The organism is Pseudoalteromonas sp. SR43-5 (assembly GCF_014163835.1).
Lineage (GTDB): Bacteria > Pseudomonadota > Gammaproteobacteria > Enterobacterales > Alteromonadaceae > Pseudoalteromonas > Pseudoalteromonas distincta.
Genome location: NZ_JACJEA010000014.1, coordinates 57,672 through 115,342, shown reverse-complemented (window position 1 = coordinate 115,342; position 57,671 = coordinate 57,672). Strand labels below are relative to the sequence as shown.

The window sequence follows — 57,671 nt, the reverse complement described above, 5'->3', positions numbered from 1 at the left end:
GATTAGATGCCGCATTGTCGAGTATTTATGAGCATAACGTGTCGTTAAGTATTAATTTTGCTAAGGGAGTTATTGACTCTCCTTATCTTATTCAGCAAAAAATTGATGCAGGTCGTCATCAACAAGCAATCGATGTGATCACATCTGATGAAAACATAGTACAATTTCAGCAAGTATTTAGCGCCGAAATTGACGAAAACAGTATTCAGGCATTGTAATTACTTACAATCGCCCTTATGTTCATGTTAATTAATGTATTAAAAGAAAGAGAGAAAGTTATGTTTAAAGGTGGAATGGGCAACATGATGAAGCAAGCGCAGCAAATGCAAGATCGCATGCAAAAAGCCCAAGACGAAATCGCAACATTAGAAGTTGTTGGCGAAGCCGGTGCCGGTTTAGTTAAAGTAACCATGCTTGGTAACCACAATGTACGTCGTGTTCAGCTTGATGAAAGCTTGATGGAAGACGACAAAGACATGATTGAAGACTTACTTGCAGCAGCATGTAACGATGCTGTACGCCGTGTTGCTGAAGAAACACAAGAGCGTATGGGTAAAGTAACTGGGGGTATGCAATTACCACCAGGTATGAAAATGCCGTTTTAAGTCAATAATGCAACTTTCAGATAGTTTAAATCAGCTTATAGAAGCACTGCGCTGTCAACCTGGCATTGGTCCAAAGTCAGCGCAACGTATTGCTTTTCACCTGCTTGAGCGCGACCGAAAGGGAGGCACTCAGCTGGGCAATGCACTCACTAAAGCAATGACCGCCATAGGGCACTGTCAGTCTTGTCGTACTTTTTGCGAACAAGCTAAGTGCGATATTTGTTTAAGTACAAAACGCCAAGACAGCGGTATATTATGTGTTGTTGAATCGCCTACTGACGTACTTGCCATCGAGCAAACAGGTCAGTATTTAGGTCTATACTTTGTATTAATGGGTCACTTATCGCCAATAGACGGTATTGGTCCTAAAGAGATTGGCTTAGATGTTTTAGAGCAAAAGCTTGCTCAAGGCGATATTAATGAGGTTATTTTAGCGACTAACCCTACGGTTGAAGGCGATACTACCGCACATTATATTGCTCAGCTTTGTCATAAATACAAAGTAGGCGCTTCACGTATTGCCCATGGTATTCCTGTGGGAGGTGAGCTTGATTTAGTAGATGGTAGAACACTTATGCATGCCTTTAGCGGCAGGCGCCTAGTTACTCAAGACTAGCTCTAAGTCACTATTTGAAAACAAATTACCAAAGCCTACATGATTAAATCATGTAGGCTTTTTCGTTTTTAAGGTAAGCTTAAAAACAATCTAATTTATTTTTGGGCTATGTCTCTAATTAGTAAGGAATACAATGAAAGATAACCAACCCTATCAAGGTGCATTACTCGGTAGTAAGCGTTTTTTACCGCTTTTTATTACGCAGTTTTTCTCAGCGATAAACGATAACGTGTATAAGCAATCAGTGCTTATTCTATTAATATTTCAGGCTGCAACGCTTGCAGATGGCGCACTTTATTCAAATATTGCTGCTGGGTTATTTATTCTTCCGTTCTTTTTATTTTCAGGGATGGCAGGGCAGCTTGCAGAAAAAACAGAAAAATCAAAATTGATTAGAATCGTAAAACTATGTGAAATCCCTATTATGGTTGTTGGGGCAGTTTCTATTTTAACTCAGTATGTGTGGCTAATGTTAGCCACCGTATTTTTAATGGGCGTGCAAAGTACGTTTTTTGGTCCATTAAAATATTCTATTTTACCGCAGCACGTAGCACCGAATGAATTAACAAAAGCGAATGGTTTGGTTGAATCAGGCACGTTTGTGGCGATACTAATGGGTACAATTTTTGGCACTTATTATATTACTCAATCAGTAGGGCCTACGCTTATAAGTATTGCAGTATTAGTATTGGCCGTGATGGGTTATGTGAGCAGTCGCTTTATACCCACTAGTGAAGCAAACGAGCCTAACTTAAAATTTACCTATAATATATTTTCATCGACAAAAAACGTATTTTCAGCACTTAATTCGCAAACAGAATCGGTTGGTAAATCAGTACTTGGGATCAGTTGGTTTTGGTTAATTGGCGCCATCGTTTTAACGTCCCTACCAAATTATGTAAAACACACAATGGGCGGCGATGAACTGGTTGTAACTAGCGCGCTTGTTGTGTTTTCACTAAGTATTGCTATTGGTTCGTTACTGTGTGAAAAGCTTTCCCGCTCTCGAATAGAATTAGGAATTGTGCCTTTTGGCGCGATCTTAATTACCTTGTTTTTATACTTACTGAGCCAAGAGCCAGCCATTAGCTCTTATTTACCTCAAAACCTTGAGTTATTGACGCTTCAGGAGCTATTAAAAACAGGCGATATGGTGTGGCACTTTGTATGGATGGCAGGCATTGGTATTGGCTCTGGTTTTTACACTGTACCGCTGTATGCGCTTATTCAACAGCGTACTGAAGAGTCGAGTCGCTCACGAGTTATAGCGGCTAACAATGTATTAAATGCACTGTTTATGGTGGGCAGTGCTGTTTTAAGTATTGTAACGCTGTCTGTTTTTCAGTGGAGTATTTCAGAGTTGCTACTGTTACTTGCCGGGCTAAACTTACTTATCTCTGTTTATATTTATACCAAAGTACCAGAGTTCTTTTTACGATTTATTATATATATTTTAGCTATTTGTATGTACAGAGTGCGTACAAAAGGTGAAAGTAATATACCTGATGCAGGCGCTGCGGTTGTCGTGTGTAATCATGTCAGCTTTGTTGATTGGATGTTTATTTTAGCCGCATCACCAAGGCCTATCCGGTTTATGGTATTTGCCCCTATTTATTATTCGCCGGCTCTACATTGGTTATTTAAAATGGCTAAGGCTATTCCCATTAACAGTGAAAAAACCAATCCAGAAGCGTTTAAAAAAGCCTTTGACGAAGTAGCTGCTGCGCTTAATAAAGGCGAACTTGTTGGTATTTTCCCTGAAGGAAAACTAACCAGTGACGGCTCAGTGGATATTTTTCGCCGTGGAATCGAGCGCATTATTGAGCGCTCACCTGTGCCCGTTATTCCTGTGCACTTAGGTGGTTTATGGGGCAGCATGTTTAGTCGTAAAGCTAAGTGGCAATTGCCTCGATTAAAATGGTCTTTGGTGTCGGTTGCAGTCGGTGCCCCGATTGCTGCTGATAAAGTAGTAGCAGATGATTTACGTGAAAAAGTATTGGCTTTAAAAGCGCTTCATTCAAAAGATAGTGACTAATTTAATGATTAACTTAATGGCTAACCCAACATCGCAAACACCTTCAGAACAACCCATTATAGTTGATGATTTTGTAGCCCCTAAGTGCGACGGGTTTATTGAAATATTATATCAAGATGACGATATTTTACTGATCAATAAACCCAGTGGACTATTAAGCTTATCAGGTAAAAATCCGCTTAATTGGGACTCAGTGCATTACCGCTTAGTAAATGGTCAAAAGGGCTTAACAGCTGCATTTGCAGAGGCTAAGTTACCGCATCGGCTAGATTTGGGCACATCGGGCATTATGATTGTTGGGTTAAACGCGATTGCGTCAAAGCACCTTAATAAGCAATTTCAAGCGCGTACTATTCAAAAGCGTTATGTAGCCATGTTAGAGGGATGCTTGGCTGTTGATGAAGGGCAAATTACTGCGCCAATTGCAAAAGATAAACTGCTTTTTCCGCGTGTTAAAATTTGCCAATCGACAGGTAAAACAGCGCTGAGTGAATATAAAGTACTTGAGCGGCTCACGCAGCCGTGCAGAACCTTAGTGCAATTTACACCTATTACTGGGCGTACCCATCAATTACGAATACACAGCCAGTTTATAGGGCACCCAATTTTAGGCTGTGATATATATAAAAGTGCGCAAAGTGAACATATGGCACGGCGGTTACAATTACATGCCAGCGATTTATATTTTGAACATCCAACAACTGGTGAAAAGATTCATATTAATTGTCCGCATTCGTTTTAAACAAATTAATGGTTCTTTGTTTTCGTTTCACCTTTTTTAAATTTTTCCCTTGAAGTTCTAACACCTCACCCCATATTAAGTGCATAACGCAGACACTTTGCAAATTGGAGATATATAAATGACTGCAGCACAAAAAGAAACATTAGGCTTTCAAACAGAAGTAAAACAATTATTAAACTTAATGATTCATTCTCTTTATTCTAATAAAGAAATATTTTTACGTGAGCTTGTGTCAAATGCATCAGACGCAGCAGACAAGTTACGCTTTTTAGCATTATCTCAAGGTGACCTTTACCAAGGTGATGCCGATTTACGTGTTCGTATTAGTGCAGATAAAGAAGCAAATACAATTACCATTTCAGATAATGGTATTGGTATGACGCGCGATGAAATCATTAGCTCATTAGGTACTATTGCAAAGTCGGGTACTGCTGAGTTTTTCAAAAACTTAACGGGTGATCAAAGTAAAGATTCACAGTTAATTGGTCAATTCGGTGTTGGTTTTTACTCAGCATTTATTGTTGCTGATTTAGTCACTGTTCGTACACGCAAAGCCGGTGAAACAACCGCTTATGAGTGGGAATCTCAAGGTGAAGGCGAATACACACTTCAAGAAATTGAAAAAGAAGGCCGTGGTACCGACATTATTTTACATCTTCGCGATGAAGAAAAAGAATTTGCTGATGACTGGCGCCTACGTAGTATCGTTACTAAATACTCTGATCACATCTCAACGCCAGTACAAATGTTTAAAGCAGAAGTGCCTGAATCTGAAGGCGAAGACGGCGAAAAAATTCCAGCAGTACCAGGTGAGTGGGAAAGCATTAACCGCGCGACTGCATTGTGGACACGCGATAAATCAGAGCTTTCTGATGATGAATACAAAGAGTTTTACAAGCATGTAAGCCATGATTGGGAAGAGCCACTTAGCTGGGCACATAATAAGGTTGAAGGTAAAACTGAATACACTAGCCTTTTATATATTCCTAAAAAAGCACCTTTCGACTTATGGAACCGTGAACGTCAAAGTGGTTTAAAACTTTACGTACAACGTGTGTTTGTAATGGATGATGCTGAGCAATTCATGCCAAGCTACCTTCGCTTTGTAAAAGGCTTACTAGATTCAAACGATTTACCACTGAACGTATCTCGTGAAATTCTACAAGACAACAAAGTAACGCAAGCTATTCGTAAAGGGTGTACATCGCGTATTATTAAAATGCTTGAGCGTATGGCTAAAAACAAAGCTGACGATTACCAAGTATTTTGGAATGAGTTTGGTCAAGTAATGAAAGAAGGCCCAGCTGAAGATGCTGCCAATAAAGAAGCTATTTGTAAGCTACTTCGTTTTTCTTCGACACACACTGATTCACAAACACAAGATGTGTCGCTTGAGCAATATGTTGAACGCATGAACGAAGGCCAAGACAAAATTTACTACGTAGTAGCTGATACATTCACCGCTGCGAAAAACTCACCGCATTTAGAGATTTTCCGCAAAAAAGGCATTGAAGTATTACTACTAAGTGACCGTGTTGACGAGTGGATGATGAGTCACCTAACTGAATTTGCTGATAAGCAACTACAGTCGATCACACGTGGTGACTTAGATTTAGGTAAGCTTGACGACGAAGAAACTAAAAAAGCGCAAGAAGAGTCTGAAAAAGAAATGGCTGGGCTTGTTGAACGTATTAAAACAGCACTAGGTGATGACGTTAAAGAAGTGCGCTTTACGCACCGCTTAACAGATTCTCCAGCATGTGTTGTAAGCGACGACAACGACATGAGCTCACAAATGCAAAAGCTAATGGAGTCTGTTGGTCAAGCAGCCCCTGAAGCAAAACCTGTGTTTGAGCTAAACCCAGAGCATCAACTTGTTAAGCACTTAAATGACGAACAAGATGAAGATAAGTTTGCGCAGTGGTCACACGTTTTACTAGATCAAGCGCTACTTGCAGAACGCGGTACACTTAAAGATCCAACAGGATTTGTTACTCGCTTAAATAAATTGATGCTTGAACTAAGTAAATAAGCAAATAGCTATTTACTCAGTTAATAAAGTATAAATTATGTACTTTAAATAAAAGGGAACGTGTGTTCCCTTTTTTAATGCCCTGTAAACACCCCAACGGCTCATCAATTAGTATAAGTTGCTTGAGTATCGGCGGCGCTTGTGGAAGAATTCAGGCTTTAAAATAAATATCCATACTAGGGGACAATAATATGCGCATTATTCTTTTGGGCGCGCCGGGTGCAGGTAAAGGTACTCAAGCTCAGTTTTTAATGGACAAATACGGTATTCCACAAATTTCTACTGGCGATATGTTACGTGCGGCAATTAAAGAAGGCACGCCACTGGGTCTAGAAGCAAAAAAAGTAATGGATGCTGGTCAACTAATTTCTGACGATATTATTATTGGTTTAGTTAAAGAGCGTATTACTAAAGCGGATTGTGAGAAAGGTTTTTTACTTGATGGCTTCCCGCGTACAATCCCGCAAGCGGATGCAATGAAAGAAAATGGCGTAGTGGTTGATCACGTTATTGAATTTGACGTGGCTGATGAAGTCATTGTTGAGCGTATGGGCGGACGTCGCGTTCATCCTGGTTCTGGTCGTGTTTACCACGTTGTTTATAATCCACCAAAAGTGGAAGGTAAAGACAACGAAACTGGCGAAGACTTAATTGTTCGCGCTGATGATACTGAAGAAACAGTACGTAAACGTTTAGGTATTTACCACGAGCAAACTATGCCATTGGTTGATTACTATCAAGCAGAAGCGGCTGCTGGTAATACTCAATACCATAAACTAGATGGTACACAAGCTGTTGAAACTGTTAGCCAACAACTTGGTGAACTTTTAGGTTAATTATAAAAGCACATTAAAAAACCGCCAATTGGCGGTTTTTTGTTTTAAGGCTATTTAGCATTGCTTAATTAGTGCTACTTAATGGACTTTACAATGTTTTAAGTTTCTCAATTACGCTGTTGTATTCTGGTTCAGTTGAAAGGCTACTAACTAACTGTTTATAAATGACGTTATGGCTTTCATCTAAAATAAAGACTGTTCGCGTTAGTAAGCCCATATCTTTAATAATCAATCCGTATTTCTGACCAAAATCACGCCAAACAGAATCTGATAACGTAGTGATTTTATCGATATTTTCAGCTTTGCAAAAACGCTTTTGAGCAAATGGTAAATCAGCACTAATTGTTAGCATAACTACACTTGGGAATTGTGAGGCTACTTTTTCATTAAAGTGCTTAGTTTGCAGGCTACAAATGCCGGTATCTAGGCTGGGTACTACACTTATTAATACAGCTTGGCCTTTATAATCCTCAAGTGTCACTGGAATAAAGTTGTCATCAACAACTTTAAAGTTTGGCGCACTATCTCCAATTGAGATACCTTGACCTAATAAAGTGACTGGTTTGCCTTGTGCGGATACTTTTCCTGCATCAAGTGTGTTTTCTGGATAGTCGGCTGCAATAGCCACAGAACAAAATGAACTCAAAGCAAAGGCAAGTGAACGTAACATAAGGTATTTCCTTTTAAATTAACGCAATGGGCGTCAGTGTATTATACTGGGCTTTAGTTACCAAGTGATTAAACCTGCTTAATAGAGTGGGTATTAGCTCTGAAATATAAAAATTGTAACTATGCTAAACTTTGATTAACATGAAGTTACAAAAGATATCTTCAATAATAAAAATAAAAACCATCATAAAATGATTTTAATGCTCATTACTGGTTTAGAAACAGAGAGATAATATGTCAACATCGGTATTAATATGTGATGACTCGAAATTAGCTAGGCGTCAGCTAGCTCGCTCATTACCTGAAGATTGGGACATTAAAGTTGAATTTGCACTTGACGGCGTTGATTGTATAAAGCAAATAAAGTTAATTGAACCAGAGATACTTTTTCTCGATTTAAACATGCCAGAAATGGACGGTTATGAAGTTTTAATCGCTATGAAAGAACAGGGGCTTAATATTCTCACTGTTGTTGTCTCTGGTGATATACAACCAAGTGCACACCAAAGAGTGCTTGAGCTTGGTGCTATCGATTTTATTCAAAAACCATGTTCTCCCGAAAAACTAGCCAGCATAATTGAACACCATGGGATTAAAGATAAAGCCATGCGTGAGCGTCTCTCTCATTCGCTAGGAGAGCAAGTCGACCCTGATGTTCGGGATATATACCAAGAGCTAACTAACGTTGCTATGGGGCAGGCTGGGGATTTACTTGCACGTCTTCTTAATGTATTTGTAGAGTTACCAATTCCTAATGTGAATATTTTGGAAGTTAATGAACTCGATATGGCGCTGCAGTCTATAGATAATAACGCAGCTACATCGGGTGTGTGCCAGGGCTTTATTGGCGGTGGTATTTCGGGCGAGGCGCTATTACTTTTAAATGATTCAAGCTTTAAAGAAATAGCTTCTTTGATGAACTATGACGGCGAGTTAAACGATAAAGTTGAACTTGAGTTGCTTATGGATATTAGTAATATTTTGATAGGCGCGATTTTAACGGGTCTTTCAAAACAGCTCGATATGTCATTTAGCCAAGGGCACCCGATTGTACTTGGCCAACACAGAGATGTATCTGAGTTGGTTAAATCAAACAAGTCACGTTGGCAACGCACCCTTGCAATAGAGATTAGTTACGGTATTGAAAACCATGATATAAATTGCGACCTCATGCTGTTATTTACTGAAGATTCACTTAAAACTTTGAAATACAAAGTTGCTTACCTATTAGAAGATTAAGTTATGGCCGCTGATTTAGAAATGAATGAGATCCATTGGTTAATGGATATGTTTAATACCGTTGATGTAGGCCTTGTGGTACTCGATAGGGATTATAAGGTGTGTGTATGGAATGGTTTTATGGAAAACCATTCAGGGCTTCTACCAAGCGCAGTAAAAGATAAAGATCTATTTGATTTATTTCCTGCAATAGACGAAAAATGGTTTAGAAGTAAATCTGAGTCGGTTTTTGTTTTAAAAAACCGCTCTTTTACGATTTGGGAGCAGCAGCCATACATTTTTAGGTTTAAAAATTATCGACCTATTACTGGTAAAGCTGATTACATGTATCAAAATGCGACATTCATCCCTCTTACCAATACGATGGGCGAAGTTAGCCACATTTGTATTATTTTGTATGATGTAACAGATGTCGCGGTAAATAAAAAAGAGCTTGAAGAGTTAAATAAAAAATTAGAACAAGTAAGTCAAACAGATAGCTTAACGCAGCTTGCAAACCGTGGACACTGGGAAGGTACGCTACGCCAAGAGTTTTTAAGAGTTAAGCGAAGTGGTGGCTGTAGTACATTATTAATGTTTGATATTGATCACTTTAAAAAAATAAATGATGAATATGGTCATAGCTGTGGTGATGAATCGCTTCGTCACTTATCTAACTTACTACGTACGACGCTGCGCGAGACTGATGTTGCAGGGCGCTATGGCGGTGAAGAGTTTGCAGTGACATTGCTTGATACAGATAAAGAAGGCGCTTTTGTATTTGCTGAGCGTTTAAGGGTATTGATTGAAACTAACCCTGTTAAGTATAAACACTTTGAAATAACAATGACGGTAAGTATAGGGCTGGCTGGTAGCAGTAATGATTTTAAAAATCATGAGCGCTGGATAGAGGCTGCAGATAAAGCACTGTACCAGTCTAAAAATACAGGGCGAAATAAAGTAATAACCTACGAAGATATAAAAAATGACGCTTAAGCGTCATTTTTTATATCCAGAATTTAGGGTTAAATAATACCGTGTTTTTTTACAATCTGCTGAGCAAATCCAATCAGTATGGAAATTGTATTGCCCTTCATTATTGTGTTGTGTGTCGAGAGTCATCTATTGGGCATTGACCAATCATTGAAACCTCACCAGAATTTGACTCTTGCTCTAGTTTTACTTTAAAGCCCCATAATCTGTAAAGATGCTTAAGCACTTCCTCGTGCGAGTTTGCTAAAGGAATATTGTTATGAGGTACATAGCGTAGGGTTAATGAACGGTCACCTCTAATATTAACATCATACACTTGAATGTTAGGCTCATGATTACTTAAATTGTACTGCGCTGAGAGTGCTTCTCTCACTGCCTTATAGCCGTTGTCGTTATGTATTGCGCCAATTTCTAGATGGGGATTATTAGTATGGTCAATAATAGTAAATAATTTAAAATCACGAATTAACTTAGGCGATAAAAACTGGCTAATAAAACTTTCATCTTTAAAGTTTTCCATTGCAAAATGCAGTGTATCTAGCCAGTTACTACCTGCATATTCAGGAAACCAGCGTTTATCTTCTTCAGTTGGGTGTTCACATATTCTGCGAATATCAACCATCATATTAAAGCCTAAAGCATATGGGTTAATGCCTGAATAATACTTACTGTTATAAGGTGGCTGATAAACTACGTTGGTGTGGCTTTGTAAAAACTCTAACATGAAAGAGTCGGTGAGCTTTCCCTCATCATATAAGTGATTAAGGATGGTGTAATGCCAAAAAGTTGCCCAGCCTTCGTTCATTACTTGAGTTTGCTTTTGTGGGTAAAAGTATTGCGAAATTTTACGAACAATACGTATCACTTCACGTTGCCAAGAATCGAGTAATGGGGCATTTTTTTCAATAAAATACAAAATATTTTCTTGAGGTTCAGAAGGGAAATGGCGAACTTTCTTTTTGGTTTCTTGCTGTTGCTCAGGAATAGTTCGCCATAATTCGTTTACTTGCGATTGAAGGTAGTCTTCGCGCTCTTGTTGGCGTTTTTGCTCTTCAAATAGCGATATTTGTTGTGGACGTTTGTAGCGATCGACCCCGTAATTCATTAATGCATGACATGAGTCGAGTAGGGCTTCTACTTGTGTAATACCATGCTTTTCTTCACAGCGGCTTATGTAGTTTTTAGCAAATACCAAGTAATCAATAATTGAACCTGCATCGGTCCAGGTTTTAAATAAGTAATTACCTTTAAAAAATGAGTTATGTCCGTAACACGCATGTGCCATTACAAGCGCTTGCATAGGTAGGGTGTTTTCTTCCATTAAGTACGCAATACAAGGGTCTGAATTTATCACTATTTCGTAAGCGAGACCCATTTGTCCGCGCTTATAATTTTGCTCTGTTTGAATGAACTTTTTACCGTACGACCAATGACTGTAGCCAATAGGCATACCAACGCTTGAATAAGCATCCATCATTTGCTCTGCGGTTATCACTTCAATTTGATTAGGGTAGGTGTCTAACCTGTAGTGAGCTGCAACACGGGCAATTTCACCTTGGTACTCATCTAATAAATCAAAGGTCCAATCTGGGCCATCACTCAATCGTTTATCATTCATAATGTTACCTCGCTTTAGGCTATGCAGAGTTTTGCTGTTGACGACCTTTTTTAAATAGCTCCATAAAAATTGGGTAAATATCTTCAACGCTTTGGATATGCTGTATAGCGAAATTATTATGGCTGTGTGTTATAGATTCATATTCGCGCCATAGGCTTTGATGAGCACGATTGGTTATTTCAATATAAGCAAAATAGCGTACTGCGCTTAAGAGCTTATTACGTAATATTTCACCACACTGCGGCGTGTCGTCCGCCCAGTTATCGCCATCAGAGGCTTGTGCGGCGTATACATTCCACTCGTTTGCGTGATAACGCTCTTTTATTATTTCGTTCATTAATTTAAGAGCGCTCGAAACAATGGTACCGCCAGTTTCTTGGGAGTAAAAAAACTCTTGTTCGTCTACTTCTTTAGCTTGTGTGTGGTGGCGAATATAAACAACTTCTATGTCTTTATAACTGCGCGTTAAAAATTGATAGAGCAAAATATAAAAACGCTTTGCCATGTCTTTTGTTGGCTGATCCATTGAGCCTGACACATCCATGATACAAAACATCACGGCTTTGCTGGTGGGGTGAGGGCGCTTTTCGTAATTACGAAAACGTAAATCGTAGTTATCAATAAACGGAACCGACTTAATTTGCACTTTTAATGCTGCAATTTCTTTTTGTAATAAAGCAATTGCCGCTTTATCGTTATGTGGACCAGCAAGCAGCAGAGCAAGTTGTTCTTCGAGCTCTTTTAAACGGCGTTTTTTACCTGCACTCATGGCAACACGCCGTGCAAGCGAGCCTTGAAGAGAGCGTACAATGTCAATATTACTTGGCATGCCGTCGCTACAAAAACCTGCGCGATGGGTTTTCATTTGCACTAACTTATCAAGCTGGTTTTCTTGTAAGTTAGGAAGTTCTAGATCTTCAAACAGTAAATCAAGGTATTCATCTTTTGATATTGAAAATACAAACTCATCTTGTCCCTCGCCCGAATCGCTGGCGTCACCTTCACCGGCACCACCGCCTTGTCCGCCTTTAGGGCGCTCAATTTTATCACCTGTAGAAAACTGATCGTTACCAGGGTGAATTTGTTCTCTATTCCCGCCTTGCCCTTGATGAAATGTAGGTTCGCTGATATCGCGTTGTGGAATAGAAATACTCTCACCAGAGCTTGAATCGGTAACGCTGCGTTTGTTAATCGCATCTGAAACCGCTTCTTTAATTTGTTTTTTATAGCGCCTAATAAAGCGCTGGCGATTAAGCGTACTTTTATTTTTTCCGTTTAAACGCCTATCTATAAAATGCGCCATATTGACCTCCTAAATACTACGACTATGAAGGTTATTGCGATTTTCTAACCCGTAAATACCACTCAGAAAGCAAGCGAACTTGTTTTTGTGTATAGCCTTTTTCGACCATACGGTTCACAAAGTCTTCGTGCTTTTGCTGATCCTCTGCAGACGTTTTAGTATTAAACGAAATAACAGGGAGTAAATCTTCAGTATTAGAGAACATTTTTTTCTCAATCACCGTGCGTAGTTTTTCGTAGCTTGTCCATAGTGGGTTTTTACCGTTGTTGTGTGCGCGGGCACGCAGTACAAAGTTCACTATTTCATTACGAAAATCTTTAGGATTAGAAATACCCGCTGGCTTTTCTATTTTTTCAAGTTCAGCGTTTAGCGCTGCGCGGTCAAATAGCTGTCCTGTATCGGGGTCGCGATATTCTTGGTCTTGTATCCAAAAATCTGCATAAATAACATAACGGTCAAAAATATTTTGTCCGTATTCTGAGTACGATTCTAGATAAGCGGTTTGCAGTTCTTTACCTATAAACTCGACATATTGTGGAATTAAATAGCCTTTTAAAAAGCTTAAATAACGCTCTTCTATTTCACTTGAAAATTGCTCGCGCTCTATCTGTTGCTCAAGCACATAGAACAAATGCACCGGATTTGCAGCAACCTCAGTGGTATCAAAGTTAAACACTCGGGACAAAATTTTAAACGCAAAGCGGGTAGAGAGCCCCGTCATACCTTCATCTACCCCTGCGTAATCACGATACTCTTGATACGATTTTGCTTTAGGGTCGGTATCTTTTAGAGTTTCGCCATCGTATACCCGCATTTTAGAATAGATACTTGAATTTTCTGGCTCTTTTAAACGTGATAGCGTCGTAAATTGCGCCAATGTTTTAAGTGTACCCGGTGCACATGGCGCGTTGTATAGCTCGCTGTGCTCAAGTAATTTGTCGTAAATTTTAATTTCTTCAGTTACACGTAAGCAATAAGGGACTTTCACAATATAAACACGGTCTAAAAATGCTTCGTTGTTTTTATTGTTTTTAAAGGTTTGCCACTCAGACTCATTCGAGTGAGCGAGGATCATGCCATTAAAGGGCAGGGCACTAATGCCTTCTGTGCCGTTATAGTTACCTTCTTGGGTTGCGGTAAGTAAAGGGTGCAGCACTTTAATAGGCGCTTTAAACATTTCTACAAATTCCATCAGCCCTTGGTTAGCTAAACACAAAGAGCCAGAGTAGGCGTATGCATCAGGATCGTTTTGGGCAAAGTGCTCAAGCTGGCGAATATCGACCTTACCAACCAGTGCTGAAATATCTTGGTTGTTTTCATCTCCTGGTTCGGTTTTGGCAATGCCTATTTGGTTTAAAATAGAAGGGTAGCGTTTAACCACTCTAAACTGGCTTATATCACCATTGAACTCTTTTAAGCGTTTGCCAGCCCAAGGCGACATAATGGTTTTTAAGTAGCGCGGTTTAATACCGTATTCTTTGCTGAGTACGTCTGCATCTTCGATAGGATCAAACAAGGAGAGGGGGTGATCGTTTACAGGAGACCCTTTAATTGAATAAATAGGCACTTGTTGCATTAAATACTTTAGTTTTTCAGCAATGGATGATTTACCCCCACCAACAGGTCCAAGTAAATAAAGCACTTGTTTGCATTCTTCTAGCCCCTGAGCCGCATGTTTTAAATAAGAGACTATTTGCTCAATGGCGTCTTCCATACCATAAAAATCAGCAAAGGCAGGGTAGCGCGCAACTACTCTATTTGAAAATAATCGACTTAGTCGTGCATCCGTTGCGGTATCTACCATGTGTGGTTCGCCAATTGCCATGAGTAGGCGTTCTGGTGCTCTGGCGTAGGCAGACTTATCGGTTTTACAAATCTCAAGAAATTCAGCGATACTGTATTCTTCTTCCTGTGCCGCTTCGTATCGTGCTTGGTAATGCTCAAAAATCGTCATAATAACCTCCGAAACCCGCTGTAAAAAGGTGCTTACCTTTTAAAGTCTAGTCACGAATGTGTATTTTTGTGCAATAAAATTAAAAATTTAAGTGAAAAAAGATCATGTTACTAAAAGTGTTTTATTAGATGATGAGGCGCTTAGGTGTGATAAACAACAAACAAAAAAAGACGCCTAAGCGTCTTTTTTACATTAGCGTTTAAAGGCTAATTAGGCGAAGTTAGCGTTCGCGAATTCCCAGTTAACAAGCGACCAAAAACCTTTAAGGTAATCTGGACGAACGTTACGGTAATCGATGTAGTAAGCGTGTTCCCATAAATCCACTGTAAGGATTGGAGTAACGCCATCATCAGTTAATGGTGTAGCAGCGTTAGATGTATTAACGATGTCTAGTGAACCATCAGCAAGCTTAACTAACCACGTCCAGCTTGAACCAAAGTTATTTACTGCTTTGTCATTTAATGCATCTTTAAACGCATCAAAAGAACCCCATTTAGCGTTGATTGCATCAGCAACTGCGCCAGTAGGCTCGCCGCCGCCGTTTGGAGATAAGCTGTTCCAGTAAAAAGTATGGTTCCAGATTTGTGCTGCGTTGTTAAATACGCCGCCTTCTGATGAACATACGATCTCTTCTAGAGATTTGTTTTCAAACTCAGTACCAGGGATTAAACCATTAAGCTTAACCACGTATGTGTTGTGGTGTTTGCCATGGTGAAACTCTAGCGTTTCTTTTGAAATATGTGGCTCAAGTGCGTCGATTGCATATGGTAGTGACGGTAGTTCAAATGCCATTTTTTTATCTCCATCTTCTTTGGTTGATAGTCCATTTGGTAATACGTAATGCCTGTTGAAACAGAGCAGTTACCTATACCAAGCGGTAATATAGTGTTACTATAATTGTTGAGTATTTTACTCAAGTTTAAGCAAACAGCAATGCTATTGCGAAAGACTATTTCAATTGCGGCTTTATTTGCCCATTTTAAGTTATATATTTGTGGTCACGATGAGTTATTTTCAAGACCTAAATATATTTAGCTATCGTTACTTTGAGGTTGTAGATGGAAACCATTGATAAAATTAAACAGCAAATTTCAGAAAATCCAATAATCCTTTTCATGAAAGGGTCACCAAAATTACCAAATTGTGGTTTTTCTTCACAAGCATCGCAAGCGTTAATGTCATGTGGTGAACCATTTGCATACGTTGATATTTTACTTAATCCAGACATTCGTGCTGAGCTTCCAGCATACGCAAATTGGCCAACATTCCCACAACTTTGGGTAGATGGCGAATTAGTTGGTGGTTGTGACATTATTATCGAAATGTTTCAGCGCGGTGAATTACAGCCGTTAATTACAGAAACTGCTGCTAAATATAAAGAAGCTGACGCAGAGTAATTTATTACTCAACCTGAACTCAGGTTATTAAGCTCTTTAAACACAAAGCCACTTTTTAAGTGGCTTTGTTGTTTTTAATTTGTGTAAATTTACGAATAAGGAAGGCTCACTTGAACGTTTAAGCCGCCCTCTATTTTGTTATGTAAACTTATATGCCCTTGGTGCGCTTCTGCTATTTCTCTGCATAAGGCTAGCCCTAAACCACTCCCCGTACTTTTTGTTGAATAAAAGGGCACTAAAGCATTTCCCATTACTTGCTCGCTCATTCCTTTACCGCAGTCGCTTACATTTATAACACATGCTTGGGGTACAAACTCGACCTGAATATGTATTTCATTGGCATTGGAACCTGACTCGTGTGAATTTTTTAATAGGTTTATCAGCAGCTGCTCGAGTTGTGTTTGATCAGCTTGTAATTCATTGTGTGAATTTTTTATTTCGTAGCTAAATTGCCAGTGGTTTTTTAAATTATTGAGGGTGTTTTGCCAGTTAACCCGCGTTTTTTGTGGCTGAGGTAATTTAGCAAACTTGCCATAGCCTTGTACAAATTCAGTTAAATGACTAATTCGCTCATCAATAGTTGCAAATACACGGGCAAGACGAGGCTCATCAACTTTATTTGCGAGCAATTGTGCGCTGTGTAGCATGGATGACATAGGGCCGAGTGAATTATTTAATTCGTGGCTAATAATGCGTATTACTTTTTTCCACACCGCAACTTCTTGACGACTAAGTTCACGGGTTAACTGTTTAAATATATATAAATGATGCTTTTGATTATTGAGTAAAAACTCCCCAGTGGCTAAATGCCAAGTTTGCGAGTCTTGATTCTCTATTTCTATATTAAAGAGGCCATCAATACCGTGCTCTATAGCTGCTACTAATTGCAGAGGCGAATTTTCGAGTAATTTACTTAGTTGCATACCTTCAAGGCGAGTTGCGCTATTAAATAAACTACGGCTAATTAAATTACTAAATACCACCGTATTATTATCATTGACCAGCAATAACGCTTGCGGCGAGCTTTGCAATACTTTATCAAGCATTAACTCGCGCTGGTAAATCCATTGTTTTTCTTGGCGAAGCTGTTTTGCGGTTTGATTATAAAGTTGGCATAGTTTTCCAAGTTCATCATTACTTTTATACGCTAGTAAGCTGGAGAGCTCACCATCTTTAAAATTAAGTAATCCTGTTTCAAGCGATTGCATGCCAAGCTTTATTGGCTTGGTGAGAGTTCTTGAAAGCAGAGTGCTAAATGTAAGCGTTAGTAATATTAAAAACAGAGTGTAGTAAATATCAAAGTCACTTAGCGCGGCAATAATAACAATAGGCAGCGCGCTACAAAGCCCGCAAATTAATACAACCTTTTGGCTTAGGGTAAAGTTGCTAATAATGTTTGGCATTAATAATCAATACCCATTTTTTGTAATCGACGATAAAGCGCTTGTCGGCTTAAACCAAATTCACGGGCGACTTTGGCTATAACACCTTGATGAGCGCGCATTGCGTGTTCTATTTCCTGTTTGGTCGGCTCTGCTTTTGCTTCTTGTTGAGCTGTGGCCGGTGACGATAGTGCAAAGTCATCGACTGTAAGCGCACCTGTAGGTTTTAGTACCGCTACACGCTTACAAGCGTTTTCTAGCTCTCGAACGTTACCTGGCCATTTGTAGTGTTGAAGTGCTTGCTCTGTGTTTATAGTCAGCTCTCGGTGAGGTAAAAAATGGCTAATAAGTGCTAAAACATCATCTTGTCTTTCGCTTAGGGAAGGCACATTGAGCTCAATTACATTAAGGCGATAATATAAGTCTTCCCTAAATCGACCTTGTTGAATTGCTTGTAGTAAGTTTTCGTTAGTGGCCGATATAACCCGCGCATTTACCTTTCGTGTTTGTGTTGAGCCTAAACGTTCAAACTCGCCGGTTTGTAGTATGCGTAGTAATTTTATTTGTCCTGAAAGTGGTAAATTACCAATTTCATCTAAAAATAACGTACCGCCATCAGCTGCTTCAAATCGACCAATACGTTGTTTTGTTATCCCCGTATATGCACCGGCTTCAGCGCCAAAAAGCTCGGCTTCTATAAGTTCTTGCGGTAGTGCACCGGCGTTTACCTTAATAAAAGGCTGCGATACAAGCGGGGAGTTTTTTTGAATAATATGCGCAATACACTCTTTGCCACTACCATTAGGGCCTGTAATTAATGCAGATATATCAGATTTAGCCACTTGAAGCGCCATAGTAACCAGTCGTTCCATCGCAGTACTTTTAAATATTAGCCCAGCAAGGTCTGCATTTTTAAATGTACCTTCACGTTCTTGTTGATGGCGATTATGCGTCGCCATTATTTTTTTAGCACTGCCTAGCTCTATTAAATTACTGATACAAACTAGTAGTTTTGCATCATCCCAGGGTTTTGGTAAGTAATCAGCAGCACCGGCTTTTACAAGCTCAATGGCGGTGGCCAGTTCGGTCCAAGCTGTAATAAGTATAATAGGTAAGTGTGGGTTTATTTCTCGTAGTTCATAAAACAACGCTTTACCTTCTTCGCCAGAGGTGGTGTCACTGGTAAAGTTCATGTCTTGAATTACAAGCTCAATTCGCTGATAGCGAACTATTTGCAGAGCATCAAACGGATTTGTTGCAGTGACTACCGAAAATTCGTGGATCTCGAGCAACAATGAAAGTGCGTCGAGTACTGCTTGGTTATCATCAACAATGAGTATTTTATGAGTCATAGGTTATTTTTATAATTTTTTAATGGCTACACTGCCTTACTAAGCAGTGTAGCATAGTGATTTACATATTATTAAATAGTGCGAGTTGCGATACTGGGCGAAATATTGGCAGCGCGTTTAGCCGGCGCTAATACTGCAAGTAAACTCATTAAAAATACGGCAATGGCGGTAACGGCTATATAACTTGGCGGTAGTGCGGCTACAGAAAAATACTGCATTAACATTTTCCCAAGTAGTATTGCTGTTACTACACCTAAGGCTAAACCTAGGCTACAAATTAATGCATTTTCTACTAAAAAGTAGCTAACAATAGCTGACTTTCTTGCGCCAAGTGCTCTGCGTGTACCAATTTGCTTAGTACGTTTGCTAATATTAAATAAGGTTAAGCCAAAAATACCGAGAGCGGTTATAAGCACTAAAATAGTGATTAATACTATGAGCATGCGCATCATAAGGCGATCTTGAGCGGTATACTCATTTTTTAATTCATCAAGCCCTTTAATGTTGTTAATAACGCGTTTGCTGTAATTTTCGAGCATGGCATTTTCTATTTCTTTCATTACAGCTGCTAGCTGACCAGGCTTAGTACGAACGGCAACTTGTGCATAACTTGCTGCTTTAATATAAGGAATAAACGCAAGATTATCGGGTTTACTGTCTTTGAGCCACGGGCCTTTCATTTTTCCGATCACGCCAATAACTTTAAGTGGTAGGTCACCAAAATAAACTATTTTCCCTAAACCATCTCCATCAGGGTAGAGCTCATCAAGTAAGGCTTTAGTGACTATAGTGACGTTGGTGCGCTTTTGTGTAATTTCGTTTGTAACGAGCACTTCATCTTCGGTAAAGTTTCGCCCTGCAATTAAGTTAACGCCGTAGGTATTAATAGCATGATCGTCTATAAAAATATAAGCGGCCCTGACACTTAGGCCTTCTTGTGGGGCAGGTTTTAAATTAAAGCTCGAAGCGCTGCCACTCCCTGATAGTGGAATACTACTGCTTAATGCGGCATCGACCACGCCTGGCATTTTTCTAAGCATGCTTTCATCAAGCTCAAACTGCTGGCTTAAGTTAATATCAGTACCAAAGGTCATTACATTAAACTTAAATATATCTTGTTCAGGGTAGCCCGTTTCTTGGTTTAAATAACTAATTCTATCTTGAATGATAAATGCAGCATTACTGACGATAGCTGTGGTAATTGCAATTTGAATTAGCAGTAATACAGCGCCCACCTTTGAACGGCATAAGGCGTTAAATATAGGTTTTATTTCTAACATTGTGACATTCCTTATTGGCTCTTAAGATAAATAGCAGGGTTGGTTTTACACACTAGCCAAGCAGGGTACAAACCAGCCAAAATGCAGGTTGTAATTGCAATCAATGGGGCGCTCAATAGCATGGTTAAATCCATTGTCGCTAAATTTTCATAGTAGTCATAGCTTTGCCCTACGCCCATTAAGCCAAGTTGTGCTAGTACAATTCCTAGCATGCCACCTATAAAGCCAAGCATGGCGACCTCAACTAAGTGCTGTAAAAATATTTGCCTTTTACTCGCACCTAATGCGCGTCTTACACCTACTTCTGGCGCTCTGCGTAAAAACTTAGCTAAAAGTAAACCTAAAATATTGGCTAAGCAGACACCTAAAAACATAAAGCTCAGGCCCACTAAAATTTTATTGTCTTCGGTGACGACGTTGTTGTATTGCATCCATTGGTTTACATCGCGAAGTTTATACTCAAGTTCTTTACGATTAAATCGACCACGTTTTTGTTGTTCTTGCATATAGGCTAATAAGTAATTTTGATAGGCTTGTTTTTGTTCAAGCGTATTTAGCTCTGCCCAAAACTGGATCCATACTTGCTCAGATTGCAGTTTATCTGCAAAGGTTGGTGTGTTTTCGTGTTTCCATCCGTTGCTATTGCCCCAACTTACTAGCTCTTTTGTCTTTATTAAGCTAAAGGGCATAAATAACTCTTCTACTTGATTAAATGCACCGTTATTTAAATCATAATATTTAATATTGAGAGGCCAATGGTTAATAACACCAACTACTTGATAGCTTGCATCATCTAAGTAAATCAGTTCTCCGACGGAGTTTTGTCCTGCAAATAGTTTATCGTTTATCTCTTGGGTAATAACAACCACAGGTGCGGCAGAGTCTTCTTGCTCTTTGCTCCAAGCCCCTCCGTATAAAAATGACAAATTAAACATGCTAAAAAAGTCAGGCGTTGTCATGCGAGCATTACCTATAAAAGGTTTTATTTTGTCGGAGTCTAGATAAACTGAGAAACCGGTACGCATCATAGCCACTTTTTTCTCTGGCGTGGGTGCGTTTAATAAGTTCTCAGCATCTTGATAGGTCAGTTGCAGTGGCATGTTATCTTCTGTCCACCACGTACTACCATCGTCCATTGTTTGTAATTGCACACTGTAAAGTTGGCTGCTTTTTTCTGGTATAGGATCGGCCGACATCATGTGATAAACACTAAGGCTGGTCATTGTTATGCCTATACCTATCGCAATGGCAAGTACCATTAAAAAGCTAACCAATGGGGTGCGCTTGAAGCTGCGCCAACTTAAATCTAAATAATGAATAAACATTAGTTAAACCCCCGATGCTGTTTTTATAGTTTGCGCGCCTTGATAAAGTGTAAAGTCGGCAAGTTGCCCATCAACTACTTGAATATTACGCGGAGCACGGCGGGCTAATTCGCTATCATGCGTTACCATTATTATAGTGGCACCGTCGCGATTTATTTGCTCAAGTAACTCCATAACTTGGCGCGCCATTAAGCTGTCAAGGTTACCTGTTGGCTCATCGGCAAGTAAAAAACGAGGTTCACCAGCAAGCGCACGAGCTATTGCCACACGTTGTTGCTGGCCACCGGAGAGTTGCTGAGGTAAGTGTTTAGCGCGAGATGCTAAACCAACTTGTTCAAGGCATTGCTCAATTCGACGTTTTCGCTCATTTGCTTTAATCCCTCTATAGCGAAGAGGAACTTCTATGTTTTCATATAAATTTAAATCGGGGATCAAATTAAAGCCTTGGAATATAAAGCCAATTTTTTGATTTCGTAAATCAGCACGTTGGTTATCGTTTAGGCTGCCAACATTAACGCCATCTAACAGGTACTCACCTTCGTTAAAAGGCTCGAGCATACCTGCAATATTTAAAAAGGTTGTTTTTCCTGAGCCGCTAGGACCGGTAACAGCAATAAATTCGCCTTCGTTTACTTGCAGGTTAAAGTCTCGAAGCGCATGGGTTTGTACCATTTCTGTTTGGTATACTTTACTTACATTGTTCATTTGTAACATGGTTGTTCCTAATTATTTTTAGCGTTGGTTGAGAACGTCTGTTTAATTTAATAAAATCGTATCGGCTTGCTTAAAGTCGCTGTAGCTTGAAATAATAATTTCATCGTTTTCTTTAACACCGCTTAAAAGTTCAACCGCATTAATGCTGGTGGCGCCTATTGTAATAGGTATACGCTTTGCAATATTGCCTTCTACCTTATAAGCAAAAATTCCGCCTTGCTGCATAAAAGCGCCGCGTTTTACCTGCATTACACCTTCTCGGTTGTCGAGTAAAATACGTGCAGTTAAGCGTTGGTTTTGACGGATGTTGTTAGTAACACCTTTAAATCGGACGCGTGCTGTTACTTCACGATTATTAACTTCTGGTGATATGGCGGATAAATTCCCCATCACTGTTTCATTGCCTAACTTAAGCTCTACTTCCATACCGAGTCCTAATTCGTTGGCGTAACTTTCAGGTACTTGAAGTTCCGCTTCGAAATTACTTAAGTCGACGAGTGTCATAAGAGGTTGGCTTTGTGTCACAGCGGCTTTTTGTTGCACAAGTAGGTTACCCACGATCCCAGTAACGGTAGCCTTAATAGATAGGTTGCTTACTTTTCTGATTAAATCATCAACGATAAGTTGTTGGCGGGTCACATCACTTTTAGCTGCTTGTAGTTCAAAGGCGAGCGTGTCTTTGGCAAGCAATACCTCTTGTTGTGCATGTTTATATGAGAGTCTTGCGCGTGATAAATCATCAACTGCTTTTTCAAGATCAATTTGGCTAATTAAGTGCTTTTGAATTGATAACTGTGCCCGGCGATTTTCGCGCTCAGCGGCATTAAGCTCAACTTGTGCCATATCGAGTGTTTTATTTAAAGTGAGTGTTTGGCGTCTTGCTTGCAAATGCTGCCTTTGCTGCTCGCCTTGTAGTCGTTTAAGTACAGATTCCTGTTGCTTTAATTCATTAGTTAACTCAGGGCTTTGCAGCAGGGCAAGTGTATCGCCGGCCTTTACTGTATCGCCGGCCTTTACTTTTAAATCTATAAATCCACGTTCTGGACTGTAGATTTTAGGAGCATTAGCAGCAACAATTTTACCACTGGCGGCAATGTCTCGAATGAGCGCTTTAACATGTACTTTTGCAATCTGTACTTTTGAGCGGCTAATAGAGCTTTTAGCGCTATGGTTAGTTAAAAAAATATAAGCAACTGTAGAGACCACAATGAAAACAATCGCAGTGATTATCGTGTATTTTTTATAGTTTATAGGTGCCTTTACATGTACGTCTTGTGCACTGGTATCTTTAATCATTTAATTCCCCCTATATTGCTTTTATGTATTTTTCGCACAGCAGTAATAAAGCTGCGGTGCAAATGGCGGCAATAGGAGAGAGTAAAAATAAGCTTAGAGTAAACATGGTAATTCCAATTAGCGATTATATGTAAAGCTATACGATTAATATGCCAACTACTATCACATTGATATTAGAGTACTTTTTATTTTTTGTTCTTGAAAATGATGTCCGCGGACAGTTTTTATGTCCGCATCGGACACCGCTTTAAATAAAAATTCACTATTAATGTACAAAAAAGGACATGAACTTTCATAACTATACTAATGAGCAGCAATAATCGGGGATGTTAAGCCATTAAAGTAATGAAATAGCATAAAACTATCTAAATGTTAACTGAATAGCCCTTCATTTGTTGAATACTTATTCACTTTTACTCACCTTTACGTTTACGTAAGCTGCACCTGTGGGTGCTTGTATTTTTTACAATATGTTAAACTTGACACCAGTGTTATGAAAAAATAGTGGTTAAAATAACGCTAAATGTTAAAAATAATGATAAAAAGAAATCTTGCTATGAAGTGAGAAATATTCAAGAATGTGAATATGTATTCAAAGTGCTATTGACTCTATTTAAGATAGAGGCTAGTTTTGTCCGTCTGTTAGCAAATCGTCGAGCAGTTCATCCACGCTAACAGTGCAGCAAGGGGAGGGGTCTATGTTATACGACTCAAAGTTAGAAAAAGAAAATTGTGGCTTTGGCTTAATAGCCCAAGTTAATGGTCAAGCTAGTCATAGGCTTATTCGTACTGCTATTACGGGGCTTGATCGCATGCAGCACCGTGGTGGTATATCTGCCGATGGTAAAACAGGTGATGGCTGTGGTTTATTATTACAAAAACCAGATAGCTTTTTCCGTGCAATTGCCAGTGAACATAATTGGCACTTAGGCAAAAACTACGCAGTGGGTATGATATTTTTAAATTCAGACCCTGTTTTAGCACAAGCTGCAAAACAAATACTTAGCGAAGAATTAGAAAAAGAAACGCTAAATATTTTAGGTTGGCGTGTTGTACCAACCGACCCATCTATGTTAGGTCCTATTGCTGTACAGCAATTACCAGGTTTTGAACAAATTTTTGTTAGCGCGCCAGAAGGTTGGCGTTCTAAAGACTTAGAGCGTCGCTTATATGTAGCGCGCCGCCGTGCTGAAAAGCGCATTGTTGATGACGAAGCTTTCTATATCGCAAGTCTATCTGGTTTGGTAACTATCTATAAAGGCTTAATGATGCCTGCGGATTTACCTAATTTTTACCTAGATTTAGCTGATATTCGTATGACGAGTGCGATTTGTGTTTTCCATCAGCGCTTTTCTACTAATACTCAGCCGCGTTGGCCTTTAGCTCAACCTTTCCGCTATTTAGCACACAATGGTGAAATTAATACTATTGAAGGTAACCGCCAGTGGGCACGCGCACGTTCTTATAAATTTGCGTCACCGCTTATTCCTGATTTACAAAGCGCAGCGCCGTTTGTAAACGAAACCGGTTCTGATTCATCAAGCCTAGATAATATGCTTGAGCTATTTTTAGCTGGCGGCATGGATTTATTCCGCGCTATGCGTATGCTCGTGCCGCCTGCATGGCAGAAAAACCGTGCAATGGACGACGATTTACGTGCATTTTACGACTTTAACTCTATGCATATGGAACCATGGGATGGCCCGGCAGGTATTGTTATGTCGGATGGTCGTTTTGCGGCGTGTAACCTTGACCGTAATGGACTTCGCCCAGCACGTTATGTAATTACACAAGATGGTTTTATTACGCTTGCATCAGAAGTGGGTATTTGGGATTACACTGCCGATGAAGTGGTTGAAAAAGGCCGTGTTGGTCCAGGTGAATTATTAGTTATTGATACTAAACTTGGCAAAATCTGGCACTCGGATGAAATCGATCAAGATTTAAAATCTCGCCATCCTTACAAGTCATGGCTTGAAGAAAACGTTAAACGTTTAGTTCCATTTGAAGAACTTACTGAGCAAGACGCTGGTAATCGCTCATTTGATGACGAAACGCTAGCTAAATATCAAAAAATGTTTGGTTATACCAACGAAGAGCTTGATAGCGTTATTCGTGTAATGGGTGAAAACGGCCAAGAAGCGACAGGCTCAATGGGTGATGACACGCCATTTGCTGTGCTTAGTGAAGGGCATCGTTCACTTTATGATTACTTCCGCCAAAAATTTGCGCAAGTAACAAATCCACCTATCGATCCACTACGTGAAAACCATGTAATGTCGCTTGCAACCTGTATTGGTAGTGAGCAAAACGTATTTAACGAAACAACGGGCCACGCTAAGCGCCTACAGTTTGATACACCAATTTTAATGTACGCAGATATGCAGCAGCTATTAAATGCTGATGAAGCGCACTACAGCTACTGTAAAATTGATATTACCTACACAGTTGAAGAGGGTTTAGAAAACGCGGTTACGCGTATTTGTGACCAAGCACAAGAAAAAGCAGCTGCGGGCTGTATCATGCTTATTTTAACTGACCGTAACTTTGATGAAATAAATTTACCAATTCCAGCAGCTATGGCTGTAGGTGCGGTACAAAAACGCTTAGTTGATAACAACTTGCGCTGTGAATCAAATATTATCATTGAAACTGGCAGCGTGCGAGATGCGCACCAATTTGCTGTGCTATTAGGTTTTGGTGCTACGGCAATTTATCCATACCTTGCGTATGAATCGTTAGTTGCGATGAGCGACAGCAAAATTATTGATAAGTCGTATTGCGAAGTGACCCTTGCTTATCGTAAAGCCATTAATAAAGGCTTGTACAAAATTATGTCTAAAATGGGCATAAGTACGGTTGCATCTTATCGTTGTTCAATGTTGTTTGAAGCGGTGGGATTATCTGATGCGATTATTGAAATGTGCTTTAAAGGCGTTGCAAGTCGTATACAAGGTGCATGCTTTACCGACTTTGATGACGATCAGCAAAGTTTGCACAAACTTGCTTTAAGTAAGCGTAAATTATTAAGCCACGGTGGTTTATTTAAGTACGTTCACGGTGGTGAGTATCATGCTTATAATCCAGATGTTATTCAAACCCTGCAAAAAGCGGTTCGATCAGGTGATTATAAAGACTACAGTGCGTACGCTGATTTAGTTAATAATCGTCCAATTGCGACTTTGCGCGATATGTTAGCGCTTAAACTACCTGAGCAAGGTATAAGCATCGATGAAGTAGAGTCTGCAGAAAACCTATACAAGCGTTTTGACTCAGCAGCAATGAGTATTGGTGCGTTATCACCAGAAGCTCATGAAGCGCTAGCAATTGCAATGAACCGCTTAGGTGGTTGTTCAAACTCTGGTGAAGGCGGTGAAGATAAACTGCGTTATGGTACAGAGAAAAACTCGCGTATTAAGCAAGTCGCTTCAGGTCGATTTGGTGTAACGCCTCATTACTTACGCAGTGCTGACGTTATTCAAATTAAAGTAGCGCAAGGTGCAAAGCCAGGCGAAGGTGGACAATTACCAGGTGAAAAAGTAACGCCGTATATTGCTAAACTTCGTTATTCGGTACCAGGTGTTACGTTAATTTCGCCACCACCGCATCACGATATTTACTCAATTGAAGATTTAGCACAGCTAATTTTCGATTTAAAACAAGTAAACCCTAAAGCACTTATTTCTGTAAAACTTGTTTCAGAGCCAGGTGTGGGAACCATTGCAACAGGTGTTGCTAAAGCATATGCCGATTTAATTACTATTTCTGGCTACGACGGCGGTACAGGCGCAAGCCCACTTACTTCTGTTAAATATGCGGGTAGCCCATGGGAGCTTGGACTTGCTGAAACACAGCAAGCACTAGTTGAAAATGGCCTTCGTCATCGCATTCGCCTGCAAACAGATGGTGGCTTAAAAACAGGTTTAGATATTATTAAAGCGGCAATTTTAGGTGCTGAAAGCTTTGGCTTTGGTACTGGTCCAATGGTTGCCCTTGGGTGTAAATACTTACGTATTTGTCACTTAAATAACTGTGCGACCGGTGTTGCAACACAAGACGAAACACTTCGTCAAAAGCATTATCACGGCTTACCAGAAATGGCGATGAACTACTTTAAGTTTATAGCGCAAGAAGCGCGTGAAATTATGGCTAGCCTAGGCGTTGCAAATTTAACTGACTTAATTGGCCGTTTAGATTTATTAGAAGAAATTGAAGGCAAAACTGCAAAGCAGAAGAAAATTGATTTATCGTCTGTTATTGCTCAGCCGAACAACCCAACTGGTGAAACGCTTTATTGTAGTGCGCCTAACAGTTCGCATTATCTAGGTAAGTTAAACGAAAGTTTATTAGCTAAAGCGCAAGAGGCAATTGATACGTCAAGCGGTATCTCGCTTGTGAGTCGTATTTGTAATACTGACCGCTCTGTAGGTGCAATGCTTTCGGGTTATATTGCTGATAAACACGGTAATCAAGGTATGGCGGCAGACCCAGTAGCAATTGAATTACACGGCACGGCGGGTCAATCGTTTGGTGTTTGGAATGCCGGTGGTCTTGAAATGACATTGGTTGGCGATGCTAACGATTACGTAGGTAAAGGCATGGCTGGTGGTAAGTTAGTGATTCGTCCACCACTTGGCTCATCTTTTGAAAGCCATAAAGCAACCATTGCCGGAAACACATGTTTGTACGGCGCTACAGGCGGAAAACTGTTTGCAGCGGGTTGTGCCGGTGAGCGCTTTGCAGTTCGTAACTCAGGTGTGCAAGCGGTTGTTGAAGGTGTAGGTGACAACGGTTGTGAATACATGACCGGTGGCGTTGTGTGTGTACTTGGTAATGTAGGTGTTAACTTTGGCGCGGGTATGACTGGTGGTTTTGCTTATATTTTAGATGAGCGAAATGATTTTGAAAAACGCATTAATCCAGAGCTTGTAGAAATAGTAACACTAGACGAATTAACGTCGCATCAAGAACATTTACGCGGCTTAATTGCTGAGCATTTAGAGCTTACGGGTTCGTGCAGAGCAGAAAGCATTTTAGCTAACTTTGAACTGTACTTACCGATGTTCAAATTAGTAAAACCAAAATCAAGCGACGTAAAAAGTTTACTCGGGCATCGCGCTCGCAGTAGTGCCGAACTACGTGTTCAGGCGCAATAAGGGGGCAGTATGAGCGAAAATGTATATCAATTTATAGACGTGCAGCGTGTAGACCCACGCAAAAAACCAATCTCGTCACGTAAAAAATCTTTCGTAGAAATTTACGAACCCTTTTCAGAAAATCAGGTTAACTCACAAGCTGATCGTTGTTTAGATTGTGGTAACCCGTATTGTGAGTGGAAGTGCCCAGTACATAACTACATTCCACAATGGTTAAAATTAATACGCACAGGTCGTATTATAGAGGCAGCAGAGCTTTCTCATCGTACAAATAGCTTACCAGAGGTTTGTGGGCGTGTTTGCCCACAAGACCGTTTGTGTGAAGGTTCGTGTACATTAGATGAAGAGTTTGGTGCGGTTACAATTGGTAATATTGAAAAATACATTACCGATGAGGCATTTAAAATGGGCTGGAAGCCTGATATGTCTTATGTAACTTGGACCGACAAAAAAGTAGCTATTATTGGTGCAGGCCCAGCTGGTTTAGGGTGTGCTGATATTTTAGTTCGTAACGGCGTAAAACCAGTGGTGTTTGATCGTCACCCAGAAATTGGCGGACTACTCACGTTTGGTATTCCTTCTTTTAAACTTGAAAAAGAAGTGATGCAAAAGCGCCGTGAAATTTTCACTGAAATGGGCGTGGAGTTTAAGTTAAATGTTGAAGTAGGTGTTGATATTACGCTTGATCAAATTTTAGCTGATTACGACGCCGTATTTTTAGGAGTTGGTACGTATCAAAGTATGCGTGCAGGTCTTGAAAATGAAGATGCACCAGGTGTTCACGATGCACTCCCGTTCTTGATTGGTAACACTAACCGTGTAATGGGCTATGACGAGACTAAGCAGCCTTGTATTGATATGGCTAACCAAAAAGTAGTTGTACTTGGTGGTGGTGATACAGCGATGGACTGTGTGCGTACGTCTATTCGTCAAAATGCTGCAAAAGTAACGTGTGCTTATCGTCGTGATAAAGAAAATATGCCTGGTTCTAAACGTGAAGTTAAAAACGCCAAAGAAGAAGGCGTTATATTTACCTATAACGTTCAGCCTAAAGGTATTGTATTGAACGATAAAGGTAAAGTAACTGGCGTTAGAATGGTTAAAACTAAATTAGGCGAACCTGACGCAAATGGCAGAAGTCGTGCTGAAGAAGTACCTGGTTCAGAGCATGTGATTGAAGCTGACCAAGTTATTATGGCATTTGGTTTCCAGCCTCACAAAATGGATTGGTTAGAAAAATACGATGTAGAAATAAACCACTGGGGCGGCATTAATGCACCAGAACAGGGTGAATTTACACATCAAACAACGAACCCTAAAATATTTGCTGGTGGCGATATTGTGCGTGGTTCAGATTTAGTGGTAACCGCTATTTTTGAAGGACGTAATGCTGCAGAAGGTATTATGGATTACTTAAAAGTTTAATTGTTCGTATTAATAAAATAAATAAGAAGCAAGCCAACTGGCTTGCTTTTTTTATTGTTTGATTCGAATGTAATGCCAACGTAGTTAGCCACAAACGGTATTATACTAATATCACCTGTAGCATAGCTTGCTTTAGCGACACCTTGAGCTTTTACCTTTAGTGTAACTACCAAGAGGGATTATTTTGCTTTAGTGAGGGTATGCTTGTTTCGAGCTAAATACGGATGCTTTGGGCATCTATTAAGCGGCCTTGAGGGTTAATTTATACATGCAAACTTTACGCTTTACGTAACCAACACAAGGGTCTTATAGCAACTCGAGTTTTTGGATTTTCAGCAGTACTAGCTAACGTTATTTGGCCATAATCTGTAGCTTCTTTTGTTGCTTAATATGCTATAACTCTTGTTTGCATCGTTGTATAAATACTTTGATTTGAAGAGTTAATTGATTGGTTGCTTGTCTAAATACATATATACAGTACCGTTAACACCATCTTTAACTGCGAGTGTTATACCACTACTTTTACTATTACTCAGTACTATTAGTGCGGGTAGTGTGGGAATAAAAAAGTAAACTTATTTATTTTTTAACTCTTAATGTTATTGCATTATCCCTAACAAAGGTAAATAATGACTAAAATATACACTTTTATCAAGCCTAAATAACTAATCTTTGGAGTTGATTTAAATATAAAGTTGGTTCATTATCGCACGCTGTTTACGGTTTGCTTACTTTTTACATACAAGTAGGCTTTTATATATTAATAAAATAAATAGAAATTATGTACGAATATTCAAACAAATCGGAAAGGAAACTCATTGTTCGATTCTTCTCTTCAATAGGGTTTATAGCAACGTTTTCGATGGCTAGCTTAGCATTTATTAATAGCAGTTATTTATTAGCGTGTACCCTGATTGTTTCTTCGTTTGTTTATTTATTGGCATTTAGCATAAGTAGGGGAGTAGAGAAGTCAGGCACTATAATTTTATACAACCTTTATGCACTAATGTTTTACCTAGTTCTCACTGGGGGAGCACAAGGAACAGGGCCTATATGGATATTCATAGTGTCTCCTGTTACTTATTCAATACGCGGACTTAAACGAGGTACATTTGATATAATTTTGTTTTTATTAGCGATTGTTTTAGGCTTTTACTGTGCTGATATATTCAACATATATGACTATAGTCCGGAACAGTTTCCTATAAGAATAATAATTGCCTTTATGATTGTCGCGTCGCTGAGTGGCTACTACGAGTGTTCAAGAGAAAAATACAGCAATAAAATAATTGCTTTGAGTCAAAAGAATGAATTTTTAGCAACTATAGATCCACTCACCAACCTGCCAAACCGTCGCTATACCATGAATAAGCTTGTGGCTTTTAAAAGTGAGCTGAAAGATAATCATACTCCTTTTGTAATTTTATTAGCTGATGTAGATAATTTTAAAAAAATTAATGATCAATTCGGCCATGATTTTGGCGATGAAGCACTTATTCAGTTAGCTAAAACCTTTGATAAAAGTATTCCAAAAAATGCGATTGCATCACGTTGGGGCGGAGAGGAGTTTTTAATTGTTATTCCAGATGCAACAGTTGAGCAGGGGGAGCAAGTTGCAGAAAAAATCCACCACGCCCTTAAAGCTTCAGTTGTGAGCTTATTTTCAGATAGTACCAATATTACGCTAAGTATTGGTGTTATCTCTGCAAGTGCCGAACGCTCAATTGATCTTGATATCAAGCGTGCTGATGAACTACTTTATAAAGCAAAAGCGCAAGGTAAAAACAGAACGTGTTCTTCTTAAAGGTTTATCTACTTTAATCCATTGAAAACGAATCAAGTGATGGCTTTATTTTAGCCTTTCTGCGCTTTACGCTCATGTAACACATTGCATTGCAGGCAATCTGCATTGTAATTAATAGCCAATAACTTATCCCTAAGTCACTTAGGTTATTTACTTTTTCGCTTGTAAAGTAATAGGCTACAGCGATTATCTGAAGAACTAAAAAGCTATTTAAAAACCTCAGTAAACGCTGTTTAAAGTAAATATGCTTATATTTACTAAAAATAATTAAACAGCTGCTTAGCGCTAATAAAAACCAACTTAAAATGATACAAAAATTAACTAAAGTACTGTGCATTATTTAATCCTTCAAAGCTCTATTAACCAATATTAGGCATGGGCCATTATTAGTTCTTTAGCATTCGCTTTAGCTGTTTTACTGATATTATCACCACCAAGTAAGCGAGCTATTTCATTAATACGACCATCTTTATTCAAAGGCAGCATATGAGTGAACGTTTCGCCTTGTGCTATTTCTTTAGCTACAAAAAATTGTTGGTGTGCGCTACTAGCAACTTGTGGTAAATGGGTAACACAAATCACTTGAGTAGACTTACCTAACTGGCGCAATAGTTTGCCTACGGCTGATGCTGTAGGGCCAGAAATACCTACATCAACTTCATCAAAAATAAGCGTTGGGGTTGTTACTTTTTGGGCAATAATTACCTGTATAGCAAGGCTAATTCGCGAAAGCTCACCACCTGAGGCTACTTTAGCTAACGGCTGAAGTGGCTGCCCCGGATTAGTTGATACTAAAAACGACACATTATCGTACCCTAAGCTATTAGGTGCGCGGCTACTCTCTTGAGTTAAAGCTATTTCAAATACACCGTTTTCCATCGATAAATTAGCCATGCTTTCACTTATTAGTGTGTTAAGTGTATTAGCATACTCATAGCGACTTTTACTTAGTTCATCGGCAGCTTGCTTATAACTAAGTAACGCGCTTTCTATTTCTGACTCTAGTTGCTCCAGACGATTACTATTATTACTTATTGACTCAAGCTCCTGAGCAATCGATTGATGAAACTCAACTAGCTGCTGTGGTTTTATGTGATGCTTACGCGCTAAATCCATCGCACCGCTTAGTCTATTTTCTACTTCACCTAAACGAGCAGGGTCTAAATCTGCTTGCTCAGTATAAATTCGAACTTCACGGCTTGCTTCTTCAACTTGTACTGCGGCTTCACTAAGGAGGGCTGCTACGCCTGCTAAGCTTTCGTCGTATTGAGCCAGCTCAGCGAATTGTTGGGCACTGTGCTGCAGCATTGAACAAGCATTTTGTTCATCACTTTCATATAAATATTGTAATTCACGTTGACACGATTCTAATATTGTTTGGCTGTTACTAAGTTTGTAATGCTCGGCCTCAATTAAATCAAACTCATCTTCTTGTAAGGCAAACTCATCGAGTTCTGTAACTTGGTATTCTAACAATTGTTTTTGCGCTGCTTGTTGCTGCTGTTGTTGCTCTAAATGTTTAAATTCTTTTTGTAAGTTAGCAAACTGTTTATAGTTGTTATTTACATCATTTACTAAGTGGTGATGCCCTGCATAGGCATCTAAAAGCTGTAACTGATGCTCAGCTTTTAATAAGTGTTGGTGGGCATGTTGTCCATGAATAGATATTAAATATTGACCAAGTTCTTTTAATTGTGATGCGGTAACGGCACTGCCATTAATATAGCTTTTACTGCGTCCATTTTTGCAAACAACACGACGCAATAAACATTCATTATCGTCATTGTTTAGCATATGTTGCTCTAAAAACGATTGAGCTAGCGGTAAATCTGTTAGGTCAAATTGAGCGCATACTTCTGCTTTATCAGAGCTTGGGCGCACTGCTGACGCTTCAGCGCGCTCACCTAAACATAATGATAGCGCATCAATAGCAATAGATTTACCAGCACCTGTCTCGCCAGTGATCGCGGTCATACCGCTGCGCCATTCTGTGCTTAAATTACTAACAATTGCAAAATTTTTAACTTCTAAACCAATTAACATACTGTTTATCCATCCAGTCAATTAACTGTTAATTTATACAGTGTTTTGGTTTTTTGCAAATTAATTTTTTATTATTTATGCAACGCTTACATCTTGAGTAAATTGTGTATCAGAAGTTTTTGGGGAGGTATCAATTTGATCATCAACAATATCAGTAGCTTGTATAATGTCTTCGGTTTTAAGTAGTCCGATAAGTGGAGGTAAAGTATTTAGGTAAAAACTCTTATTGTATAAAATTCCTTGCTGAGGTAACTCAGATACAAAGTACTGTATATTATCAATCAATGGCTGGATTATATTCGTTTGATTAGTTTTAATTAACTCGTTGGACAACGTATTAATTAGTAGGTCAGCGGTATCTTCAAGTTGTTGCAAATTCTCGTCTGTATGCGATTGCACAACAAAAAAATTATTTACAATAGCTTGAATACGAGGAACGTATTTTGGGCGAATTATTTTAGCATCAAGAAGATCATTAAGTTTTACTCTAAGGCGTGAATTTACATGCGAAACACGTTCATTAAATAGCTTTTTTCTAGCTTCGATTGCTTTTTTGCGATTACTCTCAATTTTGAGGTAACTGTATAAAAGTGTAATTAATAGCAGTAAAGCAAAGAATACTACATAAGTCATTGCCGTTTGTTCCTGAAATGTTTAATTTTTAGTTGTTACTAATATTTTGCTCTATCGTTTAACTTTTGGCAATAAAATTAGTACAAACGACTACCCCAATTTAGTTTTGTACGTAAAACGTTGTAGTACGAGTAATTTTTTGGATGAATTAAACGCAATTGTTTATCCGCTTTTTTAATTACTACCTCATCGCCGGGTAATACGGCAAGCACGACATGGCTGTCGCAACTTACCTGTAGGCTATCTGTATTTTCTAGGCTTAGCTTTAAACGAACTTCATTATCGGCATCGACAACTAAAGGTCTGCTAGATAAGGTATGAGGAAACATAGGTACTAACGATATTGCATTTAGCTCTGGCGTTAAAATTGGCCCGCCACCTGAAAGTGAATATGCCGTAGAGCCAGTAGGGGTTGATACTATTAAACCGTCAGAGCGCTGAGAAAACACAAAGTCATTATTTATAAAAGCTTCAAACTCAATCATATGCGCTACTTTATCGGCATGAAGTACCGCTTCGTTAACGGCTGAGTTTGCACTCTTTAATTCGTTGTGGCGATATACTTCTACTTCTAATAAAAAGCGTTTTTCTTCAAGGTACTCACCACTGAGGACTTGCTCTAAGCTCGCTTCAAACCCTTCAGGGTTTAAATCAGTTAAAAAGCCAAGGTTACCTCTATTTACACCAATAACAGCAATGTTAAAGCGCGCAAGCACGCGTGCAGCACCAAGCATGTTACCGTCACCGCCTACAACAATAGCTAAATCGGCTTGTTCTCCTAAGTCGACTAACTTAACAAGTTTGTCATGAGGGATATCGTCTAATTGACTCCCTGTGCGTTTTTCTACTATTACCTCAAAACCAAGCGCAAGTAAAAATGTATGTAAGCGCTGAAGGGTAGCAGCGGCTCCCGGGTGATTAGGTTTGCCAATTAGGCCTATGGTATTAAAAGGAGAGTCCATAATGTACGCACAAAAAGATTTAATAATTGTAGAGTAACTCAAAACAGAAGTGTTTGAAAATACAGATTATAGCAATATTATAAACCTTCAATTTTATTCGCAGTGAGTTAACTGCACGACTTGAAAAACAACTAAACGCCCCGATATCTCTTTCATGCAACAAGATGTAGATACCATGAAACTAAACTCACGAGATCAGCAAATTTTTTCAGCTGTTATGAACATGTACTGTAATGGTGAAGGCTTGCCTGTTCCATCAACAAAAATTGCCAAGCTCAAAGGCATGGCAGTATGCTCGGCTACGGTTCGTAATGCTATGGCTCGCTTAGAAAAAGTGGGGCTATTGTATTCACCTCATACATCTGCAGGACGAGTGCCCACAAATGAAGGGTTTGATTATTGGTTTGACGAGTTTTTTCCACTCGCTGACATTGCTAATTATTGGCAACCAGAGCAATCACAACTCGTTGAACTAGCGCATGGTTTGAGCCAAAAATACCAAATATGTTGTTGTGTTGGTTTACCACAAGCCAGCTCGCAGCAAGTGTTTAGAGTAGAAGTGCTTGATTTTGATTCTACCGACTGGCTTATTCTATTAATAGACAGGGCTGGGCAGAGCCACAACATTTGTATTGATAAACCTCATGATTCGTCAGATTCTGTTCGTTATCAGTTTGCAACATGGTTGAATACCGTATTTAGCCAACAAACTCTTATGGAGGGTTTGTATCGTATGCAGGCGATGGCAAATACAGCGCCTCGAAATTGTCATGATTCGCTTAATCAATGGACGCGACAACTAAGTCAAAAATTAGGCTCAGATAATAGTATTGTAGTTGGCGAAAATTACCTCTATAAACAAATCGATTGTGAGCAAAGTTTAAATATTGGTGTTTCGTTTTTAAATTATGTAGAAGATAAACTCGCTTTTAAAAACGGTGTATCGGTACTTAATAGCGAAAAATTGCCTTTTACTGAGTGTGATGAATTGATCGTAATAAGCGTGCCGTACTTTCAAAATCAAGAATACCAAAGCCGCTTTTGTATAATTTGCCCTAAATCAGCGCAAATCGAAGAAATAATTCGAGAATTTAAATTAATTGAGGCATCTAACTCTTGAATCTTTTTATTCAATCCCCATAATTACCGCAGTTGTAAAGAATTGGAGCACGTATTTTATGTCTGAGCAGACACAAAACCCTGAGCAAGAAGTAGAATTAAACGAAGAAATTTCTAAAATGCAGGCTGATGTAGAAGCAGCAGTAGAAGCCGCTGATCAACATGCAGAAGAAGAGCAAAGCCCTGAAGCAGAAATAGCTATGCTATATGCAGAGCTTGAAGCTGCTAAACAAACTATTGCTGATCAAAAAGATGGTGTTGTTCGTGCTGCAGCAGACGTAGACAACATTCGTCGTCGTGCAGCACAAGATGTAGAAAAAGCGCATAAGTTTGCACTAGAAAAATTTGCTAACGAATTACTACCTGTAATTGATAATCTTGAGCGTGCTATTGAGTTTTCTGATAAAGAAAATGAGACTTTAAAGCCGTTGCTTGAAGGTATCGATATGACAGTTAAAAGCTTTAACGATGCTGTTGCAAAGTTTGGTGTTGAAATTGTAAACCCTCAAGGTGAGCAGTTTAATCCAGATTTTCATCAAGCAATGTCAATTCAACCAAGTAACGATGTAACACCTAATACAGTACTTGCTGTTATGCAAAAAGGTTACACATTGAATGGTCGTTTATTACGCCCTGCAATGGTTATGGTTTCTAAAGCTGCTGATGCTTAATTGAATTATTAGTTTTAAAAAATGCCTCATATTGAGGCATTTTTTTTGTCTTTTTTATAGTGAATTAACTGTACGAGCATAGTAAGCAAAACAGCGCTGAACATTAAACTTGAAAACGGCACTGCGCTTTTTGCATGCATAATAGCGAGTAGTGGGCCAACTAATGCGCCACTGCCAAAACGAAGTGTGCCAATTACGGCCGTTGCCGTGCCTGTGTTTTTTTCAAACTTCATTAATATTAGCGAGTCAGCATTACTTGCAGTGACGCCTAAGCTCATCATTAATGGCGCAATAGCAGCCACAATATAATAAAGTGATAAATGCAATAAGCTAAATGTTAACAAAGCCAGCCCCGATACAAATCCAAATGTAAGCCCAATATAGAGCATTTTTCGAGAGCCCAGCCTTGGTACAATTCGCGTATTTAAAAAGTTACCAAACATCAGCGCCATTACGTTAAAGGCAAATAACACACCAAATAACTGTTCTGACACTTCATATAAATCTAAATAAATAAATGGTACTGAGGTCAAAAAGCAAAAAAATCCAAACGATACAAACATAGAACTGAGTATGTCGGCACGTGCATCTTTATTACTGAGTACTGTTTTATAGCTATCAAAAAATAGAGCGAGACCCTTTTTTTCGTTTTTGTGAATAGGAATATCAATTAGATACACTTGCACAAACGCCAATATTAAAAAGCTATACCCAGCAAGAACCAAAAATATGGTTGACCAAACAGAAAATCCTAAAATAAACGAGCCAACAGAGGGGGCAACTAACGGCGCTACCATCATAATCATCGATACATATGACATTCCTTTAGCTGTATTTTGTTGATAAATATGGCGAATAATACCAGGTACTACTACCGTTGCTGCCGCTCCCGTAAATGCTTGCACTGCTCTAAGAGTCCAAAAAGCATGGATTTCGGTGGTAAATGCCAATGCAAGTGAGCTTGCACCAAATAAGGTTAAGCCGATACGTGCAAGCTTACGGCGGCCAATTTGATCGGCAATGGGGCCAAAAAATAGCATCCCTAATGAATAGCCTGCTAAGTAAATACTCAACGATATTTGTACATTGGGCATATTAGTGTGTAAATCGTTTGCAATTACCAGCATGGCAGGTAAGTACATATCTATCGCCAATGGCGTAATCGCCACTATACTGGCTAATAAAGGCAATAAAATACGGGTATTAAAAGACGAGGCTGAGGCGTCCATGTGTAAACTCAACAATCACTAAAAACAAGGGTTATAGTGTAACAGGGCATTGTATTTGGATAAACTTAGTTTGCCCGCTAAGTTTATCGTCATATTGCTTTTTTTTTAATATAACGGTACATAAAGCAAATATTTTAAATTGGTACTGTGTTTGCTATTCTACAAGCAATAAAAAATTCATTACTTAAGAGAATTATCATGAAAAAACTAGTACTTGCAGTATTAGCGACAGCCGTTTTAGCCGGTTGTAAAACGTCACCAACAGGACGTACTCAAATAGCGCTTTACTCAGATCAACAAATGAGTGAAATGGGTACTGCTAGCTTTGCCGAAATGAAAGCATCTCAGCCAATAAATAAAGACGCTAAAACAAATTCTTATGTAAATTGTATTGCTGAAAAAGTAGTGGCTGTATTACCAAAAGAATACGCGTCGCAAAATTGGGAAGTAGTGGTATTTGAAGATGAATCTGCTAACGCTTTTGCATTACCTGGGGGTTACATTGGGGTTCATACGGGCTTATTAAAAATAGCCACCAATCAAGACCAATTAGCAACAGTGCTAGGGCACGAAGTAGGGCACGTAATTGCTGAGCATTCTAATGAACGTGTTTCACAAAGCTCTATTTTAGATACCGGTATGCAGCTGGGCAGCGCGGCACTTGAAATGGGTAATATTCAATACCGTAACGAAATTATGCAAGGCTTAGGTTTGGGCGCACAATATGGAGTTGTTTTACCATTTAGCCGCTCTCACGAATCAGAAGCCGATACTATAGGTCTGGATTTAATGGCACAGGCGGGGTTTAATCCACAAGAGTCGGTTACACTTTGGGAAAATATGAGTGCAGCGGGCAGCGGTACAACCCCTGAGTTTTTATCTACTCACCCAGCGCCAAGTAACCGTATTAAAAATCTACAAGCGCAAATGAGTAAAGCACTTAGCGAGCAAAGCACTGCTAAAGCACAGGGTAAAAACCCACAATGCACACTGTAGTTAAGCGCTTTACTACCTGAAGTAGTGTACGTTTAGTATTAATGCGTAATTAAAATAAAACCCCTGTAAGTATTTTACCTACAGGGGTTTTATTTTAGTTTTTAAGCGTGGTTATTCAGCAGCAAGTGCTTGTTTAAATACATTTTTAAAGCGTTCGAAATCTTCAATGTGCGGCAAGTGCCCTAAATTATCCAGTTCAAATAATTGTGCGTCAGGGATAAGTGTGGCAGCGTGTTTGCCTAATTTATCATATCGACCAAGCTCGTAATCAACACCGTCTTTTTTCCAGTTACGGCCAGGGCCGGTTCTATCGCGTGTACCAATAATTAATTTAACCGGTACTGCTAAATCTTTAAATTCGGTTATTACAGGTTGAGTGAAAATCATATCGTATGTTTTTGCATTTACCCATGCCATTTGTTCTTTATCCGGGCCTTGTATTTGCCCTGTTATAAAGTCGGTTAAGGCTGAATATGTGGCATTCCACTTACCATCGTAGTAATTTTTTTGTTGGTATTTTCTTACGCCTTCTGGCGTTTTTGAAAATTCGTTTTTATAGAAAAAATTTGTATCTTTGTAATCAACATACTGCAGGTAGTTTTCAAGCCCAATAGGGTTAAGTAAAATTAATTTACTAGTTGTGTTTGGGTACATTAGTGCAAAACGACTCGCTAGCATCCCACCCATAGAGTGCCCTAATACAATTGACTCTTTTATATTAAGTGAGTCCATTAACGCATGAGTATGATGAGCAAGAGCCGCAAATGAATACTGGTAATTAGTTGGTTTAGATGATTTTCCAAAACCAATTTGATCAGGAATTAATACGCCGTAGCCTAAAGATTGCAGGTATTGCGCAGTGGTAGTCCAGTAATCTGCATTAAAATTTTTGCCGTGCATAAGCGTCACTGTAGGCATGTCGGATTTGGTAGGCTTTAAGTAAATATAGGCCATTTTAAGAGACTGTTTTTGTGACTCAATGTTAAAGTAATTTACTTTAAAGTCGTACTGGTAACTGCTTAAAAGCGCATCATAAGAAAGTGAAGAGGTATCTTGCGTTGTGCTCGCTAATGCATTGTTTGTTAATAACAATAAAGTAGAAAAGCAAATAACTTTAATCGACGACATTTGGTTACTCCAATTAAGGACAAATAATATGAGCTCTAATATATAAAACTCAGAATAATTCATTATAGTAACCAAACATTAAGTACTATTCAATTGAGGCTTTGTCATGCTCAACGTTGTTTAATTTGGAGATGAAAAAAGCGAAGCTAAAAGAGAGCTTCGCTTATTAATGTAGGGTAAAACGAGTATCGTTAAAGCTTAAAACGTCCACTCAATATGGATTTGTGGCACTGACTCAGTGACTTCAGTACCTAGTTTATTGTGCCAGTATTGTAATTCCATACCCAACAGTAGTGTGTTTTCTTTCATTTGAAGAGCGTGGCCCATATCCCATACTAAAATAGGCTGTGCGAGTATCCAGGCCTCTACATCGTTACCAAATTCATCTTCACGTTCTGCAATGTATTCAGCGTGGCCTTTAAAGCTAAATTTTTGTGAGCCAATAGTGAAAGGGTATTCAAAGGCAACATCAAGCATCCAGCTATTTGTTTCAATAGGAGCCCCGCCTTTTGCTACACCTTCACTATCGTCAATGTAAGCTGTGAATAGCGTTTGAAAAAAGTTAAACCCAGGTACATCCCAGCTTAATTTAACACCAGGCAAGTATTTCATTACTTTAGCGTCGCCAGCAACGTTAATACCACCGGTAAGGCCCACATCTAATAATGCGCCTGCGCCAATTTTTTCGCCGCTAATGGCCGATAAGCTTACCGTTGAATACCACTCACCATAAAAATCAGCATCTTGGTAACCATCATCGGTATCGTCTTTACTGTAATCGATAAAAAAGAAGTTATCGCCGTAATCGTAACCCGATGCATGTTGAACCGAGTAAACAGTGGTGTTTGACTCTTGCTCAGTGAATGGGTTTTTTTGGTCGCCATTATTAATATGTAGTGCTGTGCTGCTCCAATTAGCCGCAAAAGCAGAAGACGATAAAGCAATTGATGTAAAAGTAACGAGAGGAAGTAATTTTTTAAATTTCATATCTGTATTTAACTATAATTTTAGTGACACGCGAAGGCGCGCATTATAGCAAAAGTGATTGATATGTAGAGTATTATTTTAACATATGTTGCAGCTTACTTATTAAGCTGCAACATAGTGTCGGTGTTTAAACTATGCTTTATTACGGCGTAAGCAAATAACTGCAATGGCTGTAAATGCTAAAATAAAGCAGTAATAAGAAGACGTTGATACTTCCCACGGGCTAATTTTAAACGTAGCACCTAATAACAATGCTTGGGCACCGTATGGCAATGAACCCTGTGTAACACAGGCAAATATATCAAGTAAACTGGCAGAGCGTTTAGAGCTTATTTCACCGTCATCTGCTAGCTTTTTAGCAATAGGACCCGCGACAATAATAGACACTGTGTTATTAGCAATACATACATTACTTGTTAAAACTAATGCGGCAATACCTAATTGGTCAGCTACTTTACGGTGCCATTTTGCAATGATTTTAGTAATCGCTTGAATTTTTTGAGCAATGTAATCAAGGCCACCATTAATACGAATAAATTCAGATAAGCCACCAATAAACATAGAAAGTAAAAATATTTCCTGCATATCAGTAAAGCCTTTGTAAATGTCTTTTACAAAGCTTGCGCCTTCGTAACTACCGGTAAAGCCCATTAATGCGGCAAAAATAATACCGCTAAACAACACTACAAATACGTTCAAGCCGGCAACTGCTAACACTAAAATAAAGGCATAAGGAAGTACCAACCAAATATCATAGTCTTTAGTTTCAACTACTTGTGCAGCAGGTGTTAAATAAAACAATAAGCCAATAGTCAGTATTGCAGCAGGGACAGCAATTTTAAGATTCTCTTTAAACTTGTCTTTCATTTCACAGCCCTGCGTGCGTGTAGCTGCAATAGTGGTGTCCGAAATAATAGATAAGTTATCGCCAAACATAGCGCCAGATACAATCGTACCTGCCATTAATGCTGGGTCTATACCTGTTTTAATTGATACCGCATAAGCGATAGGGCCAATGGCGCCAATTGTTCCCATTGACGTACCCATTGCTGTTGATACAACGGCCGCAATTAAAAACAAACCAGGGAGCAATAACGAAGGTGGGATAAGTGATAAGCCTGCATTTACTACCGCATCTACTCCACCGGTTGCACTTGCCACAGCCGAAAAAGCACCTGCAAGTAAGTAGATTAAACACATGGTAATAATATTGTTGTGTCCGGCACCTTTAATAAAGGTCTCTACACATTGGTTTACCGTGCCTTTATTTAAAATAAACGCAAGCATGATGGCGGGCAATATAGCAACAGGTGCAGGTAGTTGGTAAAAAGCATAATCAACCCCTTGCGATTGCAAATACAAACCTGAGCCTAAAAATAGCGCTACAAAGGTAAGTAGGGGAAGTAAAGAAAGTATTGCTTTGTTTTTATTAAATGATGGCTGCATCATAATCCTCATAACCAGTAAAATTTATCACAGCCAAAACTCCTCTTTTAGCTGAATTTAGCAGTACAACTTTTTATTTTAAAAAGTTGTTAGCCGCAGCGTCCGCAAGCCAAAGACCAAATCGACGCGAAAGAGAAGTTTAAATGTATAGATGGCTAAAGTAAACTGGTATTGTTATTATTATTAAATTAAAAGGTCACCTGACTATTGCATGACTTTTAGATAATATCTATAAAGCAACGCGATTTTCAGCGATTAATATTTATCCAACTGCATAAAAATACCCACCTGCGTATTTTGTAATGCCCGGATATATGGCTAATAAACGGATTCAAATTAAATTAGGTAAAAACCATGACTACAAATCGAATAGGTGTTTTTGGTGCTAACGGCAGAATGGGCTTAGCCCTATTAGAAGCCGCGACAATTAAAGAGCAAACACAACTTACAGGCGCATATGTTCGTAGTGGTTCATCGCTATTGGGCATTAATGTAAATCAAGTAAATAGCGCAGCCGATAACAGTGTTAGCTTTAGCGACGAAAGTACAATAGATGATGTAGATGTTTTAATCGACTTTACGCTGCCAGCGGGTATGAAAAACCATTTAAAAACAGCTGTTGCACAAAAAATTCCTATGGTGATTGGCACAACAGGTTTAACAAATGATGATATGGCGCTATTACACGATGCCGCTAAACATATCCCTATTGTATTTGCGCGAAATTACAGCGTAGGTGTCAATGTATTACTTAACCTTGTGCAAACTGCAGCGACTAAATTTGGTGACGATTTAGATATCGAAATATTTGAAGCGCATCACCGTCATAAAATAGATGCACCATCAGGTACTGCACTGGCAATAGGTGAGTCAATCGCGCAAGCGAAAGGCTGGGATCACGACGAGGTTGCGGTATATGACCGAAGCCAAGTAGAAACAGCGAAATCTCAAAATGAGATTGGTTATTCTGTCCTAAGAGGGGGCGATATAGTAGGTGAACATACCGCATACTTCGCTACAATGGGCGAAAGGCTTGAATTAACACATAAAGCAAGTTCGAGAATGACGTTCGCTCTAGGTGCTATAAGGGCTGCAAGCTGGTTAAAAAACAAACCTGCTGGACTTTATGATATGCAAGATGTGCTAGATCTTAAGTAGTTTAGTTACTATTTTAACTGTTTGGGTCTAATTTCACCTACAGTGACTTATTTGTAACAATTAACCAAATAATGTTAGACCTAAATAGCAACTTCATGTAATATGCAGCCAATTTGCCAAAAATTACTAAATGCGTGTTTCCAATTATACCCAAGTGGCTAGTAAATCCAGGGTTTCAGTGGGAATGAAAATAGTTTTAGGCAAGAAAAATGATTGAAGGTTGAATGCTTTACATCTGCATCATTTAAGACTGCGTAAAACAATTTAAGCTCACAAAAATCTGGTTTTGACGATCCCTCTGGGTATTGGCGGGGTGTTAAGCAATTGCTTACTCCCGTTTTTTACTGTTAGGAGGTTTAACTTGACTAAATCCGCTCTGTTAGTCCTAGAAGACGGCACAGTGTTTCGCGGTACTGCAATCGGCGCTGACGGCATGTCAGTCGGTGAAGTGGTATTCAATACGTCTATGACTGGTTATCAAGAAATTTTGACTGATCCATCATACGCGGAACAAATCGTAACTTTGACGTACCCACATATCGGTAATACGGGTACCAACAGCGAAGACGAAGAAGCGAATCAAATTTGGGCTAAAGGCCTAGTGATCCGTGATTTGCCACTGCTAGCAAGTAACTTTCGTAACGAGCAATCGTTAGATGATTACTTAAAAGAACGTAATATTTTAGGTATTGCGGACATCGACACCAGAAAGCTAACTCGAATTTTGCGTGATAAAGGCGCACAAAACGGGTGTATTGTTGCCGGTGACGAGCTAGACGAAAATAAAGCGTTACAAGCCGCGCAAGCCTTCCCAGGTTTAAAAGGTATGGATTTAGCAAAAGTTGTCTCAACCAAGGAAAATTTTGAGTGGCGCGAATCAAGCTGGACATTAGGTGAAGGATTTAAAACCCTTGACGCTGCTGATGAAAAGTTTCATGTTGTTGCCTACGACTTCGGTGTAAAACGTAATATTTTACGTATGCTTGTAGACCGTGGTTGTAAACTTACAGTAGTACCAGCGCAAACTTCTGCCGCTGACGTACTTGCTTTAAACCCTGATGGTATCTTCCTATCTAATGGCCCTGGTGATCCTGAGCCATGTACTTACGCTATTGAAGCCATTCAAGCCTTTTTAGAAACCGACACACCTATTTTTGGTATCTGTTTAGGTCATCAGTTATTAGCCCTTGCTTCAGGTGCTAAAACAGAAAAAATGAAATTTGGCCACCACGGTGGTAACCACCCAGTTAAAGACCTAGACCGTAATGTAGTTATGATCACAGCTCAAAACCATGGTTTTGCAGCTCAAGAATCAAGCCTACCAAGTACGCTTCGTGCCACGCATAAATCGTTATTTGATGGAACGCTTCAAGGTATTCATCGTACTGATAAGCCTGCGTTTAGCTTCCAGGGTCACCCTGAAGCAAGTCCAGGTCCACACGATGCAGCACCATTATTTGACCACTTCATCGATTTGATGCAAGCGCGTAAACACTAATTTAACTGGAGTAATAATGCCAAAACGTACCGACATAAAAAGCATTCTTATCTTAGGCGCAGGCCCAATTGTAATTGGTCAAGCTTGTGAATTTGACTACTCTGGTGCTCAAGCGTGTAAAGCACTTAGAGAAGAAGGCTATAGAGTTATATTAGTTAACTCAAACCCTGCAACTATCATGACCGATCCTGAAATGGCCGATGCTACCTACATCGAACCAATTCACTGGGAAGTGGTAGAAAAAATTATTGAAAAAGAAAAGCCAGATGCAGTACTGCCTACAATGGGTGGTCAAACAGCATTAAACTGTGCACTTGATTTAGACAAGCACGGTGTATTGGCTAAGCACGGCGTTGAGCTAATTGGCGCAACGGCGGATGCAATCGACAAAGCAGAAAACCGTGAACGCTTTGACGTAGCAATGAAAAACATTGGCCTTGAATGTCCTCGTGCTGAAATTGCTCACTCAATGGAAGAAGCTAAAGATACAATGAGCCGAATTGGCTTACCATGTATCATTCGTCCTTCTTTCACCATGGGTGGCACCGGTGGCGGTGTTGCTTACAACATGGAAGAGTTTGAAGAAATTTGTGAACGTGGTTTAGACTTATCGCCAACAAACGAATTATTGATTGATGAATCACTGATTGGTTGGAAAGAGTACGAAACAGAAGTTGTACGTGATAAAAACGATAACTGTATTATTGTTTGTACCATTGAAAACTTTGACCCTATGGGTGTTCACACTGGCGATTCAATCACCGTTGCACCAGCGCAAACGCTAACCGACAAAGAATACCAAATTATGCGTAACGCCTCTATGGCGGTATTACGTGAAATTGGTGTAGAAACTGGCGGTTCTAACGTGCAGTTTGGTATTAATCCTGAAGATGGCCGTATGGTTATCATTGAGATGAACCCACGCGTATCACGTTCATCTGCACTTGCATCAAAAGCAACGGGTTTCCCAATTGCTAAAATTGCTGCAAAGCTAGCAGTAGGTTATACGCTTGACGAGCTTCAAAACGATATTACTGGCGGTAAAACTCCAGCATCTTTTGAGCCTTCAATCGATTACGTTGTAACAAAAATTCCTCGCTTTAACTTTGAAAAATTTGCCGGTGCTAACGATCGTTTAACTACGCAAATGAAATCGGTTGGCGAAGTAATGGCGATTGGTCGTAACCAACAAGAATCATTACACAAAGCATTACGTGGTCTTGAAGTGGGCGCAACAGGTTTTAACCCAATAGTTGCACTTGATGACCCTAAAGCGAAAGAAAAAATCATCCGCGAATTACGCGAACCAGGTGCTGAGCGTATCTGGTACATTGCCGATGCAATGCGCCATGGTATGAGCGTTGATGATGTTTATGAGCTGACTAAAGTTAATCGCTGGTTCTTAGTACAAATAGAAGATATTTTAAAAGACGAAGCAAAAATTGGTGAAGTAGGTATGGCTGGTTTAAATGCCGACTTCCTACGTAAACTTAAACGCAAAGGTTTCGCAGATCCACGTATAGCTGAAATTGCTGGTGTATCTGAAGCAGAAATTCGTAAAAAACGTCACCTATTAAACATCGTGCCAGTATACAAGCGTGTTGATACGTGCGCCGCAGAATTTAGCTCAGACACAGCTTACATGTACTCATCTTACGATGAAGAGTGTGAAGCAAACCCAACAGATAAAGACAAAATCATGGTTATTGGTGGCGGTCCTAACCGTATCGGCCAAGGTATTGAATTTGATTACTGTTGTGTACATGCCTCGCTTGCGCTTCGCGAAGACGGTTATGAAACCATTATGGTTAACTGTAACCCTGAAACGGTTTCTACCGATTACGATACATCTGATAGACTATACTTTGAGCCAATTACACTTGAAGACGTACTCGAAATCGTACGTGTTGAAAAGCCAAAAGGCGTTATCGTGCAGTACGGTGGTCAAACACCACTTAAATTAGCACGTGAGCTTGAAGCGAATGGCGTTCCAGTAATTGGTACTTCACCTGATGCGATTGACCGTGCAGAAGATCGCGAACGTTTCCAACAACTTGTTGAGCGTCTGAACTTACTTCAGCCAGAAAATGCAACAGTAACTTCAACTGAAGAAGCACTACTTAAATCAGTTGAAATTGGTTTCCCACTCGTTGTACGTCCGTCGTATGTACTAGGTGGTCGTGCAATGGAAATTGTATACGATGAAGACGATTTACGTCGCTACATGACCGAAGCTGTATCTGCATCAAACGAAGCACCTGTATTACTGGACCGTTTCTTAGATAACGCAATTGAAGTTGACGTTGACGCGATTTGCGACGGCGAGCAAGTAATTATTGGCGGTATCATGGAGCACATTGAGCAAGCCGGTGTTCACTCTGGTGACTCAGCATGTTCATTACCAGCACATTCTTTATCGCAAGAAGTGCAAGATGTAATGCGCAAGCAAGTAACCGATATGGCGCTTGAGCTTGGTGTTGTTGGCTTAATGAATACACAGTTTGCTGTAAAAGATGGCAAAGTGTACTTAATTGAAGTTAACCCGCGTGCCGCACGTACTGTACCGTTTGTATCAAAAGCAACCGGTGTAGCGCTTGCAAAAGTGGCGGCTCGTTGTATGGCGGGTCAGTCTTTGGCAAGCCAAGGTATTACTAAAGAAGTAATCCCTCCTTATTACAGCGTTAAAGAAGTTGTTTTACCATTTGCTAAGTTTCAGGGTGTGGATCCAATTCGTGGCCCTGAGATGCGCTCAACGGGTGAAGTGATGGGTGTTGGTGATACTTTCGCCGAAGCATTCGCAAAAGCACAATTAGGTGCAAGCAACACTTTACCACGCGGTGGTCGCGCGTTATTATCTGTTCGTAATAGCGATAAGCCACGCATTGTTGAATTAGCCAAGATTATGACCGACTTAGGTTTTGAACTTGACGCAACGGGTGGCACGGCACAAGCTCTTGAAGAAGCTGGCATTGAAGTACGACGTGTAAACAAAGTATATGAAGGCCGCCCGCATATTCTTGATTATATCAAGAATAAAGAGTACAGCTATATCGTTAATACCACCGAAGGTCGCCAAGCGATCGAAGATTCGAAGGTGTTACGTCGTGGTGCATTGCAAAATAAAACCAACTATACGACAACCTTGAACGCGGCTTTTGCTAACTGTACTGCTAACAAAGCAGATGACCGTAGTAAAGTAACGTCAGTTCAAGAGCTACACCTGCGATTGAACTAAGGAAATGTGCCAAGGCCAACTAGGGCCTTGGTGTTAAGTGAGAAAAGTATGCAATCAATTCCGATGACAGTTCGTGGCGCAGATTTACTGCGCAAAGAGCTTAACGAATTAAAAACTGTTACCCGTCCAAAAATTATCGCCGACATTGCTGTTGCGCGTGAACACGGTGACTTAAAAGAAAACGCTGAGTACCACGCTGCACGTGAGCAACAGGGTTTTTGTGAAGGTCGTATTCAAGAAATTGAAGCTAAACTTTCAAATGTTCAGATAATCGACGTAACTAAAATGCCAAATACGGGCAAAGTTATTTTTGGTACCACAGTAACTATAGTAAATGTAGATACAGATGCTGAAGTAAAATATCGTATTGTAGGCGATGATGAAGCAGATATTAAAAACAACTTAATTTCTGTTAATTCACCGATTGCACGTGGCTTAATTGGTAAACAAGTAGACGATGCAGTGTCTATCCAAACGCCAAAAGGTATCGTTGAGTACGAAATCATTGAAGTTGAGTATCTTTAACGCATAACTCACTTTAACGTTTTAAATAAAAACCGATGTATTTACATCGGTTTTTTTATGCCTTAAATAAATCACTATACTGATAAGGGTGTTCATATTGCATAAAGAGTGAGCATGATGATATAGGTACATAATCACTTCATTAAAAGGAACACTCAATGGCTAATATACTTTACCCAGCGCCTTTAAAAATAGGCTCTAAAATTGCTATTTGCTCGCTTTCATCTGGGCTAAAAGAAAAGTATCACGGACGATTAGATATTGTTATAAATGGACTAAAACAACGAGGGTATAATGTTGTTGAAGGCGAGTTTTTACGTCAAAACAAACCACGTGAACAGCTTAATGCTAAAGCGCATGCTAAGCAGCTAATGGGTTTTTTATTAGATGATGAAATAGATGCGATTATGCCGCCAATGGGTGGTGAGCTGGCAATGGAAATACTGCCACTACTTGATTTTAACGCCATTAAAGAAGCAAAGCCTAAGTGGTTAGTTGGTTTTTCTGATGTGAGTACTATTGCATGTGCACTCACTGCTAAGTGCCAATGGGCAACCCTCCACAGCGCCAATCTTATGCAGTTACACCCAGATGAAAAAAATCCGTACAGCTTACAAATATTTGAAACTCTGACCTACGAAGCCGGTAGTAAGTTTGAGCAAGGTCCTTCTTCTTTATACCAAAAAAATAAGCCTAATTACGCGCAAAACCCGAACGAATTACTCAGCCCGAGTGAGCCCACAAACTGGCAATGTTTAAACTACACAGATAAACGTACCATAGAAATGTCTGGTCGGTTATTTGGTGGGTGTTTAGATACCGTAGGTTTATTGCTCGACTCGCCATTTTTAGCGCTGCATGAGTTTAAAAAGAACAGTGCGCCCGAAGGGCTTATTTTATACCTCGAAAACTCAGAACTTACACCAACAACCGTTGCACGATTTTTACTGTCATTAAAATTAGCCGGTATATTTGATGATATCAATGGCTTGGTTTTAGGGCGAAGTGAAATAACACAAGGTCATTACGATGCCTTTGATTATCGCCATGCGTTAGATGTAGCGCTAGGTGGGTGTTTATTTCCTGTAATTTTTGATGCGGATATAGGGCACGTTCAACCTAACTTAAATTTGGTAAATGGTGCTACCTGTACGCTAGTTGCTGATATAAACGAAGGTATAGTAGATCGCGCATCGTTAAATATTCAACTTTCGTAGTTTTTATCGCATTTAGTTTTGAAAAACAAATAAGTACAGGCGTATAATGTGCCTGCAGTAAGTGCTAATGCTTACTGTAAATTCTCAGGGCGGGGTGAAATTCCCCACCGGCGGTATGTTTAATGTTACTTGTAACTCAAACGAGCCCGCGAGCGCTTTATTTAACTTATTTTTACAGTTAAGTAAAGGTCAAGCAGATCTGGTGAGATGCCAGAGCCGACGGTTAGAGTCCGGATGAAAGAGAATATGGCTTATTATACTAAAACCAATTTTATTAAAGACATGACCGTTGTATCGCGTTAAGTGAGCTATTTTCTTTGCGCTATAATTAGTCACTAATTTAATGTTATTGGTATAACAGTGTGCGCTGCATTTTGCTGCGTGCTTTTTGTTATTCTATTTAAGCTATTTTGGTAGTGATCACTTTAAATTTAAGTGATGTATTACTGATCCTTTCACAGTCCTGAATCTATTATTTTTATTTGGAATATAATGATGATTCAGTCTCTACTTACTCAATTCGGCGAAAGCCAAATCCGCGTACAAAGCGCAATTACTGCACTACAGCAAGGGCAAGGCGTACTTGTTGTTGATGACGAAAACCGTGAAAATGAAGGCGACTTTGTATTTTCAGCTGAGCATTTAACGACTTCTCAAATGGCCGAAATGATCCGCGAAGGCAGCGGCATTGTTTGCTTATGCATGGGGGAGGAGCGTATTAAACAGCTCGACTTACCGCAAATGGTTACCCACAACACGAGTCAAAATAACACAGCTTATACAGTCACTATTGAAGCTAAGCATGGCGTTACAACAGGCGTGTCTGCTGCTGATAGAGTAACGACTATAAAAGCGGCGACAGCCGATAACGCTAAACCAAGTAATTTATCGCGCCCAGGGCATGTATTTGGTTTAAAAGCACAAACGGGCGGCGTATTAGTGCGTCGCGGTCATACCGAAGCATCCGTTGATTTAATGCAACTTGCCGGCTTAAAACCATTTGGCGTAATTTGCGAGCTAACAAATCCTGATGGCTCAATGGCGCGCTTACCTGAGGTGAGTGATTATGCTAATAAACATAATATGACCGTGGTTTCTATTGAAGATTTAGTGCAATACATTCAGGCTGCACAGCGCAAAGTAAGTTAAACTGCTTTAAAGCAAAAAAACCACTTATTTAAATAAGTGGTTTTTTAATATTGTTATCATTTAAGTTTATAACGTATTACTTATAAAACCTGAATAACTTGCTCTTTTGCTAAGCGAGATTTAGGTAATTTAGCATTATAATCTTCAGCGCTATCATGATAGCCAAGTACTAATGCGACGTCGCATACGTAACCATCAAGTTCTTTTTCAAAGACTTCGCCAATCAGCTCGGCATCTACGCCTTCCATTGGGGTTGAATCAATGCCTAAACGTGCAGCGGCATGCATAGTGTTACCCAGCGCAATGTAAGTTTGTGCTTTAGTCCACTCTTCATTAACGCCTTGCTCATCAGTATTCATATCAACAAATGCATAAGCACCAAAAGCTTGTTCGCGATTTTCTGCTTTAGTACGACCATTTTTAATATCTGCATCAATAACTTGTGCGTAATCATCGCGGGTATATTTAGGGTTGTGAGCAAATAATATTATATGCGACGCTGTTTTAATATGTGGCTGGTTAAACGCAAATTTATTAGCAAATGTACTGTGCATACGCTCTTTGGCTTCATCTGATTCAATTACGATGAATTTCCAAGGTTGCGAGTTAATTGATGATGGAGATAAGCGCATAGCTTCGTAAATAACTGCTAAATCGTCTTGAGATACACGTTTCGTTGCATCGTAACGTTTTGCTGTGTAACGCTTTTCTAAGTCATTAATAATAGGGTGAGTCATTGGTTTCTCCAAAATAAATAAGATTAGCTGTACAAAGTATTCGTCATTTACTTTATGTATAAATAATACAGCTTGCTTTGCATTAAATAAATCGCATAATCATTGAATCATTATCAAATATAAATAGATAATATGAATATAGAAGATTTAAAACTTATTTTAAAAGTCGCTGAGTTTAGAAGCATTACGCTTGCAGCTGCTAAATTAGATATGCGTACAGCCACAGCAAGCGCTGCTATTAAGCGTGTTGAGTCTGCGCTTGGTAGTGAACTATTTGTTCGTACAACACGTCATTTAAGGTTATCGGCTGCTGGGGAGCGCTACATACCACAATGTGAGCAGGCTTTAGCAGTACTTGAACTTGCAAAGCAAAACCTTAAAGGTGAACATGACGAAATCGAAGGGGAGTTACGTGTTGCACTTTCATCTGATTTGGGGCGCAATTTAGTGATCCCATGGATTGATGAGCTCATGGATAGTTATCCTAAGTTAAGCCTACGAACACATATAAGTGATAGTAATATCGACTTTTATCGTGACTCAGTTGATATAGCACTTCGTTATGGCTCGCCTAATGATGCAAGTGTTTATGGTTTTAAAATTTGTAACGTACCACGCTTATTATGTGCAACTGACGAATACCTCTTACAAAACGGGACTCCCGTGCATCCTGATGATCTAGCGTCGCATCAAGGTTTGTTTTATCAGTTGCAGGATATTATAAATAATACGTGGGAATTCAGTGATGGTGAGTCAAAATATAAAGTTAAAATGGGTGGCAGGCGCGCCTCAAACGACGGCGATTTAGTAAGGCGCTGGTGCGTTGCGGGTAAGGGCTTAGCTGTAAAGTCGGCACTTGATATAGCCGACGATTTGCTTAACGACAGGGTGGTTACCGTAATGCCAAATTATCAACATGTTAATGGTGAACTTTGGCTTATTTGCCCAAGTAGGCAGTCAATAACCCCTGCGGTGCGTTTACTACGTGATGCATGCAGAGCAAAATCCCAAGCAATTTTGCAGCAGTTGGTAAATAAAGGAATTATTGATAAAAGCGTACTGAGCTAATTAAGGAAGAGTTATGCAAGTTGATGATATTAGGGTTTTTATTCCCTGTAAAAGCTATGAGCAATCTCAGCGCTTTTATAAAGCGCTTGGATTTAAGATTGAAGATGCCTCAAATGATTTATGTGTGTGTACCTTTGGCGAATGTACGTTCTTTTTACAGCGTTATTATAATAAAACGTTTGCTGAAAACTTAATGCTGCAACTTTGTGTGTTAAATATAGATGAAGCATACGAACTCATTAGTAACCTAAACGGTTTTGACATCCGCTTTGAGGGTATAAAGCAAGAACCTTGGGGTAGCGTTATTTACTTATGGGGACCATCGGGTGAGCTTTGGCACGTAACTGAATTAAATTAAAAATAAAAAGGAATAAATATGAAATTTAATAAATATATAATCATTTTGATGGCGGCCTTACTTGCTTCTTGTAGCTCGTTTATGAGTAACAATACAGGTAAAAATACACAATCTAGTAGCTTAATGGATTTTTTATATCCTGATCAACAAAGCCGTGCTACCTATAAACCTGAAATACCTGTTTTAAAACTCCCTGTTACCGTCGGAATTGCATTTGTACCGTCTAAAAACTGGCAGCCAGACGGGTTAGAGACCCAAAACCAAGTCGAATTACTCGAAAAAGTAAAAAAGTCATTTCTTCAATATGATTACATTGACCGCATTGAAGTTATACCAAGCACCTATTTAAAGGGTGGTGAAGGTTTTGCAACACTCGAGCAAGTAGGGCGACTTTACGATGTAGATGTAATGGCACTGGTTTCATATGATCAAATTACGCAATCTTATGAAAATAATGCAGCCTTACTTTATTGGACAATAGTGGGTATGTACGTTATTCCAGGTAATGAAAATACAATTCAAACCTTTGTGGATACAGCTGTTTTTGATATTAAAAGCAGAAAAATGCTATTTAGAGCACCAGGTATAAGTAAACTTGAAAAAAGAACAACAGCAATAGGTATTGATGAAACGTTATCTGAAAAGTCGGCAGAGGGCTTTAATCTAGCGGTTAGTGATATGAGTACTAATTTAGATGCAGAACTAGCAAGGTTTAAAACACGTGTTAAAGAAGAAAAAATTGCAAAAGTCGAAAATAAAGATGGCTCTAGTAGCGGTGGCTCTTTGAGTATTTATTTACTCGTTTTGTTGTCGTTATTAGTTATGCGTAGCAAAAAAATTTAAAGTTGATAAAAAACTAAGTATTTTTAATAATGCCACCGGCTTAGAGCTGGTGGCATTTATCGTATTCGTTAACTTAGCTTTTTATTAAAAAACTCAACGGTACGTTGCCATGCAAGCTCGGCATTGTCCTTATCATATCGACCTGTAGAGTCATTATGAAATCCATGATTTGCCCCTTTATACATATGCATAGTGTATTCAACATTATTAGCTTTTAAATCTTGTTCGTACTGTGGCCACGACGCGTTTACACGTTTATCCAGCTCGCCTAATTGAATCATTAACGGTGCTTTAATATTTTTACGTAAACTTTCACTGGCGGGAGTGCCGTAAAAAGGCACGCCAGCGCTGATTAAATTACTATCTACTGCCGCTAAATAATTAACAATGTAGCCACCAAAACAAAAACCGACAGCGCCTAACTTACCGTTACTGTTAGCATGCGATTTTAAAAAGTGCGCTGCGGCAACAAAATCGTTTTGAATTTTAGCGCGATCCATGGTTTTTTGCATAGCGCGTCCTTCATCATCATTACCAGGGTAACCACCTAGAGGAAATAGCGCATCGGGTGCAAATGCAATAAAGCCTACTTTAGCTAAGCGTCTTGCTACATCCTTTACGTATGGGTTTAATCCACGGTTTTCGTGTACCACGAGTACAACAGGAAGCTTACCCTCTACATTTTTAGGGGTTGCTAAGTAACCTTTGCCTTTACCGTGTCCGTCTGGCGAATCGAATTCTTCGTACGTTGCCGTTATATCGTCATCGTTAAACGACACTTGTTCAGCCAGTGCGTAATTAGGTAATAATGCCGATGTAAGTACAGCCATCGAAAAGCCAAGTGCAGCAAGGCCACCGAGTTTTTTCATAAAAGTACGTCGATCCATTAAACCGTGGGCGTACTCGTCATACCAATCAAAGGCTTCTTGAGGAATGTGATCAGAGGGAGATGTATTCATGGCTGTTCCTTAATTTTATTATGTCTATTTATTATTTAAATACCATAACGTATTAGAGATAAAAAACGAGCAATATTTCTATCAATTATTAGGACTGGTAATTAATCCTGCGTGTTAAAAAATAAGTAATGTTAGCAAATAGGTGAATATCATTTTTAAGCTAAAAATAAAAAGCTCGACATAATATGCCGAGCTTTTTTGGTTGGGATGTTACTTAATTTAGCTGTGAGTAGGCGCTGGTTGGGCATCTACTAGTGGTGGCTTGCCACGCATTTTACGTACTAATCGTTTAGCATCTTCTAGTGCAACATACTGGCACGGTATAAGTATCAGTGTAATTACTGTGGCAAATAACACACCAAAAGCAAGTGATACAGCCATTGGGATAACAATTTTAGCTTGTAAACTCGTTTCAAAAATAATTGGCATTACACCAATAAAGGTAGTGATTGAGGTAAGTAATATCGCTCTAAAGCGACGAGCACCGGCTTGCATTACAGCATCCTTAATCGCAACACCTTCAGCGCGTGCTTTGTTTACAAAATCAACCATAACGAGGGAATCATTTACGACCACACCCGCTACAGCAATAATGCCAAACATCGATAAGCTACTCATGGTCATACCTAAAATCATATGCCCAAACATCGCGCCCACTACACCAAACGGAATAACCGACATTATAATAAGTGGCTGCGAGTAAGAGCGAAGCGGAATGGCTAACAAGGCAAATATAATCATCATTGATATACCAAAATCACGAAGCTGCTCTGAAGCGCTATCCATCTCTTCTTGAATGCGCCCAGCTACATCACTTGTAACGCCAGGGTAGCTCTTAAGTAATGTTGGTAAGTATTCATCACGAATTTCCTCAGCTATCGCAAATGGTTCGGCTTTGTCGGTATTTACCGCAGCCCATACGTTTACAGTGCGTTTAGAGTTTTCTCGGCGAATACGGTTTACACCGTCAACCAGCTTAACTTCGGCTACTTCACTTAGCGGTACTTCAGCGCCTGTAGGCGTAATAATACGCACACTTGCTATGTCACTTATTGAGTTACGTTCGTCTTCTGGATAGCGGATCATGACTTTAATTTCTTCGCCTTCACGCAATATTCGCTGCGCTTCTAAGCCGTAGTAACTAAAGCTAACTTGCGACGCTACATCAGCAAGCGTTAAACCCATGCTGTAAGCGAGTGGTTTTAAATCAAGTTGCACTTCGTCGGTAGCGCTTTGCATTGAATCGTTTACGTCGCCAACGCCTTCCATTGTTTGTAATTTGGCTTTTAATTTACCAGCCACTTCTTTTAGCTCGTCAGCATTTTTGCCTTCAAGTTTAAAGCTAACGTCGCCATCATCTCGACCGCCATTCATTATACTGTCTTGAATGGTCATGGTTTTAATGCCGGGTAGAGCGGGCATTTGCTCACGCCATAATGCACTTAGGGCAAAGGTGTCGATAGGGCGTAAATCAGGCTCTACCAAAATGGCCATAATATTTGCTTCAGTTCGTCCGCGAAGGCTTACCGATAAATCGCGGATCATCGGTTTACCGTATTGCTCTTGTAGTTGCTGATCGACCTGTAACAACACGCTTTCTATTTTACGTGCGGTTTCAAGCGTTGCTTGCTCAGATGAGGCAAGGTTCATTTCTATATCAATACGCGGAAAGTCGTGCGGTATTTTAGGGTTTGGTACAAACTTAACTAAACCACCTGCAAACATACCTGCGCTTACAATAAGCAAACACATAAAGCCGACAATCACTGTATAGCGATAATGAATACAGCGGCCAACAAAAGGAAGGTAGTAGTTATTCACAAAGCTTTTTAAGCTGCTATCAATCACCATACGTAAGCGGTGTAATAGGTTTTTAGGATTTGGTTTACGTGGGTTCATTGCTGCAATATGCGCAGGTAAAATAAGTTTTGATTCAATGAGTGAAAAAATCAAACATA

General features: G+C 39.5%; 47 protein-coding genes and 1 riboswitch (2 of these 48 cut by a window edge). Of the genes, 25 read left to right on the top strand and 22 right to left on the bottom strand.

Annotated features, from left to right (window positions below):
• The 7 genes from dnaX to adk all read left to right on the top strand — a co-directional run.
• Positions 1-218, top strand: the end of a protein-coding gene (dnaX, locus tag H5090_RS10350; protein ID WP_182695641.1) for a DNA polymerase III subunit gamma/tau. It extends 2,308 nt beyond the left edge of the window; 218 of the gene's 2,526 nt are visible here — the last part of the coding sequence; the start codon falls outside the window, past its left edge; the stop codon is at positions 216-218.
• Positions 219-278: 60 nt separating this feature from the next.
• Positions 279-605: a YbaB/EbfC family nucleoid-associated protein gene (locus H5090_RS10345; RefSeq protein ID WP_002962306.1), complete on the top strand. Its 327-nt coding sequence runs from the start codon at positions 279-281 to the stop codon at positions 603-605.
• A 7-nt stretch (positions 606-612) separates the two neighbouring features.
• On the top strand, positions 613-1,221 hold the full coding sequence (gene recR, locus H5090_RS10340; protein WP_182695640.1) for a recombination mediator RecR: 609 nt from the start codon (positions 613-615) through the stop codon (positions 1,219-1,221).
• A 133-nt stretch (positions 1,222-1,354) separates the two neighbouring features.
• Positions 1,355-3,256: an MFS transporter gene (locus tag H5090_RS10335; protein ID WP_182695639.1), complete on the top strand. Its 1,902-nt coding sequence runs from the start codon at positions 1,355-1,357 to the stop codon at positions 3,254-3,256.
• A 4-nt stretch (positions 3,257-3,260) separates the two neighbouring features.
• Positions 3,261-3,998: an RluA family pseudouridine synthase gene (locus H5090_RS10330; RefSeq protein ID WP_182695638.1), complete on the top strand. Its 738-nt coding sequence runs from the start codon at positions 3,261-3,263 to the stop codon at positions 3,996-3,998.
• 118 nt (positions 3,999-4,116) lie between these two features.
• Positions 4,117-6,030 (top strand): molecular chaperone HtpG, encoded by a 1,914-nt coding sequence (gene htpG, locus H5090_RS10325; RefSeq protein ID WP_024596357.1) that lies wholly within the window; start codon positions 4,117-4,119, stop codon positions 6,028-6,030.
• Between the two features lie 191 nt (positions 6,031-6,221).
• Positions 6,222-6,866, top strand: a complete 645-nt coding sequence (gene adk / locus H5090_RS10320; protein ID WP_002962321.1) for an adenylate kinase — start codon at positions 6,222-6,224, stop codon at positions 6,864-6,866.
• Between the two features lie 88 nt (positions 6,867-6,954).
• Here adk and tpx read toward each other — a convergent pair whose 3' ends face one another.
• Positions 6,955-7,536 carry a thiol peroxidase gene (tpx, locus tag H5090_RS10315; protein ID WP_182695637.1) on the bottom strand — a complete coding sequence of 194 codons (582 nt, stop codon included), beginning with the start codon at positions 7,534-7,536 and terminating at the stop codon, positions 6,955-6,957.
• A gap of 233 nt (positions 7,537-7,769) precedes the next feature.
• Between tpx and H5090_RS10310 the strand changes: the two genes are divergently transcribed.
• Both H5090_RS10310 and H5090_RS10305 read left to right on the top strand, forming a co-directional pair.
• Positions 7,770-8,774 (top strand): response regulator, encoded by a 1,005-nt coding sequence (locus H5090_RS10310; protein ID WP_024590825.1) that lies wholly within the window; start codon positions 7,770-7,772, stop codon positions 8,772-8,774.
• Between the two features lie 3 nt (positions 8,775-8,777).
• The gene (locus tag H5090_RS10305; RefSeq protein ID WP_182695636.1) at positions 8,778-9,749 is read left to right on the top strand and encodes a diguanylate cyclase; all 972 of its coding nucleotides are present in this window, start codon (positions 8,778-8,780) and stop codon (positions 9,747-9,749) included.
• Between the two features lie 100 nt (positions 9,750-9,849).
• Here the strand turns inward: H5090_RS10305 and H5090_RS10300 are convergent, their stop codons facing one another.
• The 4 genes from H5090_RS10300 to H5090_RS10285 form a co-directional block, all read right to left on the bottom strand.
• Positions 9,850-11,364: a SpoVR family protein gene (locus tag H5090_RS10300; RefSeq protein WP_182695635.1), complete on the bottom strand. Its 1,515-nt coding sequence runs from the start codon at positions 11,362-11,364 to the stop codon at positions 9,850-9,852.
• A 19-nt stretch (positions 11,365-11,383) separates the two neighbouring features.
• Complete coding sequence (locus H5090_RS10295) at positions 11,384-12,667, bottom strand: YeaH/YhbH family protein (protein WP_182695634.1); 1,284 nt, start codon at positions 12,665-12,667, stop codon at positions 11,384-11,386.
• A 31-nt stretch (positions 12,668-12,698) separates the two neighbouring features.
• Positions 12,699-14,621: a PrkA family serine protein kinase gene (locus tag H5090_RS10290; protein ID WP_182695633.1), complete on the bottom strand. Its 1,923-nt coding sequence runs from the start codon at positions 14,619-14,621 to the stop codon at positions 12,699-12,701.
• Between the two features lie 210 nt (positions 14,622-14,831).
• Positions 14,832-15,413: a superoxide dismutase gene (locus H5090_RS10285; RefSeq protein WP_002960323.1), complete on the bottom strand. Its 582-nt coding sequence runs from the start codon at positions 15,411-15,413 to the stop codon at positions 14,832-14,834.
• Between the two features lie 266 nt (positions 15,414-15,679).
• On the opposite strand from H5090_RS10285, the gene H5090_RS10280 reads away from it, so the two are divergent.
• Positions 15,680-16,018 carry a Grx4 family monothiol glutaredoxin gene (locus H5090_RS10280; RefSeq protein ID WP_004335359.1) on the top strand — a complete coding sequence of 113 codons (339 nt, stop codon included), beginning with the start codon at positions 15,680-15,682 and terminating at the stop codon, positions 16,016-16,018.
• Positions 16,019-16,107: 89 nt separating this feature from the next.
• Here the strand turns inward: H5090_RS10280 and H5090_RS10275 are convergent, their stop codons facing one another.
• The 6 genes from H5090_RS10275 to H5090_RS10250 form a co-directional block, all read right to left on the bottom strand.
• Positions 16,108-17,421 (bottom strand): PAS domain-containing sensor histidine kinase, encoded by a 1,314-nt coding sequence (locus tag H5090_RS10275; protein ID WP_182695632.1) that lies wholly within the window; start codon positions 17,419-17,421, stop codon positions 16,108-16,110.
• Positions 17,421-18,752: a sigma-54 dependent transcriptional regulator gene (locus tag H5090_RS10270; RefSeq protein WP_182695631.1), complete on the bottom strand. Its 1,332-nt coding sequence runs from the start codon at positions 18,750-18,752 to the stop codon at positions 17,421-17,423. The genes H5090_RS10275 and H5090_RS10270 overlap by 1 nt, the downstream gene beginning before the upstream one ends.
• Before the next feature lie 71 nt (positions 18,753-18,823).
• On the bottom strand, positions 18,824-20,032 hold the full coding sequence (locus H5090_RS10265) for an ABC transporter permease (RefSeq protein ID WP_182695630.1): 1,209 nt from the start codon (positions 20,030-20,032) through the stop codon (positions 18,824-18,826).
• Positions 20,033-20,043: 11 nt separating this feature from the next.
• On the bottom strand, positions 20,044-21,357 hold the full coding sequence (locus H5090_RS10260; RefSeq protein ID WP_182695629.1) for an ABC transporter permease: 1,314 nt from the start codon (positions 21,355-21,357) through the stop codon (positions 20,044-20,046).
• 3 nt (positions 21,358-21,360) lie between these two features.
• Positions 21,361-22,071 (bottom strand): ABC transporter ATP-binding protein, encoded by a 711-nt coding sequence (locus H5090_RS10255; protein ID WP_182693985.1) that lies wholly within the window; start codon positions 22,069-22,071, stop codon positions 21,361-21,363.
• Positions 22,072-22,113: 42 nt separating this feature from the next.
• Positions 22,114-23,367, bottom strand: a complete 1,254-nt coding sequence (locus H5090_RS10250; RefSeq protein ID WP_182695628.1) for an efflux RND transporter periplasmic adaptor subunit — start codon at positions 23,365-23,367, stop codon at positions 22,114-22,116.
• Between the two features lie 698 nt (positions 23,368-24,065).
• Between H5090_RS10250 and gltB the strand changes: the two genes are divergently transcribed.
• The 3 genes from gltB to H5090_RS10235 all read left to right on the top strand — a co-directional run bounded on the left by gltB (position 24,066) and on the right by H5090_RS10235 (position 31,752).
• Complete coding sequence (gltB, locus tag H5090_RS10245; protein WP_004335377.1) at positions 24,066-28,523, top strand: glutamate synthase large subunit; 4,458 nt, start codon at positions 24,066-24,068, stop codon at positions 28,521-28,523.
• A 9-nt stretch (positions 28,524-28,532) separates the two neighbouring features.
• Positions 28,533-29,948, top strand: coding sequence for an FAD-dependent oxidoreductase (locus H5090_RS10240; protein ID WP_004335378.1), 1,416 nt, complete (start codon positions 28,533-28,535; stop codon positions 29,946-29,948).
• Positions 29,949-30,729: 781 nt separating this feature from the next.
• The gene (locus H5090_RS10235) at positions 30,730-31,752 is read left to right on the top strand and encodes a GGDEF domain-containing protein (protein ID WP_259395080.1); all 1,023 of its coding nucleotides are present in this window, start codon (positions 30,730-30,732) and stop codon (positions 31,750-31,752) included.
• Positions 31,753-31,765: 13 nt separating this feature from the next.
• On the opposite strand, the gene H5090_RS10230 is transcribed toward H5090_RS10235, so the two are convergent.
• The 4 genes from H5090_RS10230 to nadK form a co-directional block, all read right to left on the bottom strand.
• A complete protein-coding gene (locus H5090_RS10230; RefSeq protein ID WP_149602431.1) occupies positions 31,766-32,089 on the bottom strand; it encodes a hypothetical protein in 324 nt (107 codons plus the stop codon).
• A gap of 32 nt (positions 32,090-32,121) precedes the next feature.
• Positions 32,122-33,795, bottom strand: a complete 1,674-nt coding sequence (gene recN / locus H5090_RS10225) for a DNA repair protein RecN (RefSeq protein WP_182695627.1) — start codon at positions 33,793-33,795, stop codon at positions 32,122-32,124.
• A gap of 75 nt (positions 33,796-33,870) precedes the next feature.
• Positions 33,871-34,428, bottom strand: a complete 558-nt coding sequence (locus tag H5090_RS10220) for a hypothetical protein (RefSeq protein ID WP_182695626.1) — start codon at positions 34,426-34,428, stop codon at positions 33,871-33,873.
• 77 nt (positions 34,429-34,505) lie between these two features.
• A complete protein-coding gene (nadK, locus tag H5090_RS10215) occupies positions 34,506-35,390 on the bottom strand; it encodes an NAD(+) kinase (protein ID WP_004335384.1) in 885 nt (294 codons plus the stop codon).
• A 154-nt stretch (positions 35,391-35,544) separates the two neighbouring features.
• On the opposite strand from nadK, the gene H5090_RS10210 reads away from it, so the two are divergent.
• Both H5090_RS10210 and grpE read left to right on the top strand, forming a co-directional pair.
• Positions 35,545-36,510, top strand: a complete 966-nt coding sequence (locus tag H5090_RS10210) for an HrcA family transcriptional regulator (protein WP_004335385.1) — start codon at positions 35,545-35,547, stop codon at positions 36,508-36,510.
• A 58-nt stretch (positions 36,511-36,568) separates the two neighbouring features.
• Positions 36,569-37,180: a nucleotide exchange factor GrpE gene (gene grpE / locus H5090_RS10205; RefSeq protein ID WP_024597391.1), complete on the top strand. Its 612-nt coding sequence runs from the start codon at positions 36,569-36,571 to the stop codon at positions 37,178-37,180.
• Positions 37,181-37,206: 26 nt separating this feature from the next.
• On the opposite strand, the gene H5090_RS10200 is transcribed toward grpE, so the two are convergent.
• Positions 37,207-38,409 carry a Bcr/CflA family efflux MFS transporter gene (locus H5090_RS10200; RefSeq protein ID WP_182197406.1) on the bottom strand — a complete coding sequence of 401 codons (1,203 nt, stop codon included), beginning with the start codon at positions 38,407-38,409 and terminating at the stop codon, positions 37,207-37,209.
• Positions 38,410-38,607: 198 nt separating this feature from the next.
• Here H5090_RS10200 and H5090_RS10195 point away from each other — a divergent pair, with 198 nt between their 5' ends.
• Positions 38,608-39,405, top strand: a complete 798-nt coding sequence (locus tag H5090_RS10195) for a M48 family metallopeptidase (RefSeq protein ID WP_039487466.1) — start codon at positions 38,608-38,610, stop codon at positions 39,403-39,405.
• A gap of 111 nt (positions 39,406-39,516) precedes the next feature.
• Here the strand turns inward: H5090_RS10195 and H5090_RS10190 are convergent, their stop codons facing one another.
• The 3 genes from H5090_RS10190 to H5090_RS10180 all read right to left on the bottom strand — a co-directional run bounded on the left by H5090_RS10190 (position 39,517) and on the right by H5090_RS10180 (position 42,966).
• Positions 39,517-40,533, bottom strand: a complete 1,017-nt coding sequence (locus H5090_RS10190; protein WP_182673508.1) for an alpha/beta fold hydrolase — start codon at positions 40,531-40,533, stop codon at positions 39,517-39,519.
• Between the two features lie 198 nt (positions 40,534-40,731).
• The gene (locus tag H5090_RS10185; RefSeq protein ID WP_024597204.1) at positions 40,732-41,520 is read right to left on the bottom strand and encodes a nucleoside-binding outer membrane protein; all 789 of its coding nucleotides are present in this window, start codon (positions 41,518-41,520) and stop codon (positions 40,732-40,734) included.
• 132 nt (positions 41,521-41,652) lie between these two features.
• Positions 41,653-42,966, bottom strand: coding sequence for a Na+/H+ antiporter NhaC family protein (locus tag H5090_RS10180; RefSeq protein WP_182695625.1), 1,314 nt, complete (start codon positions 42,964-42,966; stop codon positions 41,653-41,655).
• A 354-nt stretch (positions 42,967-43,320) separates the two neighbouring features.
• Here H5090_RS10180 and dapB point away from each other — a divergent pair, with 354 nt between their 5' ends.
• The 6 genes from dapB to ribB all read left to right on the top strand — a co-directional run bounded on the left by dapB (position 43,321) and on the right by ribB (position 51,748).
• Positions 43,321-44,124 (top strand): 4-hydroxy-tetrahydrodipicolinate reductase, encoded by an 804-nt coding sequence (dapB, locus tag H5090_RS10175; protein ID WP_004335398.1) that lies wholly within the window; start codon positions 43,321-43,323, stop codon positions 44,122-44,124.
• 361 nt (positions 44,125-44,485) lie between these two features.
• Positions 44,486-45,622, top strand: a complete 1,137-nt coding sequence (gene carA / locus H5090_RS10170) for a glutamine-hydrolyzing carbamoyl-phosphate synthase small subunit (protein WP_004335400.1) — start codon at positions 44,486-44,488, stop codon at positions 45,620-45,622.
• Between the two features lie 16 nt (positions 45,623-45,638).
• Positions 45,639-48,857 carry a carbamoyl-phosphate synthase large subunit gene (gene carB / locus H5090_RS10165; RefSeq protein ID WP_039487473.1) on the top strand — a complete coding sequence of 1,073 codons (3,219 nt, stop codon included), beginning with the start codon at positions 45,639-45,641 and terminating at the stop codon, positions 48,855-48,857.
• Positions 48,858-48,905: 48 nt separating this feature from the next.
• Entirely contained in the window at positions 48,906-49,382 is a 477-nt protein-coding gene (gene greA, locus H5090_RS10160) for a transcription elongation factor GreA (protein ID WP_004335404.1), read from the top strand.
• Between the two features lie 158 nt (positions 49,383-49,540).
• Positions 49,541-50,599, top strand: a complete 1,059-nt coding sequence (locus H5090_RS10155) for a S66 peptidase family protein (protein ID WP_182695624.1) — start codon at positions 49,541-49,543, stop codon at positions 50,597-50,599.
• Positions 50,600-50,675: 76 nt separating this feature from the next.
• Positions 50,676-50,849, top strand: a riboswitch (FMN riboswitch).
• 245 nt (positions 50,850-51,094) lie between these two features.
• The gene (gene ribB / locus H5090_RS10150) at positions 51,095-51,748 is read left to right on the top strand and encodes a 3,4-dihydroxy-2-butanone-4-phosphate synthase (RefSeq protein ID WP_182695644.1); all 654 of its coding nucleotides are present in this window, start codon (positions 51,095-51,097) and stop codon (positions 51,746-51,748) included.
• An 80-nt stretch (positions 51,749-51,828) separates the two neighbouring features.
• Here the strand turns inward: ribB and H5090_RS10145 are convergent, their stop codons facing one another.
• Positions 51,829-52,485: a nitroreductase family protein gene (locus H5090_RS10145; RefSeq protein WP_004335410.1), complete on the bottom strand. Its 657-nt coding sequence runs from the start codon at positions 52,483-52,485 to the stop codon at positions 51,829-51,831.
• 132 nt (positions 52,486-52,617) lie between these two features.
• On the opposite strand from H5090_RS10145, the gene H5090_RS10140 reads away from it, so the two are divergent.
• Genes H5090_RS10140 through rhlP form a run of 3 tightly spaced genes read left to right on the top strand, consistent with a single transcriptional unit; the run spans position 52,618 to position 54,754 of the window.
• On the top strand, positions 52,618-53,553 hold the full coding sequence (locus H5090_RS10140; protein ID WP_024597432.1) for a LysR family transcriptional regulator: 936 nt from the start codon (positions 52,618-52,620) through the stop codon (positions 53,551-53,553).
• 13 nt (positions 53,554-53,566) lie between these two features.
• A complete protein-coding gene (locus H5090_RS10135) occupies positions 53,567-53,911 on the top strand; it encodes a lactoylglutathione lyase (protein WP_024597431.1) in 345 nt (114 codons plus the stop codon).
• 18 nt (positions 53,912-53,929) lie between these two features.
• Entirely contained in the window at positions 53,930-54,754 is an 825-nt protein-coding gene (gene rhlP, locus H5090_RS10130) for a rhombotarget lipoprotein (protein ID WP_182695623.1), read from the top strand.
• Between the two features lie 68 nt (positions 54,755-54,822).
• On the opposite strand, the gene H5090_RS10125 is transcribed toward rhlP, so the two are convergent.
• A complete protein-coding gene (locus H5090_RS10125) occupies positions 54,823-55,713 on the bottom strand; it encodes a dienelactone hydrolase family protein (RefSeq protein WP_182695622.1) in 891 nt (296 codons plus the stop codon).
• Between the two features lie 219 nt (positions 55,714-55,932).
• Positions 55,933-57,671, bottom strand: the 3' portion of a protein-coding gene (locus H5090_RS10120; RefSeq protein ID WP_182695621.1) for an efflux RND transporter permease subunit. It continues 1,411 nt past the right edge of the window; 1,739 of the gene's 3,150 nt are visible here — the last part of the coding sequence; its start codon lies beyond the right edge, outside the window; its stop codon occupies positions 55,933-55,935.

What these genes read in the sequence shown, in the direction of transcription:
- H5090_RS10345 (WP_002962306.1), top strand. Translation starts at nt 279, where the DNA reads ATGTTTAAAGGTGGAATGGGCAACATGATGAAGCAAGCGCAGCAAATG.
- recR (WP_182695640.1), top strand. Translation starts at nt 613, where the DNA reads ATGCAACTTTCAGATAGTTTAAATCAGCTTATAGAAGCACTGCGCTGT.
- H5090_RS10335 (WP_182695639.1), top strand. Translation starts at nt 1,355, where the DNA reads ATGAAAGATAACCAACCCTATCAAGGTGCATTACTCGGTAGTAAGCGT.
- H5090_RS10330 (WP_182695638.1), top strand. Translation starts at nt 3,261, where the DNA reads ATGATTAACTTAATGGCTAACCCAACATCGCAAACACCTTCAGAACAA.
- htpG (WP_024596357.1), top strand. Translation starts at nt 4,117, where the DNA reads ATGACTGCAGCACAAAAAGAAACATTAGGCTTTCAAACAGAAGTAAAA.
- adk (WP_002962321.1), top strand. Translation starts at nt 6,222, where the DNA reads ATGCGCATTATTCTTTTGGGCGCGCCGGGTGCAGGTAAAGGTACTCAA.
- tpx (WP_182695637.1), bottom strand. Translation starts at nt 7,536, where the DNA reads ATGTTACGTTCACTTGCCTTTGCTTTGAGTTCATTTTGTTCTGTGGCT.
- H5090_RS10310 (WP_024590825.1), top strand. Translation starts at nt 7,770, where the DNA reads ATGTCAACATCGGTATTAATATGTGATGACTCGAAATTAGCTAGGCGT.
- H5090_RS10305 (WP_182695636.1), top strand. Translation starts at nt 8,778, where the DNA reads ATGGCCGCTGATTTAGAAATGAATGAGATCCATTGGTTAATGGATATG.
- H5090_RS10300 (WP_182695635.1), bottom strand. Translation starts at nt 11,364, where the DNA reads ATGAATGATAAACGATTGAGTGATGGCCCAGATTGGACCTTTGATTTA.
- H5090_RS10295 (WP_182695634.1), bottom strand. Translation starts at nt 12,667, where the DNA reads ATGGCGCATTTTATAGATAGGCGTTTAAACGGAAAAAATAAAAGTACG.
- H5090_RS10290 (WP_182695633.1), bottom strand. Translation starts at nt 14,621, where the DNA reads ATGACGATTTTTGAGCATTACCAAGCACGATACGAAGCGGCACAGGAA.
- H5090_RS10285 (WP_002960323.1), bottom strand. Translation starts at nt 15,413, where the DNA reads ATGGCATTTGAACTACCGTCACTACCATATGCAATCGACGCACTTGAG.
- H5090_RS10280 (WP_004335359.1), top strand. Translation starts at nt 15,680, where the DNA reads ATGGAAACCATTGATAAAATTAAACAGCAAATTTCAGAAAATCCAATA.
- H5090_RS10275 (WP_182695632.1), bottom strand. Translation starts at nt 17,421, where the DNA reads ATGCCAAACATTATTAGCAACTTTACCCTAAGCCAAAAGGTTGTATTA.
- H5090_RS10270 (WP_182695631.1), bottom strand. Translation starts at nt 18,752, where the DNA reads ATGACTCATAAAATACTCATTGTTGATGATAACCAAGCAGTACTCGAC.
- H5090_RS10265 (WP_182695630.1), bottom strand. Translation starts at nt 20,032, where the DNA reads ATGTTAGAAATAAAACCTATATTTAACGCCTTATGCCGTTCAAAGGTG.
- H5090_RS10260 (WP_182695629.1), bottom strand. Translation starts at nt 21,357, where the DNA reads ATGTTTATTCATTATTTAGATTTAAGTTGGCGCAGCTTCAAGCGCACC.
- H5090_RS10255 (WP_182693985.1), bottom strand. Translation starts at nt 22,071, where the DNA reads ATGTTACAAATGAACAATGTAAGTAAAGTATACCAAACAGAAATGGTA.
- H5090_RS10250 (WP_182695628.1), bottom strand. Translation starts at nt 23,367, where the DNA reads ATGATTAAAGATACCAGTGCACAAGACGTACATGTAAAGGCACCTATA.
- gltB (WP_004335377.1), top strand. Translation starts at nt 24,066, where the DNA reads ATGTTATACGACTCAAAGTTAGAAAAAGAAAATTGTGGCTTTGGCTTA.
- H5090_RS10240 (WP_004335378.1), top strand. Translation starts at nt 28,533, where the DNA reads ATGAGCGAAAATGTATATCAATTTATAGACGTGCAGCGTGTAGACCCA.
- H5090_RS10235 (WP_259395080.1), top strand. Translation starts at nt 30,730, where the DNA reads ATGTACGAATATTCAAACAAATCGGAAAGGAAACTCATTGTTCGATTC.
- H5090_RS10230 (WP_149602431.1), bottom strand. Translation starts at nt 32,089, where the DNA reads ATGCACAGTACTTTAGTTAATTTTTGTATCATTTTAAGTTGGTTTTTA.
- recN (WP_182695627.1), bottom strand. Translation starts at nt 33,795, where the DNA reads ATGTTAATTGGTTTAGAAGTTAAAAATTTTGCAATTGTTAGTAATTTA.
- H5090_RS10220 (WP_182695626.1), bottom strand. Translation starts at nt 34,428, where the DNA reads ATGACTTATGTAGTATTCTTTGCTTTACTGCTATTAATTACACTTTTA.
- nadK (WP_004335384.1), bottom strand. Translation starts at nt 35,390, where the DNA reads ATGGACTCTCCTTTTAATACCATAGGCCTAATTGGCAAACCTAATCAC.
- H5090_RS10210 (WP_004335385.1), top strand. Translation starts at nt 35,545, where the DNA reads ATGCAACAAGATGTAGATACCATGAAACTAAACTCACGAGATCAGCAA.
- grpE (WP_024597391.1), top strand. Translation starts at nt 36,569, where the DNA reads ATGTCTGAGCAGACACAAAACCCTGAGCAAGAAGTAGAATTAAACGAA.
- H5090_RS10200 (WP_182197406.1), bottom strand. Translation starts at nt 38,409, where the DNA reads ATGGACGCCTCAGCCTCGTCTTTTAATACCCGTATTTTATTGCCTTTA.
- H5090_RS10195 (WP_039487466.1), top strand. Translation starts at nt 38,608, where the DNA reads ATGAAAAAACTAGTACTTGCAGTATTAGCGACAGCCGTTTTAGCCGGT.
- H5090_RS10190 (WP_182673508.1), bottom strand. Translation starts at nt 40,533, where the DNA reads ATGTCGTCGATTAAAGTTATTTGCTTTTCTACTTTATTGTTATTAACA.
- H5090_RS10185 (WP_024597204.1), bottom strand. Translation starts at nt 41,520, where the DNA reads ATGAAATTTAAAAAATTACTTCCTCTCGTTACTTTTACATCAATTGCT.
- H5090_RS10180 (WP_182695625.1), bottom strand. Translation starts at nt 42,966, where the DNA reads ATGCAGCCATCATTTAATAAAAACAAAGCAATACTTTCTTTACTTCCC.
- dapB (WP_004335398.1), top strand. Translation starts at nt 43,321, where the DNA reads ATGACTACAAATCGAATAGGTGTTTTTGGTGCTAACGGCAGAATGGGC.
- carB (WP_039487473.1), top strand. Translation starts at nt 45,639, where the DNA reads ATGCCAAAACGTACCGACATAAAAAGCATTCTTATCTTAGGCGCAGGC.
- greA (WP_004335404.1), top strand. Translation starts at nt 48,906, where the DNA reads ATGCAATCAATTCCGATGACAGTTCGTGGCGCAGATTTACTGCGCAAA.
- H5090_RS10155 (WP_182695624.1), top strand. Translation starts at nt 49,541, where the DNA reads ATGGCTAATATACTTTACCCAGCGCCTTTAAAAATAGGCTCTAAAATT.
- ribB (WP_182695644.1), top strand. Translation starts at nt 51,095, where the DNA reads ATGATTCAGTCTCTACTTACTCAATTCGGCGAAAGCCAAATCCGCGTA.
- H5090_RS10145 (WP_004335410.1), bottom strand. Translation starts at nt 52,485, where the DNA reads ATGACTCACCCTATTATTAATGACTTAGAAAAGCGTTACACAGCAAAA.
- H5090_RS10140 (WP_024597432.1), top strand. Translation starts at nt 52,618, where the DNA reads ATGAATATAGAAGATTTAAAACTTATTTTAAAAGTCGCTGAGTTTAGA.
- H5090_RS10135 (WP_024597431.1), top strand. Translation starts at nt 53,567, where the DNA reads ATGCAAGTTGATGATATTAGGGTTTTTATTCCCTGTAAAAGCTATGAG.
- rhlP (WP_182695623.1), top strand. Translation starts at nt 53,930, where the DNA reads ATGAAATTTAATAAATATATAATCATTTTGATGGCGGCCTTACTTGCT.
- H5090_RS10125 (WP_182695622.1), bottom strand. Translation starts at nt 55,713, where the DNA reads ATGAATACATCTCCCTCTGATCACATTCCTCAAGAAGCCTTTGATTGG.